This is a genomic window from Streptomyces tyrfis (assembly GCF_037034285.1).
Taxonomy (GTDB): domain Bacteria; phylum Actinomycetota; class Actinomycetes; order Streptomycetales; family Streptomycetaceae; genus Streptomyces.
This window is the reverse complement of record NZ_JBAGJZ010000017.1, coordinates 1-57671: the sequence shown is the minus strand read 5'-3', so window position 1 is coordinate 57671 and position 57671 is coordinate 1. Positions and strand designations below refer to the sequence as shown.

Annotated in this window: 46 protein-coding genes, 1 tRNA gene and 1 pseudogene (1 of these 48 running past the window's edge); 27 read left to right on the top strand and 21 right to left on the bottom strand. The window is 74.1% G+C overall.

What is annotated here, in order from left to right; genetic code table 11:
* On the top strand, positions 1-537 hold the 3' portion of the coding sequence (locus WA762_RS15555) for a beta-N-acetylglucosaminidase domain-containing protein (protein WP_335936290.1). It extends 2472 nt beyond the left edge of the window; the window shows 537 of its 3009 coding nt (coding positions 2473-3009); its start codon lies off the left edge, out of view; its stop codon occupies positions 535-537.
* 150 nt (positions 538-687) lie between these two features.
* Here WA762_RS15555 and WA762_RS15550 read toward each other — a convergent pair whose 3' ends face one another.
* Positions 688-1224: an HNH endonuclease gene (locus WA762_RS15550; protein ID WP_073783067.1), complete on the bottom strand. Its 537-nt coding sequence runs from the start codon at positions 1222-1224 to the stop codon at positions 688-690.
* Between the two features lie 331 nt (positions 1225-1555).
* Here WA762_RS15550 and WA762_RS15545 point away from each other — a divergent pair, with 331 nt between their 5' ends.
* The 14 genes from WA762_RS15545 to WA762_RS15480 all read left to right on the top strand — a co-directional run bounded on the left by WA762_RS15545 (position 1556) and on the right by WA762_RS15480 (position 21492).
* Entirely contained in the window at positions 1556-2623 is a 1068-nt protein-coding gene (locus WA762_RS15545) for a mechanosensitive ion channel family protein (protein ID WP_335936289.1), read from the top strand.
* Positions 2624-2885: 262 nt separating this feature from the next.
* Complete coding sequence (locus tag WA762_RS15540; protein WP_335936288.1) at positions 2886-4109, top strand: ROK family transcriptional regulator; 1224 nt, start codon at positions 2886-2888, stop codon at positions 4107-4109.
* A 119-nt stretch (positions 4110-4228) separates the two neighbouring features.
* Complete coding sequence (locus WA762_RS15535; RefSeq protein ID WP_335936287.1) at positions 4229-5566, top strand: ABC transporter substrate-binding protein; 1338 nt, start codon at positions 4229-4231, stop codon at positions 5564-5566.
* A gap of 79 nt (positions 5567-5645) precedes the next feature.
* A complete protein-coding gene (locus WA762_RS15530) occupies positions 5646-6527 on the top strand; it encodes a carbohydrate ABC transporter permease (protein ID WP_335936369.1) in 882 nt (293 codons plus the stop codon).
* Position 6528: 1 nt separating this feature from the next.
* Complete coding sequence (locus tag WA762_RS15525; RefSeq protein ID WP_335936286.1) at positions 6529-7437, top strand: carbohydrate ABC transporter permease; 909 nt, start codon at positions 6529-6531, stop codon at positions 7435-7437.
* A gap of 2 nt (positions 7438-7439) precedes the next feature.
* Entirely contained in the window at positions 7440-8729 is a 1290-nt protein-coding gene (locus WA762_RS15520) for a 6-phospho-beta-glucosidase (protein ID WP_335936285.1), read from the top strand.
* The gene (locus tag WA762_RS15515) at positions 8720-9694 is read left to right on the top strand and encodes an N-acetylglucosamine kinase (protein ID WP_335936284.1); all 975 of its coding nucleotides are present in this window, start codon (positions 8720-8722) and stop codon (positions 9692-9694) included. Before WA762_RS15520 ends, WA762_RS15515 begins: the two co-directional genes overlap by 10 nt.
* 556 nt (positions 9695-10250) lie before the next feature.
* The gene (locus tag WA762_RS15510; RefSeq protein ID WP_443080595.1) at positions 10251-11648 is read left to right on the top strand and encodes a hypothetical protein; all 1398 of its coding nucleotides are present in this window, start codon (positions 10251-10253) and stop codon (positions 11646-11648) included.
* Between the two features lie 11 nt (positions 11649-11659).
* The gene (locus WA762_RS15505; RefSeq protein WP_335936283.1) at positions 11660-12694 is read left to right on the top strand and encodes a glutamate ABC transporter substrate-binding protein; all 1035 of its coding nucleotides are present in this window, start codon (positions 11660-11662) and stop codon (positions 12692-12694) included.
* Between the two features lie 144 nt (positions 12695-12838).
* The gene (locus tag WA762_RS15500; protein ID WP_335936282.1) at positions 12839-14164 is read left to right on the top strand and encodes a hypothetical protein; all 1326 of its coding nucleotides are present in this window, start codon (positions 12839-12841) and stop codon (positions 14162-14164) included.
* A gap of 61 nt (positions 14165-14225) precedes the next feature.
* Entirely contained in the window at positions 14226-16853 is a 2628-nt protein-coding gene (locus WA762_RS15495; protein WP_335936281.1) for a tetratricopeptide repeat protein, read from the top strand.
* 2 nt (positions 16854-16855) lie between these two features.
* Positions 16856-18445: a protein phosphatase 2C domain-containing protein gene (locus WA762_RS15490; protein WP_335936280.1), complete on the top strand. Its 1590-nt coding sequence runs from the start codon at positions 16856-16858 to the stop codon at positions 18443-18445.
* 281 nt (positions 18446-18726) lie between these two features.
* The gene (locus tag WA762_RS15485) at positions 18727-20085 is read left to right on the top strand and encodes a vWA domain-containing protein (protein ID WP_335936279.1); all 1359 of its coding nucleotides are present in this window, start codon (positions 18727-18729) and stop codon (positions 20083-20085) included.
* A gap of 132 nt (positions 20086-20217) precedes the next feature.
* Positions 20218-21492 (top strand): FHA domain-containing protein, encoded by a 1275-nt coding sequence (locus WA762_RS15480; protein ID WP_335936278.1) that lies wholly within the window; start codon positions 20218-20220, stop codon positions 21490-21492.
* Positions 21493-21586: 94 nt separating this feature from the next.
* Here WA762_RS15480 and WA762_RS15475 read toward each other — a convergent pair whose 3' ends face one another.
* Positions 21587-22570 carry a methyltransferase domain-containing protein gene (locus WA762_RS15475; protein WP_335936277.1) on the bottom strand — a complete coding sequence of 328 codons (984 nt, stop codon included), beginning with the start codon at positions 22568-22570 and terminating at the stop codon, positions 21587-21589.
* A gap of 201 nt (positions 22571-22771) precedes the next feature.
* Between WA762_RS15475 and WA762_RS15470 the strand changes: the two genes are divergently transcribed.
* The 3 genes from WA762_RS15470 to WA762_RS15460 all read left to right on the top strand — a co-directional run bounded on the left by WA762_RS15470 (position 22772) and on the right by WA762_RS15460 (position 26260).
* Complete coding sequence (locus tag WA762_RS15470) at positions 22772-23176, top strand: globin (protein ID WP_335936276.1); 405 nt, start codon at positions 22772-22774, stop codon at positions 23174-23176.
* Between the two features lie 211 nt (positions 23177-23387).
* Complete coding sequence (locus WA762_RS15465) at positions 23388-24950, top strand: alpha/beta hydrolase (protein ID WP_335936275.1); 1563 nt, start codon at positions 23388-23390, stop codon at positions 24948-24950.
* Positions 24947-26260, top strand: coding sequence for a serine hydrolase domain-containing protein (locus tag WA762_RS15460; RefSeq protein ID WP_335936274.1), 1314 nt, complete (start codon positions 24947-24949; stop codon positions 26258-26260). The genes WA762_RS15465 and WA762_RS15460 overlap by 4 nt, the downstream gene beginning before the upstream one ends.
* Before the next feature lie 146 nt (positions 26261-26406).
* Here the strand turns inward: WA762_RS15460 and WA762_RS15455 are convergent, their stop codons facing one another.
* The 7 genes and pseudogenes from WA762_RS15455 to WA762_RS15425 form a co-directional block, all read right to left on the bottom strand.
* Positions 26407-27105: a DUF8185 domain-containing protein gene (locus WA762_RS15455; RefSeq protein WP_335936273.1), complete on the bottom strand. Its 699-nt coding sequence runs from the start codon at positions 27103-27105 to the stop codon at positions 26407-26409.
* A complete protein-coding gene (locus WA762_RS15450) occupies positions 27102-27524 on the bottom strand; it encodes an acyl-CoA thioesterase (RefSeq protein ID WP_335936272.1) in 423 nt (140 codons plus the stop codon). The genes WA762_RS15455 and WA762_RS15450 overlap by 4 nt, the downstream gene beginning before the upstream one ends.
* Positions 27525-27530: 6 nt before the next feature.
* The gene (gene ettA, locus WA762_RS15445; RefSeq protein ID WP_335936271.1) at positions 27531-29195 is read right to left on the bottom strand and encodes an energy-dependent translational throttle protein EttA; all 1665 of its coding nucleotides are present in this window, start codon (positions 29193-29195) and stop codon (positions 27531-27533) included.
* 355 nt (positions 29196-29550) lie between these two features.
* A complete protein-coding gene (locus tag WA762_RS15440; protein WP_443080594.1) occupies positions 29551-31035 on the bottom strand; it encodes an LAETG motif-containing sortase-dependent surface protein in 1485 nt (494 codons plus the stop codon).
* Between the two features lie 976 nt (positions 31036-32011).
* Positions 32012-32182, bottom strand: a pseudogene (locus WA762_RS35695) (single-stranded DNA-binding protein); the annotation flags it as partial.
* 164 nt (positions 32183-32346) lie between these two features.
* Complete coding sequence (locus WA762_RS15430) at positions 32347-34593, bottom strand: GTPase (RefSeq protein ID WP_335936269.1); 2247 nt, start codon at positions 34591-34593, stop codon at positions 32347-32349.
* A gap of 356 nt (positions 34594-34949) precedes the next feature.
* The gene (locus WA762_RS15425; protein ID WP_335936367.1) at positions 34950-36665 is read right to left on the bottom strand and encodes an ATP-binding protein; all 1716 of its coding nucleotides are present in this window, start codon (positions 36663-36665) and stop codon (positions 34950-34952) included.
* Positions 36666-36992: 327 nt separating this feature from the next.
* Between WA762_RS15425 and WA762_RS15420 the strand changes: the two genes are divergently transcribed.
* A tRNA-Arg gene (locus WA762_RS15420) sits at positions 36993-37065 on the top strand.
* A 53-nt stretch (positions 37066-37118) separates the two neighbouring features.
* On the opposite strand, the gene WA762_RS15415 is transcribed toward WA762_RS15420, so the two are convergent.
* The gene (locus tag WA762_RS15415) at positions 37119-37958 is read right to left on the bottom strand and encodes an AraC family transcriptional regulator (RefSeq protein WP_335936366.1); all 840 of its coding nucleotides are present in this window, start codon (positions 37956-37958) and stop codon (positions 37119-37121) included.
* 144 nt (positions 37959-38102) lie between these two features.
* Between WA762_RS15415 and WA762_RS15410 the strand changes: the two genes are divergently transcribed.
* Positions 38103-38705, top strand: a complete 603-nt coding sequence (locus WA762_RS15410; RefSeq protein WP_335936268.1) for a class I SAM-dependent methyltransferase — start codon at positions 38103-38105, stop codon at positions 38703-38705.
* Between the two features lie 82 nt (positions 38706-38787).
* On the opposite strand, the gene WA762_RS15405 is transcribed toward WA762_RS15410, so the two are convergent.
* From WA762_RS15405 to WA762_RS15395, 3 genes are all read right to left on the bottom strand, one after another.
* Entirely contained in the window at positions 38788-39489 is a 702-nt protein-coding gene (locus WA762_RS15405) for a FadR/GntR family transcriptional regulator (protein ID WP_335936267.1), read from the bottom strand.
* 272 nt (positions 39490-39761) lie between these two features.
* Complete coding sequence (locus WA762_RS15400; RefSeq protein WP_335936266.1) at positions 39762-40985, bottom strand: MFS transporter; 1224 nt, start codon at positions 40983-40985, stop codon at positions 39762-39764.
* Positions 40982-42415: an amidase gene (locus WA762_RS15395; RefSeq protein ID WP_335936265.1), complete on the bottom strand. Its 1434-nt coding sequence runs from the start codon at positions 42413-42415 to the stop codon at positions 40982-40984. Before WA762_RS15395 ends, WA762_RS15400 begins: the two co-directional genes overlap by 4 nt.
* 179 nt (positions 42416-42594) lie before the next feature.
* Here WA762_RS15395 and WA762_RS15390 point away from each other — a divergent pair, with 179 nt between their 5' ends.
* On the top strand, positions 42595-42954 hold the full coding sequence (locus tag WA762_RS15390; protein ID WP_335936264.1) for a zinc ribbon domain-containing protein YjdM: 360 nt from the start codon (positions 42595-42597) through the stop codon (positions 42952-42954).
* Between the two features lie 164 nt (positions 42955-43118).
* Here WA762_RS15390 and WA762_RS15385 read toward each other — a convergent pair whose 3' ends face one another.
* Complete coding sequence (locus WA762_RS15385; protein ID WP_335936263.1) at positions 43119-43586, bottom strand: anthrone oxygenase family protein; 468 nt, start codon at positions 43584-43586, stop codon at positions 43119-43121.
* 452 nt (positions 43587-44038) lie between these two features.
* Between WA762_RS15385 and WA762_RS15380 the strand changes: the two genes are divergently transcribed.
* On the top strand, positions 44039-44605 hold the full coding sequence (locus WA762_RS15380; RefSeq protein WP_335936262.1) for a DEAD/DEAH box helicase family protein: 567 nt from the start codon (positions 44039-44041) through the stop codon (positions 44603-44605).
* Between the two features lie 125 nt (positions 44606-44730).
* On the opposite strand, the gene WA762_RS15375 is transcribed toward WA762_RS15380, so the two are convergent.
* Together WA762_RS15375 and WA762_RS15370 are read right to left on the bottom strand one after the other, a co-directional pair.
* Positions 44731-45453, bottom strand: coding sequence for a DUF981 family protein (locus WA762_RS15375; RefSeq protein ID WP_335936261.1), 723 nt, complete (start codon positions 45451-45453; stop codon positions 44731-44733).
* Between the two features lie 93 nt (positions 45454-45546).
* Complete coding sequence (locus tag WA762_RS15370; protein WP_335936260.1) at positions 45547-46296, bottom strand: DUF4291 domain-containing protein; 750 nt, start codon at positions 46294-46296, stop codon at positions 45547-45549.
* A gap of 315 nt (positions 46297-46611) precedes the next feature.
* Between WA762_RS15370 and WA762_RS15365 the strand changes: the two genes are divergently transcribed.
* Positions 46612-47352, top strand: coding sequence for a VC0807 family protein (locus WA762_RS15365; protein WP_335936259.1), 741 nt, complete (start codon positions 46612-46614; stop codon positions 47350-47352).
* A gap of 93 nt (positions 47353-47445) precedes the next feature.
* Here WA762_RS15365 and WA762_RS15360 read toward each other — a convergent pair whose 3' ends face one another.
* From WA762_RS15360 to iolC, 5 genes are all read right to left on the bottom strand, one after another.
* Entirely contained in the window at positions 47446-47922 is a 477-nt protein-coding gene (locus WA762_RS15360; RefSeq protein WP_443080599.1) for a transglycosylase SLT domain-containing protein, read from the bottom strand.
* A gap of 457 nt (positions 47923-48379) precedes the next feature.
* The gene (gene mmsA, locus WA762_RS15355) at positions 48380-49879 is read right to left on the bottom strand and encodes a CoA-acylating methylmalonate-semialdehyde dehydrogenase (RefSeq protein ID WP_335936258.1); all 1500 of its coding nucleotides are present in this window, start codon (positions 49877-49879) and stop codon (positions 48380-48382) included.
* 90 nt (positions 49880-49969) lie between these two features.
* Complete coding sequence (gene iolD / locus WA762_RS15350; protein WP_335936257.1) at positions 49970-51850, bottom strand: 3D-(3,5/4)-trihydroxycyclohexane-1,2-dione acylhydrolase (decyclizing); 1881 nt, start codon at positions 51848-51850, stop codon at positions 49970-49972.
* Positions 51847-52794: a 5-deoxy-glucuronate isomerase gene (iolB, locus tag WA762_RS15345; protein WP_335936256.1), complete on the bottom strand. Its 948-nt coding sequence runs from the start codon at positions 52792-52794 to the stop codon at positions 51847-51849. Before iolB ends, iolD begins: the two co-directional genes overlap by 4 nt.
* Positions 52795-52803: 9 nt before the next feature.
* Complete coding sequence (gene iolC, locus WA762_RS15340) at positions 52804-53934, bottom strand: 5-dehydro-2-deoxygluconokinase (RefSeq protein ID WP_335936255.1); 1131 nt, start codon at positions 53932-53934, stop codon at positions 52804-52806.
* A 212-nt stretch (positions 53935-54146) separates the two neighbouring features.
* Here iolC and WA762_RS15335 point away from each other — a divergent pair, with 212 nt between their 5' ends.
* The 4 genes from WA762_RS15335 to WA762_RS15320 form a co-directional block, all read left to right on the top strand.
* Positions 54147-55112 carry a sugar phosphate isomerase/epimerase family protein gene (locus tag WA762_RS15335; protein ID WP_335936254.1) on the top strand — a complete coding sequence of 322 codons (966 nt, stop codon included), beginning with the start codon at positions 54147-54149 and terminating at the stop codon, positions 55110-55112.
* Between the two features lie 214 nt (positions 55113-55326).
* Positions 55327-55749 carry a peptidoglycan-binding domain-containing protein gene (locus WA762_RS15330; RefSeq protein ID WP_335936253.1) on the top strand — a complete coding sequence of 141 codons (423 nt, stop codon included), beginning with the start codon at positions 55327-55329 and terminating at the stop codon, positions 55747-55749.
* A 275-nt stretch (positions 55750-56024) separates the two neighbouring features.
* Positions 56025-56333, top strand: coding sequence for a heavy-metal-associated domain-containing protein (locus tag WA762_RS15325; protein WP_335936252.1), 309 nt, complete (start codon positions 56025-56027; stop codon positions 56331-56333).
* A gap of 148 nt (positions 56334-56481) precedes the next feature.
* The coding region (locus WA762_RS15320) for a heavy metal translocating P-type ATPase (RefSeq protein ID WP_335936251.1) at positions 56482-57671 on the top strand (1190 nt) is incomplete at its 3' end.

Genomic DNA, 57671 nt, shown 5'->3' with positions numbered 1-57671 from the left:
CCGCGCGGCACGGGCACCGACGTCCCCGTCGAGATCACGGTCCCGGCGGGCACCCCGGCCGGGGAGTACGAGGTGCCGATCGGCTTCGGCGAGGAGCGCGGCACGCTCACCGTCCGGGCGTATCCGCGCACCGGGGGCCCCGACCTGCTGCGCGGGGCCGCGGCGTCCTCGTCGGGCGACGAGACCCCCGACTTCCCGGCGGCGGCCGCCTCCGACGGCGATCCGGAGACCCGCTGGTCGTCACCGGCCGAGGACGGCGCCTGGTGGCAGGCGGAGCTGCCGCGTCCGGCCCGGATCGGCCAGGTGGTGCTGCACTGGCAGGACGCGTACGCCTCCCGCTACCGGATCCAGGTCTCCGCCGACGGCCGGAACTGGCGCACGGCGGCGACCGTGCGGGACGGGCGGGGCGGGCGCGAGTCGGTCCGGATGGACGCGAAGGACACCCGTTTCCTCCGGGTCCTGGGCGAGGCCCGGGGCACCGCCTTCGGCTACTCCCTCTGGACCGTGGAGGCGTACGCCGTCGACGCGGCGGAGTGACCCGGAGCCGTGCGCCGTCCGCGAAGCGGGCGGACCGTCGCGCGTACGGACCGGGCGGCGCCGCTCGCCCGCCCCCGCGTCCGCACGCCCGCCCGGCCGCGGTTCCCGGCCCGTCCCCCGGCGGCCCCGGGGACGACGAAGGCCCGGATCCTAGGCTGACACGCCGTCGATCCGGGCCATCGCGTCGTCCGCGCCGAACGGTTGCAAGTACGGCAACCAGCGCGGGTCGCGATGTCCCGTCCCGATGATGCGCCAGGCCAGACCGGTGGGCGGGGCGGGCTGCTGATGCAGCCGCCAGCCCAGCTCCGGCAGGTGCCGGTCGGCCTTGACGTGGTTGCAGCGGCGACAGGCCGCGACCACGTTGTCCCAGGAGTGCTTGCCGCCGCGACTGCGCGGAATGACGTGGTCGACGCTGGTCGCGGCGGCCCCGCAGTACATGCAGCGACCGCCGTCGCGGGCGAACAGCGCCCGCCGGGTCAGCGGCACCGGGCCCCGGTAGGGGACCCGTACGAACCGTTTCAGACGGACGACGCTGGGGGCCGGCACGACCCGGGTGGCGCTGTGCATGAAGGCGCCGGACTCCTCGAGACAGATGGCCTTGTTTTCGAGCACGAGGACGAGAGCGCGGCGGAGCGGTACGACGCCGAGCGGCTCGTACGACGCGTTGAGAACCAGGACATGCGGCACGGTGGACGCCTCCTTGTACGCCGGCGGCGCGTGGCTCGCGCCGGGACGATCCGATCCAAGTTTCTCCTCACGCCGGGTCGGAGCGCCACCACGTATGGGTAACGGGCCGGAAGGATTTTTCTCCTCCTCCGGGCGCCCGGCCCCGCGGTTCCGCCGCCGTTCGGGCCCCGCGCGGGGGTCCCGCGACGGGTGGCGCGCCCGGTGTGCGATCCGCCACACGCCCTCCCGGCGCGCCCCCGTGAGACCTCGCCCGCCCCGGTCGCGCCGGGCTCGCGCGTCCGCTGCCCCGTTAGTGTGGTGGGTCTGTCGCAGCCCATCCGGAGGTTCCGCCGTGCCCCTGTCCGCCCTGTTGACCGTGGCCCCGTCACCCGGGACCGGCAGCTCGCTCGACGAGGCCGCCGAGCAGGCCGGCCATGCCGCCGGGTGGGTGGAGGAGAACTGGTCCACCTGGCTGAGCACCGGCCTGCGGATCGTGCTCATCGCCGCCGTCGCGATCGTGCTGCGCGTCGCCGTCCGGCGTGCCCTGACCAAGCTCATAGAGCGGATGAACCGCAGCGCCCAGGCGGTGGAGGGCACCGCGCTGGGCGGGCTGCTGGTCAACGCCGAACGGCGCCGTCAGCGCTCCGAGGCGATCGGGTCCGTGCTGCGCTCGGTGGCCTCGTTCCTGATCCTCGGCACGGCCTGCCTGATGATCCTGGGCGCGTTCCAGATCAATCTCGCCCCGCTGCTGGCGTCCGCGGGGGTGGCCGGCGTGGCGATCGGTTTCGGCGCCCGCAACCTGGTCACGGACTTCCTGTCCGGCGTCTTCATGATCCTGGAGGACCAGTACGGCGTCGGCGACACGATCGACGCGGGCGTCGCCGGCGGCGAGGTCATCGAGGTCGGCCTGCGGGTCACCAAGCTGCGCGGCGACAACGGCGAGATCTGGTACGTCCGCAACGGCGAGGTGAAGCGGATCGGCAACCTCAGCCAGGGCTGGTCGACGGCCGGGATCGACGTGATGCTGCACCCCTCGGAGGACCTCGACCGGGTCCGCGCGGTGATCGACGAGGCCGCCGCCGGGATGGCCAAGGAGGACCCGTGGAACGAGCGGCTGTGGGGTCCGGTGGAGGTCCTGGGCCTGAGCGACGTGCTGCTGGACTCGATGACGGTCCGGGTGGCCGCGAAGACGATGCCGGGCAAGGCGGTGGGCGTGGAGCGCGAGCTGCGCTGGCGGATCAAGCGCGCCTTCGACGAGGCGGGCATCCGGATCGTCGGCGGCGTCCCGGCCCAGGCGGAGGAGGACCCGGCCCCCGACCCGGCGGCCGGTGTGGCCGCCCCGTCCGCGTTCGCATCGGCGACCTCGCCGCAGTCCCTGGCCACGAACCCGATCACCCCGCCGTCGAACCTGTCCAAGTAGCCGGGTCTCCCGGCGGCGGCCGAAGGGGCGCCCGCGGATCAGAGGATCCGCGGGCGCCCCTTCGGCCGTCCCGCCCCCGGCCCCGGGCTCCGGGGAGCGTCCCGAGGCAACCGAACGGCCGCTTCCACGTAACGCTTTGATTGCCGCAGCGATGCTGACCATTGACGACCCGGCCGCAGCGCCATACCGTCCTCTCACCGAATAGGAAAGTTTCCTAACAACTTTCCCAACAACCTTTCCGAACACAGGGCAGGTGGAGCTCATGGCCGGTACCACCCCGGGCACCCCCCGCGTGCTGCGGGCCATGAACGACCGGGCCGCCCTCGACCTGCTGCTGGAGCACGGCCCCCTCTCCCGCACCCGGATCGGCAAGCTGACCGGGCTCTCCAAGCCCACCGCCTCGCAGCTGCTGGCCCGGCTGGAGGCGGCCGGGCTGGTCGTCGCCACCGGGACCGTGGCGGGCCGGCCGGGGCCCAACGCCCAGCTGTACGCGGTGAACGCGCGGGCCGCGCACGTCGCCGGGCTGGACGTGAACGCGCGGCGCATCCTGGCCGCGGTCGCCGACGTGACCGGCGAGACGGTCGGGGAGTTCGAGCTGCGCACCCCGGGGCGGCGCGCCGACAGCGTGGTGCGGCAGGTGGCGGAGGCCCTGGACGGGGCGGTCAAGAACGCCGGGCTCACCCGCGCCGAGGTCCACCGTGTCGTCATCGGCACCCCCGGCGCCTTCGACCCAGGCACCGGCCGGCTGCGGTACGCCTCGCACCTGCCCGGCTGGCACTCCCCCACCCTGCTGGAGGAGCTGGCCGCGTTCCTGCCGATGCCGGTCGAGTACGAGAACGACGTGAACCTGGTCGCGGTGGCCGAACAGCGGCTCGGCGCGGCCCGGGGCCACGACGACTTCGTCCTGCTGTGGAACGAGGAGGGGCTCGGCGCCGCCCTCGTGATCAACGGGCGGCTGCACCGCGGCTTCACCGGCGGCGCCGGCGAGGTCGGATTCCTGCCGGTGCCGGGGGCGCCGCTGGTCCGGCAGGTCACCAAGGCCAACTCGGGCGGGTTCCAGGAGCTGGCGGGCGCGCAGGTGCTGGCCCGGCTGGCCCGGGAGCTCGGCATCGACGACGAGACGGTCCGCGCCCCCGGCACCCACCACGAGGTGGCGGCCCGGCTGATCACCAGGGCCGCCGGGGCCGCGGAGGCGGGCGACGACGGCCCGTACGCCCGGCTCCTCGACCGGTTCGCCACCGGGCTGGCCACCGGACTCGCCTCCATGATCGCCGTGCTGGACCCGGAGGTGGTCGTGCTGTCCGGCGAGGTGATCTCGGCCGGCGGGGAACCACTGCGCGGCCGGGTGGAGGCCGAACTGGCCGAACTCGCCGCGTCCCGGCCCCGGTTGATCGCCGGCGCCGTGATCCGCCGGCCCGTCCTGCGCGGTGCGCTGGAGAGCGCGCTCGCCACCACCCGTGACGAGGTCTTCGACACCTCGCGCTGACCGTCCCCCGTCCGCCCGCGACCGCGCGCCCCGTACCCCGCCCCCGTCCGTACCCGCCCCACGCACGCACCCCCGTTCTTCTCCGTACCTCCGTATCTCGTACTTCGGGAGTCATCGCCATGTCCGGAAACCGCCGGAAGACGGCCGCCGCGCTCGCCGCGGCCGCCGCGCTCACGCTGTTCGCCTCCGCCTGTACCGGCCAGAGCAACTCCGGTGCCACGGACGACGCGTCCAAGGAAACGACCATCACCTTCTGGCACGGCTGGAGCGCTCCGGGCGAGGTCAAGGCGATCCGGGCGACGGTCGACGCCTTCCGGAAGAAGCACCCCAACATCAAGGTGAACATCGTCGGCAACATGACCGACGACAAGATCAACCAGGCGCTGCGGGCGGGCGGTTCGAACGCCCCGGACGTCGTCTCCTCGTTCACCACGAACAACGTCGGGAAGTTCTGCTCCTCCAAGGCGTTCGTCGACCTGAACCCCTTCCTGAAGCGGGACGACATCGACCCGGACAAGACGTTCCCGAAGGCGATGAACGAGTACACCCAGTTCGACGGGGTGCGCTGCACCGTCCCGCTGCTCGGCGACGCGTACGGCCTCTACTACAACAAGGACGCGTTCAAGGCCGCCGGGGTCGCCGCCCCGCCGAAGACCTGGTCCGAACTGGCCACCGTCGCCAAGAAGCTGACGAAGACCAAGGGCGACTCGTACGAGCAGCTCGGGTTCATGCCGAACTACCACGGCTACGAGTCCACCACCGAGCACTACCTCGGCGGCTGGGACCCGAAGTACTTCGACGCGGACGGCAAGTCGAACATCGCGAAGGACCCGGCGTTCGCCGCCATGCTCACCACCCAGAAGAAGCTGGTCGACGACCTGGGCGGGTACGAGAAGCTGGAGAAGTACCGCACCTCCTTCGGTGACGAGTGGGGGGCCAAGCACCCGTTCCACACCGGCCAGGTGGCCATGCAGCTGGACGGCGAGTGGCGGCTGGGGATGGCCGAGGAGAGCAAGCCCGGGTTCGAGATCGGCGTGGCCCCGATGCCCGTCGCCGACGACCAGGCCGACACGTACGGCAAGGGCTATCTGACCGGCACCGTCGCCGGTGTCGCCGCCACCTCGAAGAAGCAGAACGCGGCCTGGGAGCTCGTGAAGTACATGACCACCGACACCGACGCGGTGGTGAACTTCGCCAACGCCATCCACAACGTGCCGTCCACGCTGGCCGCGCTGAAGTCCCCGAAGCTGAAGTACGACCCGCGGTTCAAGATCTTCCTGGACATCGCCGGCGACCCGAACAGCACCACCACCCCGCCCTCGGTCAACGGCGGCGCGTACCTGGTGTCCCTGCAGAACCTCGGATTCGACATCGAGAAGGGCCGGCAGAAGGACGTCGGGGCGGGCCTGGAGAAGACCGCCGCGGAGATCGACGCGGCGATCGCGCAGGCGAAGTAGCACCGCGATGAGCACACGTACGGGCACGTACACACCGGCCTCGAAGCGCCGCAGGTCGGCGCTTCGGACGGCGGCGTTCATGTCGCCGTGGCTGATCGGGTTCGGCTTCTTCTTCGCCTACCCGCTGATCTCCACGGTCTACTTCTCCTTCACCTCCTACGACGGTTTCGCCGCCCCCGTGTTCAGCGGTCTGAAGAACTGGTCGTTCGTCTTCTCCGACTACCCGCTGTTCTGGCCGGCCCTGCGCAACACGCTCTGGCTGGTCGTGGTGATGGTGACCTGCCGGGTGGCGTTCGGCCTCGGCGTCGGGCTGCTGATCACCAAGATCAAGACGGGCACCGGGGTCTTCCGCACCCTGTTCTACCTGCCCTATCTGGCCCCGCCGGTCGCCGCGACGCTCGCCTTCGTCTTCCTGCTCAACCCCGGTACGGGACCGGCGAATTCGCTGCTGGACGCGCTGGGGCTGCCCACGCCCGGCTGGTTCACCGACGCCGCCTGGTCCAAGCCCGCGCTGACCCTGCTCGCGGTGTGGGGGGTGGGCGACCTGATGGTGATCTTCATGGCCGCGCTGCTCGACGTGCCGAAGGAGCAGTACGAGGCGGCGGAGCTGGACGGGGCGGGCCCCTTCCAGCGGTTCCGCTTCGTCACCCTGCCGAACATCTCGCCGATCGTGATGTTCGCCGTGGTCACCGGGATCATCCAGGCGATGCAGTACTACACCCAGCCACTGGTGGCCGGGAAGGTCGCCTCGGGGGTGATAGGCGGCTCCGGGCAGCAGTTCGAACCCGGCTATCCCGACAAGTCGACGCTGACGCTGCCGCAGCTCGTCTACAACCTCGGCTTCCAGCGCTTCGACTACGGCTCCGCCTGTGTGGTCGCGCTCGTTCTCCTCGTTCTCGCCATGGCGTTCACCGCACTGCTGATGCGGCGCCGCGGCGGACTGATCCAGGCAGGTGAGTGACGTGGCCCAGGCTCTCGACACCCGGGGGACGGCGGCCGCCGCGCCGGCGCCCGCTCCGGCCACCCCGGCCGCGCGCGCCGCCCGCCGCAAGGCGCTGCTGAACTGGATCGCCGTGCACGCGCTCGGCGTCGCCGCCGCGCTCTTCTTCGTGCTGCCCTTCGTCTTCCTGGTGCTCACCTCGCTGATGAGCGACCAGCAGGCGCTCACCCGCGACCTGTGGCCGCACCCCTTCGAATGGGCCAACTACCGCAAGGTGTTCGACACCCCGGGCTTTCTGACCTGGTGGAGGAACACCCTGCTGTACGCGGGGCTGGGCACGGTCCTGACCGTGGTCTCCTCGCTGCCCGTGGCGTACGCGCTCGCCAAGTTCCGCTTCCGCGGCCGACGGCTTTCGCTGATGCTCGTCATCTCGATGATGATGCTGCCGCCGCAGGTCGTCGTCATCCCGATGTACCTGTTCTGGGCGAAGCAGCTGGACCTGTCCGGCACGCTCTGGCCGCTGATCATCCCGATGGCCTTCGGCGACGCGTTCTCCATCTTCCTGCTGCGGCAGTTCCTGCTGACCATCCCCGACGAGTACCTCGACGCGGCGAAGGTCGACGGCTGCGGCGAACTGCGCACCCTGCTGCGGATCGTCCTGCCGATGGCCAGGCCGGGCATCGCGGCCGTCGCGCTGTTCCAGTTCTTCTACGCCTGGAACGACTACTTCGGCCCGCAGATCTACGCCTCCGAGAACCCGGCCGCCTGGACCCTGAGCTACGGCCTGGAGTCCTTCAAGGGCGCGCACCACACCGACTGGAACCTGACCATGGCCGCGACCGTACTGGTCATGGCCCCCGTGATCCTCGTCTTCTTCTTCGCCCAGAAGGCGTTTGTCGAGGGCGTCACACTGACCGGAGTAAAGGGCTGACCATGAAGCTCGCAGTAGTGGGTGGCGGGTCCACCTACACACCTGAACTGATCGACGGATTCGCGCGGCTGCGGGACACGCTGCCCATCGAGGAGCTGGTGCTCGTCGATCCGGCGGCCGACCGGCTGGAGCTCGTCGGCGGCCTCGCCCGGCGGATCTTCGCCAAGCAGGGCCACCCGGGCCGGATCGTCACCACCTCGGACCTGGACGCGGGCGTCGCCGACGCCGACGCGGTCCTGCTCCAGCTGCGCGTCGGCGGCCAGGCCGCCCGCAACCAGGACGAGACCTGGCCGCTGGAGTGCGGCTGCGTCGGCCAGGAGACCACCGGCGCCGGCGGCCTCGCCAAGGCGCTGCGCACCGTCCCGGTCGTCCTGGACATCGCGGAGCGGGTCCGCCGCACCAACCCGGACGCCTGGATCATCGACTTCACCAACCCGGTCGGCATCGTCACCCGGGCGCTGCTCCAGGCCGGGCACAAGGCCGTCGGCCTGTGCAACGTGGCGATCGGCTTCCAGCGGAAGTTCGCCCGGCTGCTCGACGTCGCCCCCGCCCAGGTGCACCTCGACCACGTGGGGCTCAACCACCTGACCTGGGAGCTGGGCGTCCGTCTCGGCGGCCCGGACGGCGAGAACGTCCTGCCGGGGCTGCTCGCCGAGCACGGCGACGCCATCGCGGCCGACCTGCGCATGCCGCGCGCGATCGTGGACCGGCTCGGCGTCGTCCCCTCGTACTACCTGCGCTACTTCTACGCGCACGACGAGGTCGTGAGGGAACTCGGCACCAAGCCGTCCCGGGCGGCCGAGGTGGCCGCGATGGAGAAGGAACTCCTCGCCATGTACGGCGACCCGGCGCTGGACGAGAAGCCCGCGCTGCTCGCCAAGCGCGGCGGCGCCTTCTACTCGGAGGCGGCGGTGGACCTGGCGTCCTCGCTGCTGGGCTCGGGCGGCTCCCCGGTCCAGGTGGTCAACACGCACAACAACGGGACGCTGCCTTTCCTCCCGGACGACGCGGTGATCGAGGTGCAGGCCCGGGTCGACGGCACGGGCGCGACCCCGCTCGCCGTGCCGGAGCTGGACCCGCTGTACGCGGGCCTGATCGCCAACGTGACGGCGTACGAGAACCTGGCCCTGGAGGCGGCGCTGCTCGGCCGGCGGGACACCGGGCGGGCGGCCGGGAGGGACGCGGTCTTCAAGGCGCTGCTGGCGCATCCGCTGATCGGTCAGTTCGAGTACGCCGAGGCGCTCACCGACAAGCTGATCGCGCACAACCGGGAGCACCTGGCGTGGGCGTGAACGCTTCGGTCCTCGCGATCGACGCGGGGAACAGCAAGACCGACGTGGCCCTGATCGGAGCTGACGGAACGATTCTCTCGACCGCTCGCGGCGGCGGTTTCCAGCCGCCCGTGGTGGGGGTCGAGGAGGCCGTCGACGCGTTGGGGGCCATCGTCGGCCGGGCGCTGGAGCGGTCCGGGGCGCCGGCCGGCGCCGTCGCGCATGTGTCCGCCTGCCTCGCCAACGCCGATCTCCCGGTGGAGGAGGAGCAGTTGGCGGCGGCGCTGCTCGCCCGCGGCTGGGGCGGATCGGTCGAGGTGTACAACGACACCTTCGCGATCCTGCGCGCCGGGGTGGACGAGCCCCGGGGCGTGGCGGTGGTCTGCGGCGCCGGGATCAACTGCGTCGGCATGGTGCCGGACGGGCGGACCGCGCGGTTCCCCGCGATCGGCCGGATCTCCGGCGACTGGGGCGGCGGTTCGGGGCTGGCGGAGGAGGCGATGTGGTTCGCCGCGCGCGCCGAGGACGGCCGCGGCGGGCCGACCGAGCTGGTCCGCACGCTGCCCGGGCACTTCGGCCTGGACTCGATGTACGCGCTGATCGAGGCGCTGCATCTGGGCCGGATCGACCCCGAGCGCCGGCATGAGCTGACCCCGGTGCTGTTCGCGACCGCGGCGGACGGCGACCCGGTGGCGACGGGGCTGGTGCACCGGCTGGCCGAGGAGGTCGTCGCGATGGCGTCGGTGGCGCTGGGCAGGCTCGGCCTGCTGGCCGAGGAGGCGCCGGTGGTGCTGGGCGGCGGCGTGCTGGCGGCCCGCCATCCGATGCTGGACGGGCGGATCGCGGAACTCCTCGCGGCACGCGCCCCGAAGGCGGTGGTCCGGGTGGTGACGGAGCCTCCGGTGCTGGGGGCGGCGCTGCTGGGCCTGGACCGCACGGGCGCGGCGGCCGAGGTGCACGGGAGGCTGCGCGCGCAGTACCGCTGACCGCGGCCGGACGAGCCAGGGGCGCCCCATGTCCTCCCCCGGGGCGCCCCTTCGGCGTATCCGGGGCCCTTCGGCGGACCCGGGGCCTCTTCGGCGGACCCGGGGCCCCTTCGGCGGACCCGGGAGACTTTCGGCGTACCCGGGGCCTCTTCGGCGTCTCCGGGAAGGCCGCATTCCGGTGATCCCCGGGAACGCCGAAGGGGCCGCGCGGAGCGCCCCGGCGCCCGCTCCCCCGACTTCCCCGCGGAGGGTCCCGGCGTCCGCCCTCCGCTCCCCGCGAGGCGTCCCGTGTGCACCGCGCCGCAGGACGCCTCGCGGGTACGGGAACCGATCAGTCGCCCCGTACGTGTTCACGATGGGGAGACCGGTCCGTGTCCGGCCGGCTTGATCGGCGGCGCGCACCTTGATCGAATGCCCGTGGTTCCTCCGCGGACCGGGGCGGGATCCGGGCGTTCACGGTGTGGACGCCGGTTCCCCCGGCCATACTTCTGGCCGGGCACCCGTCCCCCGGCCGACCGGGGGCAGGTCCACCGTCGGCGACCGAGGGGGAGGTCACGTGACACACCCGCCGAACGCGCGCACCGCGCCGGAGCACCCGCGGCCCCGGCACTCCGCGCCCGCGCGCGTGCCCGACCCCGCCCCGGCCCCGCCCGGCGCCTGGGCCCTGACGAGCCGACGGCTGCGGGCCGCGGCGACGACGGAACCGGGCAGGCTCCGGATCATCGGGGCGGCGCTGGCGCTGCTCGTCGTCGCGTTCGGGGCCGTGACGGCGTGGGAGACCGACGACCGGGCGACCGCCGCGGACGACGTGGTGCACCGCAGCCAGCCGCTGAGCGCGAGCGCCGCCGCCCTCTACCGCGCGCTGGCCGACGCCGACACCGCCGCGGCCGGCGGCTTCCTGGCCGGGGCGCAGGAGCCGCGCGCGGTCCACGAGCAGTACGACAAGGACATCGACGAGGCGTCCCGGCTGCTGGTGCGGGCCGCGGCGGCCACCGACCCGTCGTCGGAGTCCGGGCGCGAGATCACCACGATCAGCCGGGAACTCCCCCGGTACACGGGCCTGATCGAGCGGGCCCGCGCCAACAACCGTCAGGGGCTGCCGCTGGGCGGCGCCTACCTCCGGTACGCGAACCAGAGGATGACCGGCGTGCTGCTGCCGGCCGCCGAGCGGCTGTACGCGGCGGAGACCGACCGGCTCGGCCGGGACGACGACGAGGCCAGGGCCTGGCCGTTCCTCGCGCTCGGGCTCGGAGTGGTGGCGGTGGCGGCGCTGCTCGCGGCGCAGCGGCGCGAGTTCCGCCGGACGAACCGGGTCTTCAGCCGCGGGCTGCTCGTCGCGACCGCCGCGTCCACCGTGGTGCTGCTGTGGCTGGCGGTGGGGCACACGGTGGCCCGGGCCGAGCTGCGGAGCGCCGATGTGCACGGGCAGCGGTCCCTCGATGTGCTCAACCACGCCCGGATCAGCTCCCTGAAGGCGCGCGCCAATGAGAACCTCACCCTGGTCGCCCGGGGCGCGGTCCTCACCCCGGACGGCCGGAACGACAAGTACGAGACCGACTTCGCCGCGGGCATGAAGGCTCTGGAGGACGGGCTGGCGCGAGCCCGGGAGCTCGCCGACGACGCCGGAGGGAAGGAGCCGGTGGCGTCCGCCGCCGAGGCGGTCTCCGAGTGGCGGGAGCGTCACCGGGCCGCCCGCGCGACGGACGACGGCGGCGACTACGACGGCGCGTTGAAGCAGATCATCGGGCCGGGGAAGTCGACGGGCGAGTCCTTCGACCGGGTGGACGACGCGCTGGCGCGGGCGCTGGCCCATGAACAGGACCAGTTCACCGCCGCGGCGGGCGACGGTCTCGGGGCCCTGGCCCGGCTCCCGGTCGGGGCCGCCGTGCTCGCCGTGCTGGGGGCGGCCGCCGCGGTCGTCGGGATCGGCCGCAGGCTCGCGGAGTACCGGTGAGAGGAGGAGCGATGACCAGGAAGCGCACGGGAGCGGGGTTCGCCGCCGGCAGGCTGCGCGGCTGGGGCGGGGTGACGGGCATGGCGGTGGCCTGCGCGGTGACGGCCTCGCTCACGCTGCTGCCGCTCTCCCGTGCCGGCGCCGACGCGTTCGGCGGTCCCCCGGCGCCGGGCGCCGCGTACGCCACGCAGACCCTGGCCGAGGACTGCAAGGACCCGGAGGCGAGTCTTCCGCCGTCCGGCGCGGACGGGCCGGACATCGCCCGGATCAAGGCGCGCGGAAAGCTGATCGCGGGCGTCGACCAGAACAGCTACCGCTGGGGATACCGCGACCCGGAGACCGGCCGGCTCGAAGGCTTCGACATCGATCTGGTGCGGGCCATCGCCGAGAACGTCCTGGGCGACCCGGAGGCCGTGGTCTTCCGGGCCATCCCCACCAACCAGCGGGTCGCCGTCCTGGAGAACGGCACGGTCGACGTCGTCGTGCGGACGATGACGATCAACTGCGCCCGGGCGCGCCAGGTCTCGTTCTCCACCGCCTACTTCCAGGCGGGCCAGCAGGTCCTCGCGCCCAAGGAGTCGACGATCACCGGGTACGACGCGTCGCTGGCCGGGAAGCGGGTCTGCACCGCCGAGGGCTCCACCGCCTACGACGCGTTGAAGAAGCGGTCGTTCGGCGCGGTCTTCGAGGACCGGCACGACGGCACCGCCGCGGACGAGGACCGGCTCACCGTCCCCAACCAGCTGGACTGCCTGGTGCGGCTGCAACTGGGCGAGGTGGACGCGGTGGTCACGGACAACGCGCTGGCGGCGGGCCAGGCGGCCCAGGACCCGACGGTGGAGCTGAAGGGCGACGGGCCGTTCACCACCGAGTACTACGGCGTGGCGACGAAGCGCGGCGCGAACGACCTGGTGGCCCGCGTCAACCAGGTGCTGGTCGACTACCGCAGGGGTGGCGCGAACAGCCCGTGGATGGTGTCGTACCGGAAGTGGCTGGCGGCCGGTCTGCCGGGGCTGACGGTGCCGCCGGCCCCCAAGTACAGGTAGGCGGTGCGGCCGGCGCCGCGCGCACGGGCACGGCACGGCCGGTGTCGGGCGGTCGGTGCGCGGGCGGCGGCGCGCCGGCCGCGAGGCGGAGTGGTACCGATCCTGCCGGGGCCCGTCCCGGCAGGAGGAGCGGAGAGGTGATCGATGGGTGTCGCGGGCCCCTTCCCCGGCTACGCGGAAAGGCCCCCCGGCCCGGTCCTGGACCGGGAAGGGGCGGACCGTGCGCTGGCCCGGCTGGGCGCGGAGCACGAGGCGATCGAGACCTCGCTCCTCGCCCTGCAGGACCACGCGGGCCGCCGGCTCCTGGAGGGCGCCGATCTGACCGGCGTCACCCGGGAACGGTGGGCCGCCACCGAGCAGTCGATCGCGCTGCTGTGGGGGTACTTCGAGGCGTACGCGGACGCCCTGGCCCGGGCCCGGGCGGTGCGGGCCCGCCGTCGTCACCCCAGCCGGGACGATCTGCTGGCCCTCACCGATCTGCTGCACGGCCGGAGCGTCGTCGTGGCGCACGCGGCCGGCCGGTCCGCGCCGGCGGGCGGCGGCCCGGCCAGGCTCTCCGAGCGGTTCACGCTGGAGGAGCTGGTCGCCCGGATGAACGACCTGTACGCCCGTTCACTGGACATGGTCGTGGCCTCCGACTCCGTGTGGTCGGCCCTGCCCGCCCGGATCGACCTGCTCGCCGCCGAGCTGCACCGCACCCGTTCGCTGGCGCACTCGGTGGGCGTGCGGCCCGGCGAGCACCCGGCGGGCGACGAACTGGACGCCATCACCCAGGAGCTGACCACCCTCCGGACGCAGGTGGTGTCCGATCCGCTCGCCTTCTGGCTGTCGGGGCCGGGCAGTTCGGCGCCCGGCGGCGGGCGCCCCGACACGACGCGCTACGACCGGGCGGCCCGCGCCCTGGAGGACGTGCGCCGCGAGATCGAGGCGGTCCTCGCGGTCCGGCAGGACGCGGAGCAGCGGCTGGGCCGGCTGCGCGACGTCCTCGACCGCGCGGACCGGACACTGGCCGAGGCCCGGGCGGCGCGCGGCGAGGTGCTGGCGAAGATCGCCGCCTCCGAGGTGCCCGCGGTGAGCGGTCCGGCGACCGTGCTCCAGGAGCGGCTGGCGGCCGCCTCGGACTACCGCAGGCGCGCCCAGTGGCACCGGCTCTCGCCGCTGCTGGAGACGCTGGAGGCGGAGGCCGAGGAGGAGTTGCTGCGGGCCCGTGAGTCGCTGACCGCGGTCACCGCGCCGCTGGCCGTGCGGGCGGAGCTGCGCGGCCGGCTGGACGCGTACCGGGCGAAGGTGACCCGGCACGGTCTGGCCGAGGACCCGTTGCTGGTCGAGCGGTACGACGTGGCGCGCCGGATGCTGTGGAGCGCGCCGTGCGATCTGCGGGTCGCCGCCCAGGCGGTGCGGCGCTACCAGGACACGGCGGCCGAGCTGTTCGCCCAGGACCGGGCCCCGGGGCCGGAGGGCGCGCGATGAGCACGGGCATGCGCCGGGTGGAACGGCCGCCGCTGCGGCCAGGCGGACAGGGGGACGGAAGATGAGCGCGCGGTGCCAGCGCCCCTCGTGCGAGGGCCGTTACGAGGACATGGGCGGCGGTGAGCTGTACTGCGACACCTGCGGTCTGGCGCCGGTCGTCTCCCCGACGGGCATGGTGGGTTCGCCGCCCACCGGGATCGCGGGCCACGGCCCGGACGGCCGGGGAGGCGGAGGGAGCCGGGGAGGCCACGGTGGCCGGGGCGGCGGTTCGCAGGCGTCGGCGTCCGGGGCCTCGTCCCGCGCCTCCGCCCGTTCCTCGTCGCGTTCGTCGGCGTCCCGGCGGTCGGTGTCGGGGCGGTTGTCGCGCGCGCTGTCCGGGGCGACCACCTCCCCCTCGGTCTCGGTGCGCTCCTCCGGTTCGTCCTCGGGCGTGTCCGGCCGGGGCCGGCTGGGTGCGGGTCTGGTGCAGGTGCCGGACGTGCCGCGGCCCGACCCGCGCTCGGCGGTGATGGCCGACCCGGAGGTTCCGGAACGGAAGCGGTTCTGTTCGCGGTCCGACTGCGGGGCGCCGGTGGGCCGGGCCCGCGGCGGGCGGCCGGGCCGGACGGAGGGGTTCTGCGTCAAGTGCGGCCATCCGTACTCCTTCGTGCCCAAGCTCGCCGCGGGCGATGTGGTGCACGGCCAGTACGAGGTGGCGGGCTGCCTGGCGCACGGCGGCCTCGGCTGGGTCTATCTGGCGGTCGACCGTGCCGTGTCGGACCGTTGGGTGGTGCTCAAGGGTCTGCTCGACACCGGCGACCAGGACGCCATGGCCGCCGCGATCTCGGAGCGCCGCTTCCTCGCCGAGATCGAGCACGCCAACATCGTCCGCATCTACAACTTCGTCGAGCACCTCGACCAGCGCACCGGCTCGCTCGACGGCTACATAGTGATGGAGTACGTCGGCGGCAAGTCGCTCAAGGAGATCGCGAACGCGCGGCGCACCCCTGCCGGGAGGCGCGACCCGCTGCCGGTCGAGCAGGCGTGCGCGTACGGCATCGAGGCACTGGAGGCGCTCGGGCATCTGCACAGCCGCAACCTGCTGTACTGCGACTTCAAGGTCGACAACGCGATCCAGACCGAGGGCCAGCTGAAGCTGATCGACATGGGCGCGGTGCGCCGGATGGACGACGACGAGTCGGCCGTCTACGGCACGGTCGGGTACCAGGCGCCGGAGGTCGCCGAGGTCGGCCCGTCGGTGGCGTCGGACCTCTACACGGTCGCCCGGACGCTCGCGGTGCTGACCTTCGACTTCCAGGGCTACACCAACGTCTTCGCGGACTCGCTGCCGGACCCGGACAACATCGAGGTGTTCCGGACCTACGAGTCGTTCTACCGGCTGCTGGTGCGGGCCACCGACCCCGATCCGGGGCGGCGGTTCGCCTCGGCGGCGGAGATGGCGGAGCAGCTGACGGGGGTGCTGCGCGAGGTGGTGGCGCTCCAGACGGGGCGGCCGCGCCCGGCGCTGTCGACGCTGTTCGGCGCGGAGACACGGGTCACGGACACACGGTTGTTCCCGGAGCCGGCGGGCGAGGTGTCCCGGCTGGGCGCCCGGCCCGCCGCCGGTCCGGGGCGGACCGGGCGGTCCGGCCCTCCGGTCGCGGTCCCCGGCCCCCGGGTCCCGGCGGCCGTGCCCGGCGGCCCGGCCGCTCCGGGCGTCCCGGGCGCGCGGTCCGCGTCGTACGTCCCGGGCGGTCCCCGGCCGGCCCGGCTCGACGCGCCGGCCGCCTCGCTCGCGCTGCCCGTGCCCCGGGTCGACGCGAGCGACCCCAACGCCGGCTTCCTCGCCGGGCTGATGGCCACCGCCCCGGCCGAGCTGCTCGCCGCGCTGGGCGCCGTGCCGGCGGCCTCCCCGGAGACCCGGTTGCGGGAGCTGCGGGCCCGCCTGGAGACGGGCGAACTCGACGCCGCGTCGGGCGCCCTGGCCGAACTGGAGACCCGGCACCCGGACGACTGGCGGGTGATCTGGTGCCGCGGGGTCGCCTCGCTGGTGACCGGCGACCACGAGAACGCGGCGCTGTCCTTCGACGCGGTGTACGACGCGTTCCCCGGTGAGCCGGCGCCGAAGCTGGCGCTGGGGATCTGCGCGGAGGTCCTGGGGCAGTTGGACAACGCCGCCGAGTACTACCGGCTGGTGTGGGCGACCGATCCGGGCTTCGTCAGCGCTGCGTTCGGCCTGGCCCGGGTGCGGCTGGCGGCCGGGGACCGGGCCGGTGCGGTGGCGGCGCTGGAGTCCGTGCCCGAGGCGTCGATCCACTACACGGCGGCCAGGGTCGCCGCGGTGCGGGCCCGGCTGCGCGAACGGGAGCCGGGCGAGCCGTTGTTCGCCGATCTGACGGCCGCCGCAGACCAGGTGACGGCCTTGGCCGGACTCGGCCTGGACGCGGTGCGCCGCGAGGAGTTGTCGACGGAGGTGCTGGGGGTGGCGCTGGACTGGGTGCTCTCCGGCAGCCCCGCGGCCGGCGGAACGAGCACGCCGGGTGCGCCGGGTGCGCCGGGAACGCTGCTCGGCAGTGAGTGGGACGAACGCGGCCTGCGGTTTGGGCTGGAGCGCTCGTACCGGATGCTCGCCCGGCTCGCTGAGCCCGGCGACGAGAGGATCGAACTGGTGGAGCGGGCCAACCGTTTCCGCCCCCGGACGTGGGTGTGAGGATGTCGCAGAAGCCCCTGGAGACGACCCTGTCGAAGTGCCCCGGCTGTGCGGAGCCGGCGGAGTCGGGGGACCGGTTCTGCGGTGCGTGCGGGTACGACCTGTCGGCCGTGCCCGCGCCGCCGCCGGACCGCCCGACGATCGCCCTGGCCGTACCGGCCGGGCCCGGCGCGTCGCCCGCCGCCCCCGCCTCGGCCCAGAGCCCGTCGGAAGGCCCGCCGGAGGGCGCGTCGAAGGACCTGCCGGAGGGCCGCCCCGCGCGGGGCCGGTCCGGCGGAACGGACGGGTCTCTGGACACGGAGCATTCGACGGAGCCGGAGTCGGGAGCTTCGGGGCGCTCGACGCATTCCGGGAACCCGACAGAGTCGGGGCATTCACCGGATTCGCCGGATTCACCTGGTTCAGGGCATTCGGGGGACTTCGAGCTGGCCGCGCCGAAGGCCGCGACCGGTCCCGGGGCCACGGACGGGCCCGGGGCCACGGACGGGCCCGGGGCCACGGACGGGCCCGGGACCCTTCCGGTCCCCTCGGCCCCGCTGGCCCCCTCGGCCCCGCCGGTTCCCGCCGGGGCGCCGGCCCCCTCCCCCGCGTCCGCCGCGTCCACCGCTGCCGACCCGCGCACCCGTGCCGACGGGCCGTTCGCCACGCCTCCGGTCGGCGCCAAGCTGTGCGTGGCGTGCCGCGCGGGCCGGGTCGACACCGACGGCTACTGCGAGAACTGCGGTCATGCCCAGCCGCGCGAGCGCGACCACATGGAGCAGGAGCTCGGTTCGGTCGCCGCCGTCAGCGACCGGGGGCTGCGCCACCACCGCAACGAGGACTCGTTCGCGGTGTCGACCACCGCGCTGCCCGACGGCTCGCCGGCCGTCGTCGCGATCGTCTGCGACGGCGTCTCCTCCGCGAGCCGCCCCGACGAGGCGTCGGCCGCCGCCGCGAGCGCGGCCAACGAGTCGCTGCTGGAGTCGCTGCCGCGCGGCGTCCACCCCCAGCAGGCGATGCACGAGGCGATCGTCGCGGCCGCCGCATCGGTCGACTCCCTGGCCGCGGAGACCGGCCGCGCGCCGGAGTCCGACCCGCGGCGGCAGGAGAACGCCCCTGCGTGCACCCTGGTCGGCGCGATCGTGGCGGGGGGCCTGCTGGTGGTCGGCTGGGTCGGCGACAGCCGCGTCTACTGGGTGCCGGACGACCGTTCCGCCCCGCCCGCTCGGCTCACCGAGGACGACTCCTGGGCCGCGCAGATGGTGGCGGCGGGCCTGATGAACGAGGCCCAGGCGTACGCGGACGACCGCGCCCACGCGATCACGGGCTGGCTCGGCGCCGACGCGTACGAGGTGGACCCGCACACCGCGTCGTTCCGACCGGACCGGCCGGGACTCGTGGTGGTGTGCACCGACGGCCTGTGGAACTACGCGGAGTCGGCCGCCGGGATGGCGGCGGCGGTGCCGGACGACGCGCGGTCGCGACCGCTGCACGCCGCCCGGGCGCTGGTGGGCCACGCGCTCGACGGCGGGGGCCACGACAACGTCACAGTGGCCCTGCTGCCGTTCGCGGCGCCGCCGCAGGAGGCGGGGCCGGGCTGCCGCACCCCATGAGGCCCCGCCGCACGAGTCCCGTCGCACGAGTCCCGTCGCACGAGTCCCGTTACGCAAGTGCCATTGCGAGAGTCCCGTCGCACGACGCCCGAGCAGGGTCTCGCCTCCGGTTCCGGCTTCCGCTCGGCGCCGGTCCTGGCTCCGGTCCTGAGCCCGGTCCCGGTTCCGGTTCGGTTTCCGTCTCCGGGGCCGGTCCTGAGCCCGGTTCCGGTTCCGCCCCCGCCCGTCCCTTCCCCGCAGCTGTCCTCATCCGACATCCGGAGCCCCGAGGAGCCGATCAGATGGCCAACTTCTCCAAGTCGAACGTGCCGCAGTTCTCCGTCGAGGTGTACCAGAACGAGTTCCTTCCGGCCGGCGGCCGCGAGGTCGACGCGATCGTCACGGTCACCTCGACCGGAGGCGGCACCACCGGCGGCTTCCCGCTGCCCGGTGCGGACGCGACGCCCGCGCCCGGACCGCGGCGGCCGGCGCGGGCCGCCGTGGTGATCATGGTCGACTGCTCCGGTTCCATGGACTATCCGCCGACGAAGATGCGCAACGCCCGCGACGCGACGGCCGCGGCGATCGACACCCTGCGCGACGGGACCTCATTCGCCGTGGTCGGCGGCACCCATGTCGCCAAGGAGGTCTATCCGGGCGGCGGCCGGCTCGCGGTGGCCGACGCGCGGACCAGGGCGCAGGCGAAGGAGGCGCTGCGTTCGCTCGCCGCCGGCGGCGGCACGGCGATCGGGACCTGGCTGCGGCTGGCCGACCGGCTGCTCGGCGCGGCCGACGTCGAGATCCGGCACGGCGTCCTGCTGACCGACGGCCGCAACGAGCACGAGGCGCCGGAGGATCTGCGGGCCGCCCTGGAGTCCTGCGCGGGCCGTTTCACCTGCGACGCCCGGGGCGTCGGCACCGACTGGGAGGTGGAGGAGGTCACCGGCATCGCCTCCGCCCTGCTCGGCACGGCCGACATCGTCGCCGATCCGGCGGGGCTGACCGCGGACTTCACGCGGATGATGGAGAACGCGATGGGCAAGGAGGTCGCGGACGTCGCGCTGCGGCTCTGGACGCCCGTCGGCGCCGCGATCAGGTTCGTCAAGCAGGTCGCGCCGACGGTCGTCGACCTGACCGGACGCCGCACCGAGGCGGGCCCCAGAGCCGCGGACTACCCGACGGGTTCCTGGGGCGACGAGTCGCGCGACTACCACGTGTGCGTCCAGGTGCCGGAGGCGGGGATCGGTCAGGAGATGCTGGCGACCCGGGTCTCGCTGATCCTGCCCGACCCCGCCGGCGGGATGCCGCAGACGCTCTCCCAGGGCCTGGTACGGGCGGTGTGGACCGACGACCTGGCGGCCTCCACCTCGATCAATCCCCAGGTCGCGCACTACACCGGCCAGGCGGAACTGGCCCAGGTCATCCAGCAGGGGCTGAATGCCCGTAAAGCGGGAGATTTCGACAGCGCGACCGCGAAACTGGGCCGCGCGGTGCAGCTGGCGTCGGCGTCCGGGAACGAGGAGACTGCGAAACTGCTTTCGAAGGTGGTGGACGTCGTCGATGCCGCGACCGGTACTGTGCGACTGAAGGCGAAGGTCGCGGAGGCCGACTCGATGACACTCGAAACGCGCTCCACCAAGACCGTTCGCGTCAAGCGATAGCCGTACGAACACCACCGCACGACCGCACCACCGCGCAGTCGGGCCGTCGGCCGGAGCGATCCGTCGGGCGGCGAGGAGCACGAGGAATCACGGCCCCGCGCGGGGCCGGACGAGAGAGGGGGAAGCGCCGACATGCCGACCTGCCCGAACGGACACCAGTCGGGTTCCGAGGACTGGTGCGAGGTCTGCGGCCATCGCATGACCGGCGCGGGCGCTCCCGCGGGCTCGGTCCCTCCGCCGCCTCCCCCGCCGCCCGCTCCCGGGTTCGGCCACCCGCAGGGGCCGCCGCCCGGCGCGGACGCGCCCCAGCAGGCCGAGCTCTGCCCGCAGTGCCGCACCCCCCGCGAGGCGATGGCGCCGTTCTGCGAGGAGTGCCGCTGGAACTTCCTGACGAACAAGGCGACCTCGTACACGCCGCTGGCCCCGCGCCCCAGCGCCGCGGCCGGCCCGCCGCCCGGCCTGAACCTGCCGCCGGGTTTCCAGGCACAGCAGCCGTCGGGGCCGCAGCGGCTGACCGACCCGTTCGACTACCAGGGTTCGCGGCCCTCCCAGGTGAACCGCCCGGCCGAGCCGCTCTCCCCCGAGCGGGGAGGCCGCCCCGAGCCCCCGGCCCCCGCGCCCGGCCCCGGCCTCGCCGCGCCGTCGGCGCCCGGTCATGGGTCCGCCCCCGGCCCGGGCCAGCAGACGCCCCCGGGCCCACAGACGCCCCCGGGTCTTCAGACGCCCCAGGCTCCGCAGTCGCCTCAGCCGCCGCAGCCGTTCCAGCAGCAGGGGCCTCCGCCGCTGTTCCAGCAGCCGCCCCCGTCGCCGTTCCAGCAGCAGTCCGCGCCGCCCGCGTTCGAGCGGCCCGGCCCGACCGCGGCCCCGGCGTCCCAGCCGCCCGCGCCCCGGCCGACGCCGCCGCAGTCCGGTGACGACGACTGGATGCTGTCGCCGCCGACCGGGCCCCAGCAGTCCGCGCAGCAGCCGCCGTCGCCTGGCGGGGGCCCGGACCGGCCGCCCGCGAGCTGGACCGCCGTCATCGCCCCGGACCGCGACTACTTCCTGGCGATGATGCAGCGCAGCGGCCCGGAGGCGAACGGTCTCAACCTGCCCGCGTACTCCCCGGAGCAGCGGGTCGCGCTCACCGGCGACCAGGTCACGGTCGGCCGCCGCAGGCACAGCACCGGCGAGTCCCCCGACGTCGACCTGTCCGTGCCGCCGGAGGACCCGGGCGTCTCGCACCAGCACGCGGTGCTGGTGCGGCAGCCCGACGGCGGCTGGGCCGTGGTGGACCAGAACTCCACCAACGGCACCACGCTCAACGGCGCCGAGGACCCGATCCAGCCCTATGTCCCGGTCCCGCTCAAGGACGGCGACCGGGTGCACGTCGGGGCGTGGACGACGCTCACCATCCGCCGCGACTGACGGCCCGGCTCCGCGGCGACCGGCTGCCCGGCCCCGCCGCGACCGGTCGCCGCCGGCCGCGCCGCCTCACCACGGCTGACGGCCCGGCGGGGAGCTACCCGTCGGGCAGGGGCCAGGCGTACGGCCCCTCCGGGTCGTCCAGCCAGGCCCACTGCCGTCCGTCCCGCACGGTGATGCCGAACCTCTCCCGCTCGGGGCGCCCCTCGCGCCGCCAGAGGGAGAGGGCCTCGTGCGGATCGAGGCGGGATCCAGTGAGCTCCAGCAGGAAGCGGAAGAGTTCGTTTCGGCTGAACCGTCTGGGGAGTGCGCCCGGGTGCGGATACCGGACGGCGTCCGGTGGGCCGCCCCGCAGCGGCACGAAATAGGCGGGCGTGTGCAGGAACCGGCCCTCGGCGCACCGGCCGTGCCCGCCCTCCGGCACCCGCAGCGCGATCAGCCCGGTGGCGAACGGCGCCAGGATCCGCGCGCCCGGCACACACTGCGTCAGCCAGGCCGCCGGTACCCGCGACAGGGTGCAGGTCGCGATGATCCGGTCGTACGGGCCGCGCGGCGGCCAGCCCCGGGCCCCGTCCCCGGTGATCACCGCCGGGCGGTGACCGGCCGCGGTCAGGTGCCGACGGGCCGACTCGGTGATCTCCGGGTCGAGGTCGACAGTGGTCACGGCGTCGTCGCCGAGCCGGTGCGCGAGCAGCGCCGCGTTGTAGCCGCTGCCCGCACCGATCTCCAGGACCCGTTGTCCGTCGCGTACGTCCAGTTCTTCGAGCATCCGGGCCATCAGCGACGGCTGGCTGCTCGACGAGATCAGCTCGCCGTCCCTGATCCGGATGGCCAGCGCCTCGTCCGCGTACGCCCCGCGCAGCCACCGGGCCCGGCGGGCCGGGTCGGGGTCCTCGCACCACAGCCTTTCCGCCCCTCCGGCCACGAAGTAGTACGGCACGAAGAGATGGCGCGGCACCTCCTCGAACGCGGCCCGCCATCGCGGATCGCCCAGGGCTCCACCGGCCACGATCCCCCGCACCATCGCCCGCCGCTCCTCGGCGGCGGCCTCGGCGAACCGGTCCGGACGCGAGTCGTCCATGTCTCCACCTTCCTGCCTCCACCTTCCTGCGCGCGGTCCCCGCCGGCCAGGAACCGGGCCGGTCCCGACCGGAACAGGCCGGTCCCGACCGGAACGGGGCACAGCCGACGGGAAACGACCGGGACCTGCGGGGGCCGGGCGGGGCCGGAGCAGGGTCCTAGGACCCGGGTACTCGGCCGGTGCGTCTGCGACGATGGACGGGTGACTGAGATTCCCCGCGACACGCTGCAGGAGCAGACCTTCTACGAGCAGGTCGGCGGCGAGGAGACCTTCCGGCGCCTGGTGCATCGCTTCTACCAGGGGGTCGCCGAGGACCCGCTGCTCAGGCCGATGTACCCGGAGGAGGACTTGGGCCCCGCCGAGGAACGGTTCAGGCTGTTCCTCATGCAGTACTGGGGCGGCCCCCGTACGTACGGCGAGCGGCGCGGGCATCCCCGGCTGCGGATGCGGCACGTCCCGTTCCGGGTGGACCGGGCGGCGCACGACGCCTGGCTGGCGCACATGCGGGTCGCGCTGGACGAACTCGGACTGGAGCCGGAGCACGAGCAGCGGCTGTGGCAGTACCTCACCTACGCCGCCGCCTCGATGGTGAACGCCGAGGGCTGACCCGCCGTCTCCTCCTCCCCGCCCGCCCCGCCCTCCCCCGCGCCCTCCCGGAGCGCGGACCGGTGGACGGGACGGCGCGGGGTCGCGCTTCTCCTGGACCGGCACGGGGTGGTGCTGTCCCCCGGACGCACCGGCCGGGTGGCCCGATGTTCCCGTACCGCGCACGCCCCTAGCGTCGTGCGGGAACCGTCCACCCGAACCGAGGAGCACGATGCGCGTCGCCTCACTGGCCACCGCCGGGCTGGGCCTGACCTGCTTACTCGCGGGCGCCCTGCCCGCTTCGGCCACCGCCTCCCCCGCCGCCGCCCAGGCCGCCGCACCCGCCCGTCAGCGGCTCGTCTGGGGTCCCTGCCCGCCGCAGCAGAAGGAACTGCGCGAGGCGGGCGCCCGGTGCACCGAGGTGACCGTCCCGCTCGACTACGCCGATCCCGGCGGCCCGACGATCCGGATCGCCGTCTCCCGCGTCCGGGCCACCGGCGCGCCCGGCGAGCGGCGGGGCATCCTGCTGTCCAACCCGGGCGGCCCCGGCGGCGCCGGGCTGGCCGAGACCCTGCGGCTGCGGCCCGCGTTGAAGGACGCGGCGGACCGTTACGACCTGATCGGCTTCGACCCGCGTTTCCTCGGCGAGTCCACGCCCCTCGTCTGCGGCCCCGCCGCCCCGACGCCGGCGCCCGGCCCCACCACGACCCGGCGCGACGACTTCGAGGCGGCGGTGCGCGACGCCCGGGACACCGCGCGCCGTTGCCGGGAGCACGGGGAGAACGCCCGGTTCCTGCCGCACGCCACGACGCGGAACGTGGCCCGTGACATGGACGCGATCCGCGCGGCGCTGGGCGAGCGCGGGCTGTCGTACTACGGCGTCTCGTACGGCGCCGATCTGGGCGCCGTGTACGCCCAGATGTTCCCGCACCGCGCCGACCGGATCGTCGTCGACTCCTCCACCGACCCCGCCGCCACCCAGTACGAGCTGTTCCAGCGGGCGGGCGAGCCGCTGGAGGAGGCGCTGGACGCCTGGGCCGGGTGGACCGCCCGGCACGACGCCGCCTACCGGCTGGGGAACACGCCCGCCCGGGTGCGGTCGAGCGTCCAGGCCCTGCTGGACGGGGCCGAGCGGCGCCCGGTCACCGTCTCCGGCGTCCGGCTCGACGCCCCGCTGCTGCGGCTGATCCTGCGCCAGTTCATCCAGCACGAGGAGTACGACCCGGCGCTCGCCGGCACCGTGCGCGACCTGGTCGACGCCGCCGCGGGCCGGCCGGTCGAGCCGGGCCCGGAACTCGCGTCCCTGCTGGACCTGCTGGCGTCGCCCGAACTGGCGGACTCCATGCTGGGCGGGGCCCTGTTCATGTGCGGCGACCCCGGCTGGCCGGCCGGCGGCTGGCCGAAGGACCCGGAGACGTACTGGCGGAACATGGAGCGCAGCCGGGCGTCCCAGCCCGTGTTCGGCCCGCTCGTCAACGGCATGATGGCCCCGTGCGCGTTCTGGACCGGCACGTCCCGCGAGCCCGCCACCGTGATCGGCAACGACGTTCCCGTGCTGATGCTCCAGGCCAGGTACGACGACAACGTGCCGTACGACGGGGCGCTGGCGCTGCACCGCCGCCTGACCGGGTCGCGGCTGGTGACCGCCGACATCCGCGCGCACGGGGTGTTCGGGCGCGGACTCGACGGCCTCACCCCCGTCCCCTGCGCCGACCGGGCCGTCGTCCGCTATCTGCGCGACGGCACGCTCCCCGCCGCCGACGCGACCTGCCCGCGCCCCGGGGAGGTCCGGTGACCGCCCGCCGCCCGGACGGGGCGGACGGCCGGGCAGCCGGTGCGCCGGTCAGCCGGCGTGCGGGGCTGGCGACCGCGGCGGCGGCCCTGCTCACCGGCGCGACCGCCACCGCGGCGAGCGCCGCAGGCCCCCGCCCCGGGAGCCCCGCCCGCCCCGGCGCCGGGCCTCGCGGCGCCCCTCGTACCGGCCCGGCCGCACGCCCCGGCGCGGGTCCGCGCGGCCGTCTCCAGCGCGATGTGGACGCGGTCCTGGCCGCCGGGGCGACCGGCGTGCTGGCCGAGGTGCAGACCGCCGGGGGCCGGACCACGGCCCGGGCCGGCCGCGCCGATCTGTCGGACCCGCGCGGCCCGGTCCCGTGGGACGCGTACTACCGGATCGGCAGCGACACCAAGACGTTCACCGCTGTGCTCGCCCTGCAACTCGTCGGTGAGGGACGGCTCGCGCTCACCGACACCGTCGAACGGTGGCTGCCCGGCGCGGTGCGGGGGAACGGGAACGACGGCCGCCGGATCACGGTGGCCAACCTGCTGCGGCAGACCAGCGGCCTGAACGACTACCTCGCCGTCTCCCCCGACGCGGCCGACGCCTTCACCCCGGACGGGTATCGCCGCTCACGCTTCCGCACCACGTCCCCCGAGGAGCAGCTCAGGGCCGCCCTGACCCGGCCGCCCCTCTGGCTGCCGGAGGCGGACCACCCCGAGCGGGAACGGCGCTGGGGCTACTCCAACACCAACTACGTGCTGGCGGGACTGGTCGTCGAACGGGCGACGGGCAACCCCTGGGCGCAGGAGCTCCACGACCGGATCATCGGCCCGCTGGGCCTGCGCCACACGTTCACCCCGGGCGCCTCGCCGTACGTCCCGGCGCCCACGGCCGCCGCGTACACCTGGTTCCCGGACTGCGACCGGCCGACCGACACGACGCTGGCCTCCGGGGGCGGGGCGGACGGCTCGGTCATCAGCACCACCCATGACCACGGGGTCTTCCTGCGCGCCCTGATGGCCGGCCGGCTGCTGCGCCCGGCGCAGCTCGCCGCGATGAAGGAGACGGTGGCGGCCGAGGGCTGGAGCGCGGCGCCGGGGGTGCGTTACGGGCTCGGCATCGCCTGGCGTCCGGTGGCCGGGAGCCGGGGCGGGATCTGGTTCCACGGCGGCACCCATCTGGGGGTCGTCTCCGAGAGCGGGGTGGTCCCGGACGGCTCCCGGGCCGTGGCCAGTGCCGCCTTCACCCTGCGGATGGGCGACCCGGCGCAGGACGCCCAGGATGCGGCCGGACTGCGCCTGGTGGACCGTGCCCTGACCGGCCGCTGAGCGGGAACCGGGCGAAGACCGAGCGAGGCCGCGAGCCGGGGCACGGCCCGCGCGAACCGGGCACAGCCCGTGCAAGGTCCAGGCGCAGTCCGTGCACGGTCCGGGCGCGAACCGGGGCCGGCGGCGGAACGGGCCCGCTCGGCCGTTCAGCCCGCGCCCACCGACACGTCGAGCGCGCCGAGCCCGCCCCCCGGGCCGCGCAGGGCGATCGAGCCGAACGGGGTCCGCAGCCGCAGCCAGGAACCCGCCGCGAGCAGGGCGACCGGGAAGTCCGGCGCCGGGCGGAGGAACCCCAGGGACAGGGCGGCGTGCACGGCCCGCAGCGGAAGCGCGGTGGAGCCGACGGTGCGCGACCAGATCTCGCGGCCGATCCGGTCCCGCTCCGCCCGGGTGCGCCGGGCGGCGGGCAGCGCCTCGTCGCGGGTGCGGAACTCCGCCACCGCGGTGGTGACCGCCGCGCCCAGGGAGACGGGGCCGGGCAGGCCCGGCAGTTCCCGCCAGCCGCCGCGGGGCGGAAGCACCCCGGTCCACGGCGGCCCGGTGACGGCGTCCGGCAGGGCGCCCGTCCCGGTGGCCGCGCCCTCGGCGCCGGGCGGTCCGAGCGATTCCAGCAGCTCCCCGGCGGACACCGTGATGTCGACGTCGTGCCGTGCGGTCAGCCGTGCCGTGCGGATCGCCAGCACCTCGAACGACGGCGGCCGGCCGAACACGGCCAGCGCGCTGCCGCCCGCCTGCATCCGCACCGCGGCGGCCCGGTCGTAGTGGAGGAGCCGCGCGAGGAAGGCCGCGAGATCCGCGGTCTCCCTCGCGTCGGCGAACTCCAGCGGCAGCACGGGCACGGTCATGCCGCAGCGGGCTCCTCGGCCAGGTACTGCTGGAGAAAGAGCCGCTCCTCGGCGCTGATCCGCCGGGGCCGCCCCTCCGCCAGGTTGTACGGGACGACGACGGTCGCGGCCCGCACGTACACCTGGTCCGGGTCCTTGATCTCGTACTCGATCGTCAGCGACGCGGCGCCGATCTTCGTCACCCATGACTCGACGGTCACCGGTTCGTGCCGGTGGACCAGCGGGCGCACGTAGTCGATCTCGTGCCGCGCCACGACGGAACCGCCCGAGAAGGACGGCGAACCGTCGCCCGGCGCCAGTCGGAACATGAAGTCGATGCGCGCCTCCTCCAGATAGCGGAGGAAGACCACGTTGTTGACGTGCCCGAAGGCGTCCATGTCCGACCAGCGCAGCGGGCACTGGTAGATGTGACGTGCCAAGTCGGATCAGCCTCGCGTGAGCTTCTTGTACGTGGCACGGTGCGGGCGGGCCGCGTCCGGGCCGAGGCGGTCGATCTTGTTCTTCTCGTACGACTCGAAGTTGCCCTCGAACCAGTACCACTTGGAGTCGCCCTCGTACGCCAGGATGTGCGTGGCGACGCGGTCCAGGAACCAGCGGTCGTGGGAGATGACCACCGCGGCGCCCGGGAACTCCAGCAGCGCGTTCTCCAGCGAGGACAGGGTCTCGACGTCGAGGTCGTTGGTGGGCTCGTCGAGGAGGAGCAGGTTGCCGCCCTCCTTCAGCGTCAGCGCCAGGTTGAGGCGGTTGCGCTCACCACCGGACAGGACGCCGGCCGGCTTCTGCTGGTCCGGGCCCTTGAAGCCGAACGCGGAGACGTACGCCCGCGACGGCATCTCGACCTGGCCGACGTTGATGTAGTCCAGTTCGTCCGAGACGACGGCCCAGAGCGTCTTCTTCGGGTCGATGCTGGCCCGGCCCTGGTCGACGTAGGAGATCTTGACCGTCTCGCCGATCTTGATGGAGCCGGAGTCCGGGGTCTCCAGGCCCTGGATCATCTTGAACAGCGTGGTCTTGCCCGCGCCGTTCGGACCGATGACGCCGACGATGCCGTTCCTCGGCAGGGTGAACGACAGGTCGTCGATGAGGACCTTGTCGCCGAAGGACTTCGAGAGGTTCTCGACCTCGACGACGATGGAACCGAGCCGGGGGCCCGGCGGGATCTGGATCTCCTCGAAGTCCAGCTTCCGCATCTTCTCCGCCTCGGCCGCCATCTCCTCGTACCGGGCGAGACGGGCCTTGGACTTGGTCTGCCGGCCCTTGGCGTTGGAGCGGACCCACTCCAGCTCTTCCTTGAGGCGCTTGGCGCGCTTCTCGTCCTTGCGGCCCTCGACCTTGAGGCGGGCGGCCTTCTTGTCGAGGTACGTGGAGTAGTTGCCCTCGTACGGCAGGGCGCGGCCGCGGTCGAGCTCCAGGATCCACTCGGCGACGTTGTTCAGGAAGTAGCGGTCGTGGGTGACCGCGACGACGGCGCCGGCGTACTTGGAGAGGTGCTGCTCCAGCCAGTTCACCGACTCGGCGTCGAGGTGGTTGGTGGGCTCGTCGAGGAGCAGCAGGTCGGGGGCCTCGATGAGGAGCTTGCAGAGCGCGACGCGGCGCTTCTCGCCACCGGAGAGGTTGACGACCGGCCAGTCGCCGGGCGGGCAGCCCAGCGCGTCCATGGCCTGCTCCAGCTGCGCGTCGAGGTCCCAGGCGTTGGCGTGGTCCAGGTCCTCCTGGAGCTTGCCCATCTCCTCCATCAGCGCGTCGGAGTAGTCGGTCGCCATGAGCTCGGCGACCTCGTTGAAGCGCTTGAGCTTGCCCATGATCTCGGCGGCGCCGTCCTGGACGTTCTCCAGGACCGTCTTCGACTCGTCGAGCTGCGGCTCCTGCATGAGGATGCCGACGCTGTAACCGGGCGAGAGGAACGCGTCACCGTTGGACGGCTGCTCCAGGCCCGCCATGATCTTCAGCACCGTGGACTTGCCGGCGCCGTTGGGGCCCACGACACCGATCTTCGCACCGGGCAGGAAGTTCAGGGTGACGTCATCGAGGATCACCTTGTCGCCGTGCGCTTTGCGCGTCTTGCGCATGGTGTAGATGTACTCAGCCAAGAGAAACCGTCCGGCTATCGATGTGTGGGCAGATACACCCCATCTTGCCTGACCGCCACCCCAGGATGGAAACCAGCCCGACCGGCGTGGGGCCGGTCCCCCGGGCCGCGTGCCGCGGGGCGCCGCGAACCGCCCCGCCGCCGTCCCGCCCCGGGCGCCTCCGGGCCCGTGCACGCCGACGGCCCCGTTACGCGGATCGCGTACCGGGGCCGTCGGCGAGCGGCTGCGACACCGCTCCCGGGTCCCGCTGCCCCCTATGCGAGGGGCCGCGCTACCACGGGGAGCGGCATCACTGCGAGGTGTCCCGTCACCGCGGAGAGCGACGTCACCACGCGAGGCGCCGTATCACTGCGCGTCACTGCGCGGAGGGCTGCGCCTTGCGCTTGCGGAGGAAGAAGACCGCGCCGCCGCCGACGGCGACGAGGGCGATCGCGACACCGGCGATGACCGGGGTGGCGCTGGAGCCACCGGTCTCGGCGAGGTCACCCGCGGCGCCGGTCGAGCCGCCGCCGGACGTGGCCGGGACGGGCTGGTCCTCGGTCTGGGTGTCGAGGCCGCCGCCGCCGTTGCCGCTGCCGCTGGTCTTGCAGTCCAGGACGCCCTTGAACGTCTTGGAGAAGCCCCCGGGGCCGGTGACCGTGATGTCGTACGCCTGGTCCTCGGCGACCGGGACGGTCACGGTCTCGGACTTGCCGGCCTCGACGGTGTGCTCCTTGCCGGCCAGCTGGAAGGTGAACGGCTCGTCGCCCTGGTTGCTCGCGGTGACGTCGACGCCGCCCTTGGCGCAGTTCTTCTGCGCCGAGACGGCCGGGATGGCGCCCTTCTTGGCCCAGGTCGCGGTGGCGGTCGCGGAGACCGTGGAGTCGCTGGAGCCGGCCAGGATCATGGTCTGGCTCTTGGTCGCGCTGGCGAAGGCCCGGCCGACCGGCACCGACGTGGTGGCCTGGACCGTCAGCGAGGCGGAGCCGTCAGCGGCGCCCTCCGGGACGTCGAAGTAGAGCTGGGTGCCGTTGGACGCGCCCGCGAGAGGCTGGCCGCCCTTGTCGGTGATCTTGACCCCGCTGGCGGAGTCGGCGGGCGGGGTCACGGAGACCTGGCCGGCGTTGGTGTGGACGGTGATCGGCCCGAGACGCTCCCCGGACCGGCCCGAGACCGCGGCCGGGTCCAGGGTGAGGGACGCCTTGGGCTCGGCCTGGGCGACGGCGTTCTTCTCCAGCCAGTCGGCGAGCTTCTCCGCCGCCTCGTCGGTGGCCTCGACGTCGGCGTTGTCCGAGTAGCGCCAGATGGCGACCTGGGTGCCCGCGGCGGCGGTCTTCTCGGTGAGCGGTCCGGTGCGGGCCTCCTGCGCGAGCGCCGCGAGGTCGTCGACCTTCGGGTAGGAGTGCTCGAGGATCCAGCGGATCTTGCCCGCGTTCTTGTTGGCGCCGAGCGAGGTCTGGTCCCACGGCGTCTCCAGGTACTTCGCCTGGTCCTGCGTGGGGTTGTGGATGTCGATGCAGTACGTCTTGAGCTTGCCGCCGCCGTCGACGGTCATCTCGAAGACCCCGGCGGGCAGCTGCTGGTTCCTGCCGTTGGTGTGAAGCACCGCACGGTCAAAGGTCTTCAGCCCGTCCAGGACCGCGGCCGCGCCGCCCTGATGCTGCGGCGCCTCGTCGGCGACCGCGCTGCCGGCGCCGATGAAGGCTCCCGTCATCACCAGACCGGACGCCACCGCGGACGCGGCCAGCCGGGCCAGTCCCCGCCGTCGTGCCGGATCGGGCGTCCTCGAAGAAGACGAAACGGTCGCTGAATCAGCAGAAAACACAGAATTCCCCTCCGGGCGGGACTCTCCGCGCCTCATGCGCGTGTGGGGATCGCCCCGCCAGTCGACTCAAGTGCCCCGTGAGTACGGGGGAATCCTATGGACGAAGCGATGAACAATCCCCCGTCATAACGTCGTACAACCATTCCGAATCAGAATCGTTATCGCCGGTTCCGCGTGTCCACGTTCCCTTCGCCGCCCCGCACCCTCACGCCAACGCCTCCCCCGCGCACCCGCCACCCCCTTCACGCGGTCAACTCCGCTTTATCGCAGCTGGCTTGACGCCACATCACGCCTTCCCCCGCTGTCACACGCCCCCACACGCCCCCACACTCCGCCACCACCTCACCCGGGCCCCGGCCCGCCGGGCATGCTCGGCACACCCGAGAGGTTCAACCCGTTCGTCCTTTTCGAGATATTCGCACTATTAATTCCTTTCGCTCCACTCAACCCGTTCGGGCATTTCGAGTGGTTCAGGCAGTCAGATCAGTTCGGCCATTTCCACCGCTTTGACCGCACCAATCGCTCCGGCTGGCGCTTCAGCCACTTCGGCCAATTCGGTCAATTCAATCTGTTTGCCGCCTTCCACCCTTTCCGCGCCGTCACCCCGACCGCCCCTCGCGGCCCCCTTCGCCCGCCCCTCCCGGCCCTGCGCCTTCGCCGCCCCGGGTGGACCGGCCGCCTCCGTCGCCCGGGGCACTCCGGGAACTCCGGGAACTCCTCCCGCTCCTTGAACTCCCGCCGCCCCGGGCTCCGCTGACGCCCCCGGGCCCGCGCCCCAGCCCGGCGCCCCGCCCGACCAGTCCGGTCCGTCCGGGCGCGCCGACGCCGTACCCGAGCCGCCCGTGCCGTCCGTGGCGTCCGTGGCCGCTCCCGCCGGGCGTGCGTCGAGTCCCGGACCGGCCCTCATCACCCGTCGGAAGGCAGCCGTCCCCCGCGACAGGTCGTGTCCCACCGCGACCGCCTCGACGTCCACGGATGTCCGGCGCCGGTCCTCCCGCTCGTCCTCACGCACCCTCAGCCTGCCGTGCACGACCAGCGGTTCCCCCACGGAGACGGAACCGCACAGGTTCGCCGCCAGCGCCCGCCACGCCCACACGGTGTAGAAGCTGGTGTGCCCGTCCGTCCAGAGCTGTTTCCCGCGGTCCCAGCGGCGCGGTGTCACGGCGAACCGGAACCGCGCCATTCCGCCGCCGACCGTCTCGCGGTACTCCACCCCCGTCGCCGCGTTCCCCACCAGTGTCACCAGGGTCTCGTTCATGACTCCGCCTCCCCTTCGTCCCGGTCCGCGTCCTCGCGGTCACGGATCCAGACTGAAGGAGAGGCGGACATCCCGTCAGCGCCTGTGGACTACCGGGCGGTTGTGGAAAACTCCGTCACCGCCACGTACCGCTCCCGCACCTCGCGATACCGGACGAGTTCCGCCGCCACCGGGTCGAGCACCCGCGCCCGGCCGCAGGACGCCGCCGCCTCGCGCAGCCGCCGCTCGGCCTCCTGCCCGTACCGTCGCGCGGGTCCCCGCGCCGCGGCCACACAGGACCACTCCACCAGCGGCCCGCCGACGATGCCCGCAAGCATCACCAGGGCGGGCGCGAGGAAGCCGGGTTCGAGCACGCCGACGATCTGACCGAGCAGCCAGAGACCGCCGAAGACCTGCAACAACGTCATCGACGCCTGCGCCAGCACGGCGGCGGGCCACCACCTGGGCCGGGGCGGCCTCCCACCCGTACGCCCTCCGCACGCCCCGCCGGACGCCCGGCCGGACGCCCTCGCCGCCCTGAACACCCGGGATGCACGGGACGCCCGGCACGCGCCGAACCCGCCGGACGACCAGAACGCCTTGGCCCCATCAGCCCTCCTGAACGCCTCGACCCCGCCGACCGCCCCACCCACGCCACCCGTCCCACCGACGCCGGCCGCCCCACCCACGTCATCCGCTCCACGCGCATCGGCATACGCACCGGCCGCTCCGGATGCTCCGGGTACTCCGGGTGCTCCGGATGCTCCGGGCGACGCTCCCGTCCCCCCGGTCAGTGCCCCCCGGAGCCCACGCGCACCTCCCACACCACCCGAGACCCCGTCGCCCTCCCCTTCCACCACACCCCATGGGGCATGGGGCGCGTATGAAGCACGGGGCTCATCTGAGGCACAGAGCTCATCCGCGCGCCCAGCACGCCCCGCGCTCCCGGCGCCGCCCGGTCCGCCGGCCGCGCCCGCCCGCTCCACCAGGTCGTCCAGTGCTTCCGGCAGCCCCTCCGCACCGGTCACCGCGGCCTCGCGGACCGCCTGCGCCCAGGGGGCCGGCAGTCCCCCGGCGGCCTCGGCCGCCAGAATCCGGACCGCGTGCTCGACGTGCTGCCGGGCGGTGAGCCGTTCCTCGGGCGGCGCGGAGCGCAGCTGACTCTCCGCCCCTCCCGGCCGCCGGGTGGCCTCGTACCAGCGCCACAGCCGCAACCAGGGCGTGCCGCACGCCCGCCCCGCGTTCCTGCGCCACTCGCGTTCGGCCGCTTGCCCCGCGGCGGCCGCGCCGACGGCCTCCGCGAGTCGGTCGGCGAACTCCTCCCGGGCCTGTTCGCCGAGACCGGGCCGCCGCCCCTCGGCGACGTAGAGCGGGCGGAGCCTGGCCGCGGCGGCGTCCAGGTCGGCGGAGAGACGGCGGGCCGCCGCCGTGCGCTCCTGGACGAACCGGCCCAGCAGTTCGCGCAGCTCGCCGACGCCTTCGCCGGTGAGCGCGGAGACGGGCAGCACGGTGGCGCCCGGTTCGCCGTGTTCGCCCAGGGCCATGCCGTCCTCGTCCAGCAGCCGGCGCAGGTCGTCGAGGATCTGGTCGGCGGCGTCGCCGGGCAGCCGGTCGATCTGGTTGAGGACCACGAAGGTGACCTCGGCGTGCCCGGCCAGCGGCCGCAGGTAGCGCTCGTGCAGGGCCGCGTCCGCGTACTTCTCCGGGTCGACGACCCAGATCACCGCGTCGACCAGCGCGAGCACCCGGTCGACCTGCTCGCGGTGCCCGGCCGCCGCGGAGTCGTGGTCCGGCAGGTCGACGAGGACCAGCCCGCGGAGCCCTTCGTCGCCGCCCGCGGCCCCCTGCTGCGGGCGGCGCCTGAGCCGGCCCGGGACGGCGAGCCGGTCGAGCAGCCCGGCGGCCCCGTCGGTCCAGGAGCAGGCGAGCGGGGCGGAGGTGGTCGGCCTGCGCAGCCCGGTCTCGGAGAGCTGGGCGCCCGCGAGCGCGTTGAAGAGGGTCGACTTGCCGCTGCCGGTCGCCCCGGCGACGGCGACGACGGTGTGCCGCGAGGAGAGGCGGCGGCGGGCCGCCGCCTCGTCGAGGACCCGTCCCGCCTCGGCCAGGGATTCCGCGTCGATCCGGGCCCGGGACAGCCCGACGAGTTCGCGCAGCGCGTCGAGCCGGGGCCGGAGCGGGACGGGGGATGGCGCGTATGCCTCGACCTGCGGTGTTCGCGCGTCGTCGAGCACGCCGACGCCGGGCCCGGCCGACGACCTGGCGGCCGCGCGCCGGGCGATGAGCCCGTCGTTCCAGCCCTCGGCGGTCCCCGCGGTCTCCGTCGTGCGCCCGCTCCTGGTCTCCGCGCGCGTTTCCATGGCGTCCGTACCCCTCGCTCCGGTGTCTGCGGAGGTCCCCGTCGGGCCTACGCCCGCCCCTCCCGCCACGTCCGCGCCCGCGTCTCCGGCCGTGTCCGCGCGTGTCCCGCCGACCGTGTCCGCAGGTGACTCCGCCGAGGGCGGCCGCCCCCGGACGGAGCCGTCCGAGGCCTCCGGAGACGAGGCCTTCGGGGACGAGGCCTTCTGAGTCGAGGACTCCGGAGACGAGTACGCCGGAGGCTCAGGATCCTGGGACAAGGGCTCCTGGAACGAGGCCTCCGGAGACAGGGGGCGACCGCGGTCGCCCGAAGACGCGGGGCCGGCGCCCCGTCCCGTTCCCTGGTCGACGACGGCAGTCATCCCTGCCACCTCTCCTTCTGCAGTACGGACAGCGCGGCGATCAGCTCGGCCTGCGGTTCCGGGGCGACGTCGAGGGCGTCGATCGGGGCCAGCCGGCGGTCGCGTTCGCCGTCGAGCACCTGGTCGACGCAGTCGGTGAGCAGTACCCCTCCCTTGTCCCGCAGGCGGAGCGCGCCCTGGGCGCCGATCCGCTCGGCGAGCTGTTCCCCGGCGGCACGGGCGCGCCGGCCGCCGAGCAGCGCGGCGGCCAGGAGCGCCGCCACCGTCTCGGCGTCGGGCGCGGAGTTGCGTTCGAGGCGGCGCGTCTCCTCCTCCGCCAGTTCCTCCAGCACCCGCCGCCACCGGCTTACGGTTACGGCGATCCGGCCCCCGATGTCCTCGGCCGGCCCCCAGCCCCCGGCCTCCCGGCCGACGTCCTGGCGGCTGAACGCCCCGGCCGCGGGTTCGCGCCGCCAGTCCGTACGGATCTGCTCGTCGGCGGCGGCCACGGCGCACCGCAGCAGCGCGGCGAGGCTCTCCGTCAGCGCTTCGAGCAGTTCCTCGGAGGTGCTGTACAGGGGGTATCCGCGCCATCGGGTGCGCGCGTCCCCGGCGAGCACCGCGCCGTTGCGCAGCCGCCGGGCGACCCGCTCGCCCTCGGCACGGTACGCGTCCTCGACGACCGCGGTCAGCCGCACCGCCGCCGCGTACTGCGCCGCGACGGCCCCGGCCAGCGCGGGCAGCCGGGCGTCCAGCGAGGCGATGACCCCGGCGGCGGTCCGCTCGACCGCGTGCCGACGGGCCGCCGGGTCCTGGGCGCGGTGGCCGAGCCAGGCCCGGAGCGGGGCGACGGCGGTGGTGGGCAGCAGCCCCCTGCCGCCGCCCGCCGATTCGGGCAGCTCGGGGATGGTGAAGCGCGGCACCTCGCCGAGGCCCGCCCTGGTGAGCAGCGCCCCGTACTGCCGTGACACCTCGGCGATCACCTGGTGCGGCACCCGGTCGAGGACGGTGACCAGCGAGGCGTCGTACTCCTTGGCGGCGCGCAGCAGATGCCACGGCACCGCGTCCGCGTAGCGCGAGGCCGTGGTCACCATCACCCACACGTCGGCGGCGCAGATGAGCTCGGCGGCCAGGAGCCTGTTCCGTACGACGAGCGAGTCGATGTCGGGGGCGTCGAGCAGCGCGAGCCCGCGCGGCAGCCCGGTGGCCGTCTCGACGCGCAGCGTCGTCCCGTCCTCCTCCTCGCCGTCGTCGTAGCCGTCGATGCCCTCCATTCCGTCCAGGCGGTCCGCTTCCTCCATGCCGTCGATGCCGCCGGGGCCGTCGAGGCGGTCGCGCCCTCCGGGGTCCCGGGCCTCCTGCGGCGGCAGCCAGACCCTGGTGAGCTGGGGCAGCACACGGACCCCCGCGAACCAGTGGTGATCGTCCGGGTGGCAGACGAGCACGGGTGTCCGCGTGGTCGGGCGCAGCACCCCGGCCTCGCTGACCAGCCGCCCCACCAGCGAGTTGACCAGGGTCGACTTCCCGGCGCCGGTGGATCCGCCGATGACGGCGAGCAGGGGCGCTTCGGGATCCTTGAGCCGGGGGAGCAGATAGTCGTCGAGCTGGGCGAGCAGTTCGCTCCGGGTCCGGCGCGCGCGGGCGGCCCCCGGCAGCGGGAGCGGGAGACGCACGGCAGCGACACGGTCGCGCAGGGCGGAGAGTGCGTCGATGAGCTGAGGCCGTACGTCCAAGGTCACCACATGCGAAGAATGCCCAATTTTGGAGCCTTTTTGAAGCGTATAGCCACCCCTGCGCGCCGGTTCCCCCGCAGGATTCAAGTCAGGACAGAGGGGACGAGTGGGGCGCAGGCATAACGAGTGCACAACACCCGGGGCGCGATGCGTAAAAACCGATGCGCAAATCTCGTCCACCTGCGATTATCGGTTCGCTTCACCGAACCTCCACATCGTGCCACGCAGGTGAAGCAACCGGTACGAGGCGATCGGAGCCCTATCCTTGTTCCGGCAGGTCACCGACCGGCCCGGCCCAGGGGCTCCGGGCCACCGAGGCCACCACCGGCCCCCGTAGCTCAGTGGATAGAGCAGGTGCCTTCTAAGCACTTGGCCGCAGGTTCGAGTCCTGCCGGGGGCGCACGTTGCGAGACCCTCCTTCGGGAGGGTCTTTTTGCTGGTCGGGAGCGGTTTTCAGCCGGGGTGGGGCGAGGGCGGCGCCGGCCCGTCGGTCCGGTCGTCGGCCGGTATCGCGCCGGGTGTCCCCGGCGAGCGGGGGTCCGCGTTGTGCAGATAGTGCCGGGGCGTGGTGCCGATGGCCCGGCGGAAGGCGGCGAGGAAGGCGCTGGGCGTGGCGTAGCCGACGGCGCGGGCCGCGTGGGCGACCGGGCGGCCGTCGGCGAGCAGGGGCAGGGCGGCGCGCAGTCTCAGCCGGGTGCGCCAGAGGTCGAAGCTCATCCCGGTGTCCTGGACGAAGAGCCGGCTCAGGGTACGGCGGCTGGTGCCGACCGCGCGGGCGAGCGCCTCCAGCGTGCGCGAGTCGGCGGGATCGTCCAGCAGCAGGGCGGCCACCGCCCGCGCGCGGTCGTCGACGGGTTCGGGCACCGTGATCGGTGTGTTGGGCAGGGGCCGGAGCAGGTCGAAGACCACGCCTTCCGCGCGGCGCCGCGCGTCCGGCGCGAGGTCCGCGCGGCCGAGGTGGGCCAGCAGTTGGGCCAGTAACGTCCCGACGCCGACCGCGACCGGCGTCGACCAGTCCAGCGGACAGCGGGTGGGGTCCATGTACAGGCTGTGGAAGACCGTGTCGCGCGGCGCGCCGGTCCGGTGGACGGTTCCGGCGGGGATCCACAAGGCGCGGGTGGTCGGCAGCACCCAGGTGTCGTCGCCCACCGTCACACCCAGAACTCCCCTGGCAGCCCAGGCAAGTTGATGCTGCGGATGCTCATGCGCCCCGAACCATTGACCGGCCGGGAGCGGGAGGGCTCCCACCAGGACGGCGTCTCCCCCCGCACCGCGCTCCGCCGCGAACACCACGCGAGGGGCCCGCAGGCCGCCGGGCCCTGAAGAGGTCACCCGCCCACTTTACGGGCCGGCGTCGCCCGGCCGCTGGCCTCTGCGCGACATCGTCTGGCCCGAGCGGATCTCGCGGCCGGCGCACGGCCTTCCTAGGGTCGTGCCATGCCGATGAATTACGTGCATCGCAAGATCTGCAGCTCCGCGCGCTGGGACGCCGGCGTGGCGGAACGCATGCCCGAGCTGCTGGCCGACGTGGACCTCGGGGACGACGTTCTGGAGATCGGTCCCGGCTTCGGAGCCACCACCCGGGCGCTGCTGTCGCACCTGGCGAAGCCGTCCCGCGCCGCGGAAGCGTCCCCTGCGACGAGGCTGACCGCCGTCGAGATCGACGAGGCCTCCGCGGCCCTGTTGCGGGCCGAGTTCGCCGGGCGGGCCGAGATCGTGCACGGCGACGGCGCCCGGCTGCCCTTCCCGGACGGACGGTTCTCCGCCGTCGTCTGCTTCACCATGCTGCACCATGTGCCCTCGGCCGGTCTTCAGGACGCCCTGTTCGCCGAGGCGTGCCGCGTGCTGCGGCCGGGCGGGGTGTTCCGCGGGGTGGACAGCCTGCCCAGCCTGCGGTTCCGGCTGCTGCACATCGGGGACACCATGGTGGTGCTCGACCCCGCGACCCTGTCGGAGCGCCTGTACCGGGCCGGCTTCGAGGACGTCGTGTCACAGCACCGGCGTGACCGGCAGGTCCGCTTCCTGGCCCGCAAGGGCTGACGACCGGCCGGACAGCTGGAAGCCCAGGCGGGCCAGGGCCAGAGCCGGGGCCGGGAGCCGGTCGCTGCCGGGCCGGGACGGCTCAGCGCGGTCCGATGCCCTCGGCGCGCAGTTCGGCCAGGGTGCGGTCCAGGTTGCCGCGGGTCGCCTCGACGGCGGCGTCCGGGTCTCCGGCGGCGATCGCCTCGACCAGCACGTGGTGCGCGCGGTCGATCGCGTGCCGCTCCTCGCCGCCGTGCAGGTCGCTGTCGGCGAGCAGATGCCCGGCCGCCTCGCGCAGGGCGTCGACGAACGAGTCGAAGAGCCGGACGAGCACCGGGTTGCGCGCGGCCAGCACGACCCGGCGGTGCAGGTCCAGGTCCGCCTCGACGAGCGCGGCCGGGTCGGCGGCCGCGTCACGGGCGGCCAGCGCGGCCCGCAGCCCGGCCACGTCCTCCGGCGTGCGTCGCCGCGCGGCCAGCCGGCCCGCTTCCACCTCCAGCGCCGCGCGGACCTCGTACACGTCGAAGACCGCCGAACGGCGCAGTTCCCGGTCGAACTCCGAGACGGGGGCGGCCGCGGCGACATAGGTGCCCGACCCGTGCCGGGCGCGCAGCTGACCGTCCGCGATCAGCACCCGGACCGCCTCGCGCGAGGTGGTCCGGCCGACGCCGAGCAACCGGCTCAGCTCCACCTCGCCCGGGAGCTTGGACCCGACCGGCCACTCGCCCGTGCCGATCAGCCGGCGGAGCTCGGCGACGGCCTCCTCGACCAGCGAGCGGTGGCGTACCGGTCGAACAGTCATGGGACGACCCTACAGGCCCTGGGACCGCGCCCCGGAGCCCCGCCCGGACCCCCGAATCCCGGGCCGGGTCCCCGATTCCCGGGCAGGACCCGTAAGTCTCGGGCCGGACACGTAAGTCTCGGGCCGGACACGTGAATCCCTGCGCGAGCCCCCGGGCCTGCCGGGCCCGTGTGCGTACGGGAGGCTGCGTCCGCACAGAACCGGGCCCGGGTGCGCACGGCCGGGAGGCCGGGTCCGCGTACGGCCCGGCCGTTTGCGTACGGCCGGGCCCCTCAGGCCGTCGGCTTTCCGGCCGGCTCGGGCTCGCGCTCCGACTCCGGCGCCGCCGCCGGGGTCGGCGACGGCAGCACCCGGTCGCGCAGGCGGAGCGCGCAGCCGAGGGCGACCAGCAGCACGCCGACCACCAGCCCGAGCACGGTGCGCAGCCCGTACGCGTCGGCCAGCCGGCCCAGTGCCGGTGCGGCCAGCCCGCCCACGGACATGGCGAGCCCCAGCGTCAGCCCGCTGGCGGTGCCGGGACGGGTGGGCAGGTAGTCCTGGGCCAGCGTCACCTGGGGGGCGAACGGCAGGAACATCGTCAGCCCGAAGAGCACCGCGGCCGCCACGGCCACGCCCGCGGACGGGGCGAACGCCACCGCGGCGAGTGCGGGGACGGCCAGCAGGTAGCCGGCGCGGATGGGCACGAGTCGCCCGTACCGGTCGCCCAGCCAGCCCCCGAGCAGGGTGCCGGCCGCCCCGGCCAGGGTGAGGAGGGTGAGCGCCGTGGCGCCGACGCCCGTCGACGCGTGCAGATCGCGCTGGATGTGCAGGGCGAGCATCGAGGTGACCGTCACATACGGCACCGACCAGGCGACGGTCGCCGCGGCCAGGCGTCCGAACGCCCGCCAGTCGTCCCGGTGCCCGCTCGCCACCGCGCCCCGGACGGCCGGCGGGACCGCCGGCGTGTGTCCCCGGCGCCGCAGCCAGGGGCCTTGCGCGGCCCAGAGCGCGGCGACCACCAGGGCCGGTACGGCCAGCAGCCAGCTGCCCGTCAGACCGAACGAGCCGACCACCAGGGTGACCAGCGCCGGCGCCAGCGAGGCGCCCAGCGTTCCGCCGACCGAGAACAGGCTCATCGCCCGCTGGGACTGCCCGCCAGCGGCCCGGGCCTGGTTGGTGGCGGGCGGGTGATAGGCGGCGATGCCGATCCCGGCCAGGGCGACGCAGAGCCAGGTGACCAGGTAGCTGTCGGCCAGCCCCGCGCAGGTGAGCCCGCCCGCGGCGGTGAGGAAGCCGGCCGGGATGAGCCAGCCGCGGTGGCGGCGGTCCACCAGCAGGCCGAAGAGCGGCTGGACCACGCTGGACAGGCCGCTGGCCGCCAGCGCGATGCCCGAGACGGCGGTGTAGCTGTAGTGCCGTTCGGCCATCAGGAAGGGCAGCAGCGCCGGGACCGCGCCCTGGTACAGGTCGTTGACGACGTGGGTGCCGGTCAGGAAGACCAGCTGACCGCGCTTCATCGCGCCCTCCGCTCGGGCTGCGTCGCCACCGGCCGGGCGGCGTGGTGCGGCCAGGGCCGGGCCCGTTCCAGTTGGGCGCCGAGGGAGAGCAGGACGCCCTCCTGGTGGAGCCGGCCGGTCAGCATCACGCCGACCGGCAGACCGTCCGGCGTCCGGTGCAGCGGCAGGCTGATCGACGGCTGCCCGGTGAGGTTCGCCAGCGGTGTACGCGGGGTGTGGGCGAGCATCCGGAGATAGGTGCGCTCCGGATCGTCGGGGTCGACCGACGATCCGACCGGCAGCGGCGGGTGCTCCGTGGTCGGGCTCAGCACGGCGTCGAACCCGGCGTAGCGGTGGCAGACGGCGCGGGCGGTGGCGGACAGCGAGGCCATCGCCGCGTACAGCCGTACCGCGCCGTGCTCACCGCCCCGGGCCCGCAGCCAGCGGGTGAGCGGCAGCAGACGCGCCTCCCGGGCGGGCGGCACCGGCACCGCGGCCGCCAGCACGCTCCACAACACGGTGAAGTCCGCCAGGTACTCGCCGGGGTCGCACGGCGGGGCCTCCTCCACGTGGTGGCCGAGTCCGGCGAGCAGGTCGGCGGTACGGCGGCAGGCCAGTGCGGCCTCGGGGTGCTGACCGTCGGTCCGCGGCAGCACCCCGATCCTCAGGGGCCCGGGCTCCTGTTCGGCGCAGGCCCGGAAGTGCCCGGCGGGCGGAGCGGGCAGGGCGGCGGCGTCGCCCGGGGTGCTGACGGCCATGACGTCCAGCAGCAGGGCGGCGTCCGCCACCGTCCTGGCCAGCGGCCCGGCGGTGGCCAGCCCCAGCGCGTCCGTCGCGGGGGCGGGCGACACCCGCCCCCGGCTCGGCTTGAGGCCGACCACGCCGCAGGCCGCGGCCGGGATCCGGACCGAGCCGCCGCCGTCGCTTCCCAGGGCTCCGGCGGCCAGTCCCGCGGCCACCGAGGCGGCGGCCCCGCCGCTGGAGCCGCCGGCGCCGCGGCTGAGGTCGTACGGGCTGCGGGCGGTGGCGAACACCGTCTCGGTATAGGAGGAGCAGCCGAACTCGGCGGCGGTGGTGGTGCCCAGCAGCACGGCGCCGGCCGCGCGCAGGATGCCCACGACGGCGGCGTCGGCCGGGGCCGTGCGGTCGTCGAAGGCGGCCGAGCCCGCCGTGAACGGCAGTCCGGCGACCGGCCAGGTGTCCTTCACCGAGAGCGGCACCCCGAGCAGCGGCGGCAGCTCCTCGTCGTCGCCCGCGGCGGCCAGCCGGGCCCCGGCGGCAGCGGCGGCCCGTCGGGCGCCGGGCGCGTCGACGGTGCGATAGGCGCCCAGCGCGCCGTTCGACTGCTCGATCCGGCGCAGGTGATGGTCGACCAGCTCGGTCGGCGAGACGGCGCGGGCACGGATCGCCGCGGCTTGTTCGACCAGCGTCAGGTCATGGAGGTCTGTCATGATCACCCCTAAAAGTCCTCAGGTCCTCTGAGGACTTCACCGTAAAGGTTCGCCGGGCGAGAAAGCAAGGCAAGCCTTACCTCGGTCCGCTCGGCATCCAGCGAGCCGGGAGGGAGGTCTTCACGAGGGGGCAATTGCGAAGTTTCGCAAATTCAGAATCCAGCAGTTACCGTACGCGGATGACCGAGAACCCGCCGCCCTGTCCCACGTGCTCGTGCGAGTACACCTACGAGATGAACGCCCTGGTGGTGTGCCCCGAGTGCGGCCACGAGTGGGTGCCCTCCGAGAGCGACGCGCAGGACGAGGGCGCCGCCGGGGAGCGCGTGATCAGGGACTCCGTCGGCAATGTGCTGAAGGACGGGGACTCCGTGGTCGTCGTCAAGGCGCTCAAGGTGAAGGGCAGCCCCTCCGGGATCAAGGCCGGTACGAAGGTGCGCGGCATCCGGCTCGTCGACGGGGTCGACGGCCATGACATCGACTGCAGGATCGACGGCTTCGGGGCCATGCAGCTCAAGTCCGGCGTGGTCAAGAAGGCCTGATCCAGAGGCAGACGCAGAGGCCGGATACACCGGATACATACGGGAGCGGGCCGCTGCCGAACGCGACCGCGTGCGGCGGCGGTCCGGTCGACCGCGAAGGCGCCCCGCGCGAGAACCCGCCCCCCTGCACGACGACCACCGCGGCTACGCGACGGCCACTGCGGCTACGCGACGGCCACTGCGGCCAGCAGGGCGAACGCCGCGAGGGAGAGAACCGTCCGAACGCGGTGGAGGCTGTTCCAGCGGGGCTCGAACACCTGGCGGGCCGCCGTGTCGTCGCCGCCCTCGGACGCCGCGAGCGCCTTGTTGAGCGGGATGTTCCCGGCGATCGTGACGAAGTGGCTGCCGAGCGCGCAGACCAGGGCCGCCGCGGCGCAGGCCCGTTCCGCGCCGCCGGTCCCGGCGCCGCCGAAGGCCGTGACGGCCACGGCGGCGGGGAGGGCGACCACTCCGACGAAGAGAACCAGGAAGACCGGGCCCGGCACCTTCTCGTTGAAGCGGCGCATCGCGGCCGTGAACCGCTCGTCCGGCAGCATCGCGAGACCCGGCATGACCGCGATCAGGAACGTCAGCAGGAAACCGGCGTAGAGACCGGTCATGATCGCGGCGAGCACCAGGAGGAGGGAGGGCATGGCCTCCATCATGGTCGCGGCGGGCGCGGCGCACAGCCGTTTTCCGTACCGGCGGCCCCGGCCGCCCTCCGGATCGGGCGGCCTTCCGGGTCCGGCAGCCTTCCGGGTCCGGCGGCCTTCGGGGGCTCGCCCCGGAACGCGCGCCGCCGGTGGGGAGCGCGAGCGGCCCCCGGCCGTACACGACGGTTCCCGCGGCCAGGGCGACCAGGGGCGGCAGCACCGTCGCGGCCGGGCTGAAGCCGAGCGACACACCCCGTCGGCCTGCGGCCCACCGGCCTCGTACGCGGCCGCCGCCGCGCCCTCGTCGGCGGACCCGGGAGAGCGGGCGGCGCCATCGGGGCGTACGCGCTTCAGGGGCGGCCGTGGTTCCCGGCCCCAGGGCTGCGGGGGCCGGTCCGACACGGGCGCACAAACCTCTCGCGGCGGCGTGCGCGGCCTGGCACCCTGCCGACATGAATCATGCGGAGGCATTGCTCATCGGCGGACGCGCGGGCGTGGGGAAGTCGACCGTGGCCTGGGAGGTGTCGGCGCTGTTGCGGGCGGCTGAGGTGGCGCACGCGGTGCTGGAGGGCGATCTGATGGGACAGGTGCATCCGGCGCCGCCCGGGGATCCGCACCGGGCGGAGATCACCGAGCGCAATCTGGCGGCGGTCTGGTCGAACTTCTCCGAGCTCGGATACCGGCGTCTGATCTACACCAACACGGTGAGCGTGCTGCCGGAGTCGGCGGCGATGTTCGAGCACGCGATGGGTTCGGGCGTACGGATCGTCCGCGTCCTGCTCACCGCCTCCGACACCACGACCTACGGCCGGCTGCTGGGTCGGGAGATCGGTTCGGAGCTGGACCGCGAGGTGGCGAACAGCGTCCGCAGGGCCCGCCTCCTGGACGAGCGTTCGCCGGCGGACACGGTCCGGGTGGCGACGGACGGGCGGAAGGTCACGGACATCGCGCGCGAGGTGGTGGCCGTGACGGGATGGGCGGACGGGGTGGATCCGGGCATGCCGAGGCACGGCGGCTGACGCCGCGCCCGCGCTCGTCCCCCGGCCGGCGCCCCGCCCGTGTCCGCCCCGCAGCCGCCGGGCGTGCCGGGCGTGCCGGGCCGCGCCGGGCATGCCAGGCCCCGCCGGGCCCCGCCGGGCCGCGCCTACTTGGTGTTCATGATCAGGCCGATGTGGGTGAAGTAGGCGATCGCTCCGAAGACGAAGAACGCCAGCCCCGCCAGTCCCCAGGCGGCCCCGATGACCGGGACCGCCCACCCCCTGGGCCTGCGCACCCCGAACGGGAACAGGACCGCCCCGATGCCCACCAGGAGGTACGCCCCGGACACGAAGGTCGTCTCCATCCAGGGCCACCGCGCGAACTCCCCCGCGATGGGCTCCTGCGGGGGCGCGGCGAACAGGGTGTACCGCCAGCCCGCGGCGGCGATGCCCAGGCAGACCAGCCCGGCTCCGAGCACCAGGACCGAGGCGGGCGTGGCGACGCGGGCGGTGTGGACGACGCGTTGGGCGCCGCTGATGTCGGACCCGCGCTTCCAGAGGTAGAAACCCGCGGCGAGGAGCAGGACGCCGAAGATCAGGGCCGGTTCGCCGAAGATGATGTCGTTCTGCGGGAAGCCGCCCGCGGCGAGCGGCCAGGTCAGGGTCATGTGGACGCCGCAGACCACCAGGATGAAGCCGATGGCGCCGAACGCCAGCGCCCAGCCCTCGGGGACGACGGAGCGCCCGGACGCCAGCAGCTGACGCCCCAGCGCCACGACGAGCAGCAGCCCGGAGCCGGCGGCCACCGCGATGACCGTGTTGTACGTCGGCATCGCGGCCCAGTCGATCTTCAGGGCGGGCGCCACCGGGGCGACGGCGTGAGGGAACATATACGGACCGTAATGTCCGTTTCCGTGCCCCGCAGAAGGTGTTGGTCCTTTCGCCTGACGCCCGCCCGGCGGCCGCCCGATGACCGCCCGGCGTCACCCCAGGGCGTCGTCCCAGGGGGTCGCCCCGGGGTAGGGCGTCTCCCGGGGCAGCAGTTCCGCCGCTTCGTCGAGCCGTCCCGCCGACACGTGCGCGTGGATGCGCCGGGCGAGCGGGGTGACGTCACGGATCGAGACCGTCCACTCGTCCGCGTACCGCCGTGACGCCTCGCCGGACAGGCCGAGTTGCAGGGAACGGTACGGGAGCCGTGCCAGGCGCAGGTCGCGTTCCGGGTCCCACTGGACGCGGGCCGGGCTCCGGCGCAGGCTGTCCCGCCAGGCGGCGTGGTCGGGGTGGACCCCGCTCGCGTAGTGGGAGAGTTCGGAGCGGGCCAGCGCCCAGTCGAAGCCCTCCCGGGTGATCTCGACGGCCAGGACGGTCTCCTGGCCCTCCTTCGCGGCCCAGCCGCAGCGGTACATCATCCACAGGAAGCTCGGCTTGATCCACGTCATGCGGTCGCGCTTCCACGTGTCCGGGAAGCGCCCGTCGCGCGCCGCGGGGAGGCCGATGAACGGGGCGTACGCCTGGTAGACGGTGATGGTGGTGTCCGTGTACTGGGCGCGGATCTCCCGCTGCGGCCTGGCCGGGCCGCTCACGGCCCGGTGGACCACGGCCTCACGGGTCGCGGCCTCACGGGTCGCGGCCTCGGGGACCGCGGCCTCACGGGTCGCGGCCTCGGGGACCGCGGTCTCGCGGGTCGCAGTCTCATGGTTCACGGTCTCGTGGGGCACGGCCTGGTGGGTCATGGCCCCATCCCAGCACCCGGGGCCCGGGCGCGGCGAGCGAGATTCGCACAGCCCGCCGCCCCGGCCGGGGCGTCACGGCCGGCGCGTCACGGCCGGCGCGTCACGGCCAGGGCGTCACGGGACACCGGCGGGCTGTGCGGCACCAGGTCCTCATGCCTCGGCCGGGCGGCGGCCGGGGGTCACGGGACGCGGTCTGACATTCGTCATACGGAGCCCGGTACACCCGGCTCTGCCGGGCGCGGGGAGCCGGCGGCCAGTCTGTACGCATCGGGAGCGGGGCCGCGAAGGCGCCCGCCGACAGGGAGGGAATCCGTCATGAGCAGCCCGGCCGCCACCGCCACCGTCGCGCACGTCCCGGCCGGATCCGCGCCGGCCTGCGCCGCCCCGGCCCGCCCGCGCGGGGCCGCGTTGCTCGACAGCCTGGCCCCGTTGCTGATGGACGTGGCGGTGCCGCTGGCCGCGTACTACGCGCTGAAGGCGGCGGGGGCGAGTACGTTCGCCGCGCTGGCGTGGAGCAGCGCGGTCCCGGCCGTGCGCGTCGTCCGGGGCGCGCTGCGCGAGCGGCGGCTCAACGGGCTGGCGGCGCTCATGGTGACGGTCAACGCGGTCGCCCTGCTGACCGGCCTGATGGTCGGTGACCCGCGGCTGATGCTCGCCAAGGACAGCGGGGTGAGCAGCGTCATCGGGATCGTCGTCCTGGTGACCGCGTGGCGGGGGCAGCCCATGATGAGCGCGGCGGTGCGGCCGTGGCTGGTGAAGGGGGACGTCGCCCGGGACGCCGCCTGGCGACGGCTGGCGGCCGGGTCGGCGGAGTTCCGCCGGGCGGAGGGGCGGTTCTCGGCGGTGTGGGGGGCGGCGCTGCTGGGCGAGTGCGTGGTGCGGACGGTGGGCGCGTACACCGTGCCGGTCGGGACGATGGTGTGGCTCGGCACCGTGATCATGATCGCGGCGATGGCCGCGGCGTTCCTGGTCTCGGGGCGGGTGGGCGCCGTCCCGATGGAACGGATGATCGGCGAGGCGGTCCGGCGGGAGCGGGCGGCGGGGGCGGCCTGCTGACGCGGAGACCTTCTCGGCCTCCGCCCCGCGCAGACCGAGGGCCGTCCCTGTCCGGGACGGCCCTCGGTCCGGTCATGCGGCCCTGTGCCTCGCTCAGTAGGCGGAGTTGACGTTGTCGATCGAGCCGTAGCGGTGGGCCGCGTAGTTCGCGGCCGCAGTGATGTTCGCGACGGGGTCGTAGACGTTATGGACGGTCCCATTGACGTGGTAGGCGTTGAACGTGGGGTCGATGACCTGGAGCAGACCCTTGGACGGAATGCCCTTGGCCGCGTTGGAGTCCCAGTTGTTGATGGCGTTCGGGTTGCCGCCGGACTCACGCATCAGATTGCGGTGGATCCCCTCGTACGTGCCCGGGATGCCCTTCGCGTGCATGACGTCCAGCGCCTGCCGGATCCAGGAGTCCACGTTGCCGCCGGTCACCTGGGAGGGGGCGGCGGGAGCCTTGGCCGGGGTGACGGCCGAGGCGGACGGGGCTCCGGCGACGGTGCCGGCGAGAACCGCCGCACCGGCTGCGAGCACACCCAGCGAAGCCTTCTTGGTGCGGGTCATACGAGCGAAATTCATGGGCATCGCGGTGATCTGCATTCAGCATTTCCTCTTCGATCGGGGGTGATGCCAAGAATTGTTATGCGAGGAGGAAATCCAGGTCAATGACCGCTTCTTACTAGAGAGAATCGTATATGCGGCACGAAATGACTTGGCGATGCCTCCGGAATCCGGTGAGGCCGCACGGGATTTCTACTATCCGGCCTCATAGTGACCGCCGCCACATGACCCACCCCACAGACCAAACGCGCCAAATCGCCACATTAGTGGCACATATCACGTGGCCTGGGTCACACATGAAGCGAATTCATTTACTCGCCGTCGCCGAAGGAAAACAGCGCGGTGTTCCGCCGCGGACGAAGAATCGAGGAACGGGGCCGCCCGAACGGCGACGGCCCGCCCGGGCGCGGGGGATGCGTCCGGGCGGGCCGTAAAGGGAAGCGGTGGTGGGACCGAACCGCGGCGGCTCGGAACCGCCCGCTCAGTGGTTGCGGGGGAAGCCCAGGTCCACGCCGGCCGGGGCGTCGGCCGGGTCCGGCCAGCGGGTGGTGACGACCTTGCCGCGGGTGTAGAAGTGCACGCCGTCGTTGCCGTAGACGTGGTGGTCGCCGAAGAGGGAGTCCTTCCACCCGCCGAAGGAGTGGTAACCCACCGGCACCGGGATCGGCACGTTGACGCCGACCATGCCGGCCTGGATCTCCAGCTGGAAGCGGCGGGCGGCGCCGCCGTCGCGGGTGAAGATCGCGGTGCCGTTGCCGAACGGCGAGGCGTTCATGAGGGCCACGCCCTCCTCGTACGTCTCCGTGCGCAGCACGCACAGCACCGGGCCGAAGATCTCGTCCTTGTACGCGTCCGAGTCGGTGGACACGTGGTCGAGGAGGGAGAGCCCGATCCAGTGGCCGTTCTCGAAGCCCTCCACGGTGAAGCCGGTGCCGTCGAGGACCACCTCGGCGCCCTGGGCGGCCGCGCCCGTGACGTAGGAGGCGACCTTGTCGCGGTGGGCGGCGGTGATCAGCGGGCCCATCTCGGAGGACGGGTCGCCGCCCGGACCGATCTTGATCTTCTCGGCGCGCTCCTTGATCTTGGCGACGAGCTCGTCGCCGATGGAGCCGACCGCGACGACCGCGGAGATCGCCATGCAGCGCTCGCCCGCGGAGCCGTACGCGGCGGAGACGGCGGCGTCGGCGGCGGCGTCGAGGTCCGCGTCCGGCAGCACCAGCATGTGGTTCTTCGCGCCGCCGAGCGCCTGGACGCGCTTGCCGTTGGCGGAGGCGGTGGCGTGGATGTAGCGGGCGATCGGGGTGGAGCCGACGAAGGAGACCGCGGCCACGTCGGGGTGGCTCAGCAGCCCGTCGACGGCGACCTTGTCACCGTGCAGGACGTTGAGCACACCGTCCGGCAGGCCCGCCTCGGCGGCCAGCTCGGCCAGCAGGTTGGCGGCCGACGGGTCCTTCTCGCTGGGCTTCAGCACGAAGGTGTTCCCGCAGGCGACGGCGAGCGGGAACATCCACATCGGCACCATCGCCGGGAAGTTGAACGGGGTGATGCCGGCGACGACGCCGAGGGACTGGCGGATCGCGGAGACGTCGACCCGGTTGGACACCTGGGTGGACAGCTCGCCCTTGAGCTGGGTGGTGATGCCGCAGGCCAGCTCGACGATCTCCAGACCGCGGGCCACCTCGCCCAGCGCATCCGAGTGCACCTTGCCGTGCTCGGCGGTGATCAGCCGGGCGATGTCCTCGCGGTGGGCGTCGAGCAGCGCGCGGTAGCGGAAGAGGATCGCGGTGCGGGTGGCCAGCGAGGACGTGCCCCAGGTGGCGTAGGCGTCCTTCGCGGCGGCGACCGCGGCGTCGACCTCTTCGAGGGAGGCGAGCGCGACCCGGGTGGTGACCTCACCGGTGGCCGGGTCGGTGACCGGGCCGTAGTTCCCCGACGCGCCCTCGACGGTCTTGCCACCGATCCAGTGGTGGACGGTCTTCATGAAAGAGCTCCTTCGGCTTCTTCGGTGGTGGCGTCTTCAGTGGTCCACGTCCTCGGGCGCACCGGACGGCGGTGGCGTCCTCGGCGGTCCTCAGATGTGGTGGCGTCGGTCGGCGACTTGGCGGTCGTACGTCTCGCGGGCTTTCACGGCCGACGGCCGGGTGGCCGTTTCGGCTACGGGAACATCCCACCACGCCTGTGCCGGAGGAGGGCCCGACACTGTGTCTGCCGTTTCGGTCTCGACGTAGACACAAGTGGGGCGATCCGCGGCGCGCGCCTCAGCGAGGGCTTCGCGCAGCTCACGGACCGTGCCGGCGCGCAGCACCCGCATGCCGAGCGAGCCCGCGTTGGCCGCGAGGTCGACGGGGAGCGGGGGGCCGGTGAAGGCGCCGTCCGCGGCGCGGCGGCGGTACTCCGTGCCGAGGCGTTCGGCGCCGACCGCCTCGGAGAGTCCGCCGATCGAGGCGTAGCCGTGGTTCTGGAGCACGACGAGCTTCACGGGCAGCTCCTGCTGCACCGCGGTGACGATCTCGGTGGGGTTCATCAGATACGTGCCGTCGCCGACGAGCGCCCAGACGGGGCGGTCGGGGGCGGCCAGCCGGACCCCGATCGCGGCCGGGATCTCGTAGCCCATGCAGGAGTAGCCGTACTCGACGTGGTACTGGTGCGGGGAGCGGGCCCGCCAGAGCTTGTGCAGGTCGCCGGGGAGCGAACCGGCCGCGTTGATCAGGATGTCGTCGTCGGTGACGAGGGCGTCGAGGGCGCCGAGGACCTGTGCCTGGGTGGGCCGGGCGTCCGGGTCGTCGGCGGCGAACGCGGCGGTCACGCGCCGTTCCCACGCCGCCTTGGCGTCGGTGTACTCGGTCTCGTAGGCCGTTTCGACGCGGTGGCGGTGGACGGCGAGCCCGGCGTCGAGCGCCTTCAGGGCGGTGCGGGCGTCGGCGACGAGCGGGAGCGCGCCGAGCTTGTGGGCGTCGAAGCCGGTGATGTTGACGTTGAGGAAGCGGACCGCCGGGTTCTGGAAGAGGGTGGCGGAGGCGGTGGTGAAGTCGGTGTAGCGGGTGCCGACGCCGATCACCAGGTCGGCGGTGCGGGCGAGCGCGTCCGCGGTCGCGGTGCCGGTGTGGCCGACGCCGCCGACGTCGGCGGGGTGGTCGTGGCGCAGCGAGCCCTTGCCCGCCTGGGTGGCGGCGACGGGGATCCGGGTGGCGGCGGCGAACGCGGCGAGGGTCTCCTCGGCGGCGCTGTGGCGCACCCCGCCGCCCGCCACGATCAGCGGCCGGCGGGCGGCGCGCACGGCCCGTACGGCCCGGTCGATTTCGTACGGGTCGGGGGCGGGGCGGCGCACGTGCCAGACGCGTTCGGCGAAGAACTCCTCCGGCCAGTCGTATGCCTGGGCCTGCACGTCCTGCGGCAGCGCGAGGGTGACCGCGCCGGTCTCCGCCGGGTCGGTCAGGGTCCGCATGGCCTGGAGGGCGGCCGGGATCAGGGCCTCGGGGCGGGTGATCCGGTCGAAGTAGCGGGAGACGGGGCGCAGGCAGTCGTTGACGGATACGTCGCCCGCGTACGGGACTTCGAGCTGCTGGAGCACCGGGTCGGCGGGGCGGGACGCGAAGGCGTCCCCGGGCAGGAGGAGGACGGGGAGGCGGTTGACGGTGGCGAGGGCCGCGCCGGTGACGAGGTTGGTGGCGCCGGGTCCGATGGAGGTGGTGACGGCGTGCGTGGCGAGCCGCCCGGACTGGCGGGCGAATCCGACGGCGGCGTGCACCATGGCCTGCTCGTTGCGGCCCTGGAGGAAGGGCATGGACCGGCCGGACTCGACGAGCGCCTGGCCGATCCCGGCGACGTTGCCGTGCCCGAAGATGCCCCAGACCGCGGGGATCAGCCGCTGCCTGCGGCCGTCGCGCTCGGTGTGCTGGCGGGACAGGAAGGCCACCAGGGCCTGCGCGGTGGTGAGGTGACGGGTGCTCATGGGCGGGTCTCCGTCCGATGCGCGGGGCCGGGCGCGGGCGCCGTCCGGTGCGCGGGCCCGGCGCCCCGCGGGGGCGGCGCCCCGTACAGCGGGAGCCGGGGGTCCACCGGTCGCGACGGCCAGGTGTCGCGGATCCAGGCGTGGTCGGGGTGGTCGGTGATCAGCCACTCCCGCTCCCCCGGGCCCGCCATGACGTTGAGGTAGTACAGGGTGCGGCCGGGCGGGGCGATGGACGGGCCGTGCCAGCCGTCGGGGATCAGGACCGCGTCGCCGTCGCGGACCTCGGCGAGGACGTCGGTCCCGCCGGGCCGGGACGGCGACACCCGGTGGTAGCCGAGGCCGTCGTGCTCCACCTCGAAGTAGTAGATCTCCTCCAGCACGGACTCGGCGCCGGGGCGGTGCTCGTCGTGCTTGTGCGGCGGGTACGACGACCAGTTGCCGCCGGGAGTGAGGACCTCGACGGCGATCAGCCGGTCGCACTCGAACGTGTCGGCGGCGGCGAAGTTGTTGACCTGCCGGGAGCATGCGCCGGAGCCGCGCAGTTCGACGGGTACCTCCGACGCGGGGCCGTAGCGAGCGGGGAGTCGTCGCTCGCACTTCGCTCCTGCCAGGGCGAAGCGGCCTCCGGCGCCGGAGGTGATCTGCGCATGGGCGTCGCGCGGTACGTAGGCGAAGTCGGACACGCCACTGAACACGCTTTCCCGGCCCAGCAGTTCAAAGATCTCACCTGCGATGTGCACCGTACAGCCACCCGCCAGCGGCAGGACGATCCACTCGCTCCGCCCGGTGACGAGCGTGTGAACTCCGCCCGGCTCCAGGTCGAGCACGCGGAGGCCGGACCGGTCCCAGCCGGCCCCTTCCGGGGAGATGTCGAGGGCGTAGGGGCCGTTCGCCGCTGTTCCGGCGACGAGGTGGCGCCGCCGCCGTTCGTCGTACGTCGTCATTCCTCTTCCCTACCCCGGTCCCCGCTCGTCGCCCGGCACCTGTCCCCGTCTCCCGCCCCCGGCGGCGGTACGGCAGCGGCGGCGGCCGGGCGCCCGGAGGCGGTCCGGGGCGCCCGGGGGCGGCTCCGGCGGCACGGCGGCCACCGCTCCCGCGGCCAGGGCCGCCTCCACCTCGTACGGGAACGGCATGGCGGACGAGCAGGAGAGCCGGGAGGCGACGACGGCCCCGGCGGCGTTGGCGTACCGCATGACACGGGCGAGGTCCCAGCCGGCCAGCAGCCCATGGCAGAGCGCCCCGCCGAACGCGTCGCCCGCGCCGAGCCCGTTGACCACGTCGACGGGGAGCGGCGGCGCCTCGGCCACCGTGCCGTCGCGGTGGACGGCGAGCACGCCGGCGGGGCCCTGCTTGACGACGGCGAGTTCGGCCCCGGCGGCGATCAGGGCGCGAGCGGCGGCGCGCGGTTCGCGTTCGCCGGTCGCGACCGCGCACTCGTCGAGGTTGCCGACGGCCACGGTGGCGTGGGCGAGGGCCTCCCGGTAGCGGGCGGGGGCGTCCGGCGCGCGCCCGCCACGGGTCTCCGGTACGCGTTCGGCGGGGGCTTTTGCGCCGGTGTCCCAGAACATCGGACGCCAGTCGAGGTCGAACACCGTGACGCCGGACCGGCCGCGGGCGCCCAGCGCGGCGAGGGTCGCGGCACGGCTGGGCTCGGCGCACAGCCCGGTGCCCGTCGCCCAGAAGACCCGGGCGGACCGGATCGCGTCGAGGTCCAGCTCCGCGGCCCGGATCTCCAGATCGGGGGCCTTGGGGAAACGGTAGAAGTGGAGCGGGAAGTCGTCCGGCGGGAAGATCTCGCAGAAGGCGAGCGGCGTCGGATACGCGTCGACGGGCGTCGCCCACCGGTCGTCCACCCCGAACCGGCGCAGCTCGCGGCGGAGGTAGTCCCCGAAGGCGTCCCGCCCGGTGCGCGTCACCACCGCCGTGCGCCGCCCGAGCCGGGCCGCCGCCACGGCGACGTTGGCGGGCGAGCCGCCGAGGAACTTCCCGAACGTCTCGACCCCGGCGAGCGGCACACCCGTCTGGAGGGGGTAGAGGTCCACGCCGATCCGGCCCATGGTGATCACGTCGTACGGCTCAGGCATGAGCGTCCCTCCGGCCGGCGACGACGGCTGACCCGAGGGCCGGCTCCCCTCCCGGCAAGACCTGCCCCGTCCCGTCGCCCGGCACGCGCGCTCCTTCCGGACAGCCCCGGCCGGCCGCGACGACGGCCGTACGCCGGAACCCCGCCTCCCTCATGTCCGGACATAAGGATGAATGATTGACACGGGTTCCGGCCGCCGGAAGTCTGGACCGCATGATCTCTCCCTCCCGCGCACCGGCTCCGTCGCGTATCCGCATCGGTTCGGCACCCGACTCCTGGGGGGTGTGGTTCCCCGACGATCCGCGTCAGGTGCCCTGGCGGCGCTTCCTCGACGAGGTCTCCGAGGCGGGTTACGAGTGGATCGAGCTGGGGCCGTACGGCTATCTCCCGACCGACCCGGGCCGCCTCGCCGACGAGACCGGCCGGCGCGGGCTCTCGGTGTCGGCCGGAACGGTCTTCACGGGATTGCACCATGGACCGGGCGCATGGGACCGGACCTGGGCGCATGTCGCGGACATCGCGGCACTCACCCGGGCGATGGGCGCCGGGCATCTGGTGGCCATCCCGGCGTTCTGGCGCGACGACCGCACGGGCGAGGTCCTGGAGGACCGCGAGCTGACGGCGGAGCAGTGGCGCGATCTGACCGCCCTGACGGAGCGGCTGGGCCGGGAGGTGCGGGACCGGTTCGGGCTGCGTCTCGCCGTCCATCCGCACGCGGACACCCACATCGACGGGCCGGAGAACGTCGGTCGCTTCCTCGACGCCACCGACCCGGAGCTGGTCTCGCTCTGCCTGGACACCGGCCACTACGCCTACTGCGGCGGCGACAGCGTCGAGCTGATCAGGACCTACGGCGAACGGCTCGGCTATCTGCACCTCAAGCAGGTCGACCCGGAGGTGCTGGCCCGGGTGGTGGCGGACGGCACGCCGTTCGGGCCCGCCGTGGCGCGGGGCGTGATGTGCGAGCCGCCGGGCGGGACGCCCGCGCTGGAACCCGTGCTCGCCGCGGCCCGCGAGCTGGACGTCGACCTCTTCGCCATCGTCGAGCAGGACATGTACCCCTGCCCGCCGGACAAGCCGCTCCCCATCGCCCGCCGCACCCGGGAGTACCTCCGCACCTGCGGCGGCCCGCACCCGACGCGCGCGGGCGGCGCGCCGGCCGGGTCGCGCCCGGCCTGAGGCCTCCCGGGCCGGCCCGGGAGGCCCGCCGGGCGGCGCCGGGGCGGGGCGCGGCCGGCCGGCCCGGCCCCGGCGCCGCCCGTACGGGTCCGCCGACACGCCGAGCGGTCCCGGTGAGTGACATCGTGGCGGTAGGCGGTGTTGTCCTCGACGAGAGGACGGTGCGCGGCGCGGGCCGCGCACCCCACCGCACGCACGAGGAGCACGACTGCCCATGATCCGGAAGACGCCGCCGCCCCGCGCGGCCGCCGGGGCCGCCGCCCTGGCCGCGCTCGCCCTGGCCGCCCTTCTCACCGCCGCCCCGGCCGCCTCGGCCGCCCCCGCCGACGCGCCGAACCCGCCCCCGCCGCCCGGCTCCAGCCCCGTCTGCGCCTTCTACGACGGCGACGCGCCGACCGGGTACGGCGAACGCGGCGACCGGGTCTCCCAGGTCCAGTGCATGCTGGCCAACCGGCACTACCTGCCGTGGTCCGCGCTCGACGGACGGTTCGGGCCGCGGACGCTCCTGGCCGTACGGCAGTTCCAGGCGGACAACCCGCCCCTCGTGCCGGACGGCCTGGTCGACGGGGCCACCTGGTCGGCGCTCTGGCACGCGGGCCCGAGCCGCACGGCCCCGCTCCCCCGTCCCCCGAAGTGAGGCGTCCCCCGAGAGACGGCCCGTTGCCCCCCCTGTCCCTCTGTCTCCCTGTCCCCCGAAGTGAGGCGTCCCCCGAGGCGCGACGCACACGGGTGGCGTGCCCGCGTTCCGGCGGGGCGCTCGCATTCATACCCCCTAGGGGTATAGTGTGATGAGTGTCGGGGCCCGGACCTGCCGGGTTCCGCGACCACGCACGCCACCACGCGCACTCGAACGCCGCACTCGGCCCCGGCCGGATGCCGCCCCCGAATGCCGCAGTCGAAGAGGAGAACGCCATGACCGCCGAGACCCAGCTCCCCCAGGCCACCGGTTCCTGCTGCTCGCCCAGCGGCTCCTGCCACGACGGCGCCGACACCGGTACGGGCGTGGGCGCGGTGACCACCGTCTACCAGGTGTCCGGCATGACCTGCGGCCACTGCGAAGGGGCCGTCTCCGAGGAGATCTCCGGCATCGAGGGCGTCACCTCGGTGAAGGCGGTGGCCTCCACCGGGCAGGTGACCGTCGTCTCCGCCGCCCCGCTGCCCGAGGAGGCCGTGCGCGCCGCCGTCGACGAGGCGGGCTACGAGCTCGTCGGCACGGCCTGAACACCACCGGGACCACCCGCCGCTCCCAGCGCTTCGGGGGTGCGGAACACCCCCTATCACCCGCTTTGTCGCCGGGCCGGACCTGCCAGCAGATACTGGTGGGGTACGGCCCGGTCGGCGTTTCAGGAGTGGCACGGGAGTCTCGGACATGCACGGTGCGACAGGGACCGGAGCGACGGGCACCAGGGCGCCGGAACCCGGCGCGAGGGGAGACGGAACGCCGGAGACCGGGGCCCCGGCGGCGGAGAACCAACGGGCCGAGCTCACGATCGGCGGGATGACCTGCGCCTCCTGCGCGGCCCGAGTCGAGAGGAAGCTGAACCGGATCGACGGCGTCACCGCCGCGGTCAACTACGCGACCGGGAAGGCCCGGGTCTCCTTCGGCCCGGGAACCGAACTGGCCGCGCTGGTCGCCGCGGTGGAGAAGGCCGGATACACCGCACGACCCGTGTCCCGCCCCGCGCCGGGATCCGCCGCCCGCCCCTGGACCACCGACGCCGACGCCGACGCCACGACCGGAACCGATGGCGGGACCGGCGTCGGCGCCCGGGCCGCCCCCGCCCCCGCCCCCGAACGGCACGAGCCCGGCACCGAGTGGGACGCCGCCGAGCGCGAGTCCGCCGCCGAGCTCGCCGCGCTGCGCCGCAGGCTGACCGTGTCGGCCGTCCTCGCCGCCCCCGTCGTCGTGCTCGCGATGGTCCCGGCCCTCCAGTTCGACTTCTGGCAGTGGCTCTCCCTCACCCTCGCCTCACCGGTCGTCGTCTGGGGCGGGCTGCCCTTCCACCGCGCCACCTGGACCAACCTGCGGCACGGGGCGGCCACCATGGACACCCTGGTCTCGCTCGGCACCCTCGCCGCCTTCGGCTGGTCCCTGTGGGCGCTGTTCCTCGGTGACGCGGGCATGCCCGGGATGCGGCACGGCTTCGACCTGACCGTCTCGCGCGCGATGGGGTCTCCCCTGCTCGAACGGAGCCGAGAGCTCGGGGAAGCCTCCTCCACCATCTATCTGGAGGTCGCGGCGGGCGTCGTCACCTTCCTCCTGCTGGGCCGCTATCTGGAGGCCCGGTCCAAGCGGAAGGCGGGCTCCGCCCTGCGCGCGTTGATGCGTCTGGGCGCGAAGGACGTCGCGGTGCTGCGGAACGGCACGGAGGTACGCATCCCCGTCGCCCGGCTCGCCGTCGGCGACCGCTTCGTCATCCGGCCCGGGGAGAAGATCGCCACCGACGGGGTGGTCGTGGAGGGCGCCTCGGCCGTGGACGCGTCCATGCTCACCGGCGAATCCGTGCCGGTCGACGTGGGTCCGGGCGACGACGTCACCGGGGCGACCGTGAACGCCTC

Bases quoted from the DNA above. Each gene is read 5' to 3' on its own strand.
- mmsA (WP_335936258.1), bottom strand. From the start codon at position 49,879: ATGAAGACCGTCCACCACTGGATCGGTGGCAAGACCGTCGAGGGCGCG.
- WA762_RS15335 (WP_335936254.1), top strand. From the start codon at position 54,147: ATGATCTCTCCCTCCCGCGCACCGGCTCCGTCGCGTATCCGCATCGGT.
- WA762_RS15375 (WP_335936261.1), bottom strand. From the start codon at position 45,453: ATGTTCCCTCACGCCGTCGCCCCGGTGGCGCCCGCCCTGAAGATCGAC.
- WA762_RS15380 (WP_335936262.1), top strand. From the start codon at position 44,039: ATGAATCATGCGGAGGCATTGCTCATCGGCGGACGCGCGGGCGTGGGG.
- WA762_RS15395 (WP_335936265.1), bottom strand. From the start codon at position 42,415: ATGACAGACCTCCATGACCTGACGCTGGTCGAACAAGCCGCGGCGATC.
- WA762_RS15480 (WP_335936278.1), top strand. From the start codon at position 20,218: ATGCCGACCTGCCCGAACGGACACCAGTCGGGTTCCGAGGACTGGTGC.
- WA762_RS15535 (WP_335936287.1), top strand. From the start codon at position 4,229: ATGTCCGGAAACCGCCGGAAGACGGCCGCCGCGCTCGCCGCGGCCGCC.
- WA762_RS15505 (WP_335936283.1), top strand. From the start codon at position 11,660: ATGACCAGGAAGCGCACGGGAGCGGGGTTCGCCGCCGGCAGGCTGCGC.
- iolC (WP_335936255.1), bottom strand. From the start codon at position 53,934: ATGCCTGAGCCGTACGACGTGATCACCATGGGCCGGATCGGCGTGGAC.
- iolD (WP_335936257.1), bottom strand. From the start codon at position 51,850: ATGAGCACCCGTCACCTCACCACCGCGCAGGCCCTGGTGGCCTTCCTG.
- WA762_RS15360 (WP_443080599.1), bottom strand. From the start codon at position 47,922: ATGCCCATGAATTTCGCTCGTATGACCCGCACCAAGAAGGCTTCGCTG.
- WA762_RS15540 (WP_335936288.1), top strand. From the start codon at position 2,886: ATGGCCGGTACCACCCCGGGCACCCCCCGCGTGCTGCGGGCCATGAAC.
- iolB (WP_335936256.1), bottom strand. From the start codon at position 52,794: ATGACGACGTACGACGAACGGCGGCGGCGCCACCTCGTCGCCGGAACA.
- WA762_RS15410 (WP_335936268.1), top strand. From the start codon at position 38,103: ATGCCGATGAATTACGTGCATCGCAAGATCTGCAGCTCCGCGCGCTGG.
- WA762_RS15440 (WP_443080594.1), bottom strand. From the start codon at position 31,035: ATGAGGCGCGGAGAGTCCCGCCCGGAGGGGAATTCTGTGTTTTCTGCT.
- WA762_RS15490 (WP_335936280.1), top strand. From the start codon at position 16,856: ATGTCGCAGAAGCCCCTGGAGACGACCCTGTCGAAGTGCCCCGGCTGT.
- WA762_RS15325 (WP_335936252.1), top strand. From the start codon at position 56,025: ATGACCGCCGAGACCCAGCTCCCCCAGGCCACCGGTTCCTGCTGCTCG.
- WA762_RS15485 (WP_335936279.1), top strand. From the start codon at position 18,727: ATGGCCAACTTCTCCAAGTCGAACGTGCCGCAGTTCTCCGTCGAGGTG.
- WA762_RS15370 (WP_335936260.1), bottom strand. From the start codon at position 46,296: ATGACCCACCAGGCCGTGCCCCACGAGACCGTGAACCATGAGACTGCG.
- WA762_RS15500 (WP_335936282.1), top strand. From the start codon at position 12,839: ATGGGTGTCGCGGGCCCCTTCCCCGGCTACGCGGAAAGGCCCCCCGGC.
- WA762_RS15330 (WP_335936253.1), top strand. From the start codon at position 55,327: ATGATCCGGAAGACGCCGCCGCCCCGCGCGGCCGCCGGGGCCGCCGCC.
- WA762_RS15430 (WP_335936269.1), bottom strand. From the start codon at position 34,593: ATGGAAACGCGCGCGGAGACCAGGAGCGGGCGCACGACGGAGACCGCG.
- WA762_RS15495 (WP_335936281.1), top strand. From the start codon at position 14,226: ATGAGCGCGCGGTGCCAGCGCCCCTCGTGCGAGGGCCGTTACGAGGAC.
- WA762_RS15405 (WP_335936267.1), bottom strand. From the start codon at position 39,489: ATGACTGTTCGACCGGTACGCCACCGCTCGCTGGTCGAGGAGGCCGTC.
- WA762_RS15385 (WP_335936263.1), bottom strand. From the start codon at position 43,586: ATGCCCTCCCTCCTCCTGGTGCTCGCCGCGATCATGACCGGTCTCTAC.
- WA762_RS15530 (WP_335936369.1), top strand. From the start codon at position 5,646: ATGTCGCCGTGGCTGATCGGGTTCGGCTTCTTCTTCGCCTACCCGCTG.
- WA762_RS15520 (WP_335936285.1), top strand. From the start codon at position 7,440: ATGAAGCTCGCAGTAGTGGGTGGCGGGTCCACCTACACACCTGAACTG.
- WA762_RS15475 (WP_335936277.1), bottom strand. From the start codon at position 22,570: ATGGACGACTCGCGTCCGGACCGGTTCGCCGAGGCCGCCGCCGAGGAG.
- WA762_RS15465 (WP_335936275.1), top strand. From the start codon at position 23,388: ATGCGCGTCGCCTCACTGGCCACCGCCGGGCTGGGCCTGACCTGCTTA.
- WA762_RS15365 (WP_335936259.1), top strand. From the start codon at position 46,612: ATGAGCAGCCCGGCCGCCACCGCCACCGTCGCGCACGTCCCGGCCGGA.
- WA762_RS15400 (WP_335936266.1), bottom strand. From the start codon at position 40,985: ATGAAGCGCGGTCAGCTGGTCTTCCTGACCGGCACCCACGTCGTCAAC.
- WA762_RS15455 (WP_335936273.1), bottom strand. From the start codon at position 27,105: ATGACCGTGCCCGTGCTGCCGCTGGAGTTCGCCGACGCGAGGGAGACC.
- WA762_RS15390 (WP_335936264.1), top strand. From the start codon at position 42,595: ATGACCGAGAACCCGCCGCCCTGTCCCACGTGCTCGTGCGAGTACACC.